At 63.9% G+C, this 54915-nt stretch carries 57 protein-coding genes and 2 pseudogenes (2 of these 59 cut by a window edge); 31 read left to right on the top strand and 28 right to left on the bottom strand.

Annotated elements, in window-relative coordinates; translation table 11 throughout:
• Nucleotides 1–435, bottom strand: partial view of a c-type cytochrome gene (locus FXB38_RS26350; protein WP_246230143.1) — the 5' portion only. The gene continues 411 nt to the left of window position 1, outside the view; 435 of the gene's 846 nt are visible here — the first part of the coding sequence; it begins with the start codon at nucleotides 433–435; the stop codon falls past the left edge of the window.
• A 910-nt stretch (nucleotides 436–1345) separates the two neighbouring features.
• Here FXB38_RS26350 and FXB38_RS26340 point away from each other — a divergent pair.
• Nucleotides 1346–3394: an acetoacetate--CoA ligase gene (locus FXB38_RS26340; protein WP_148753834.1), complete on the top strand. Its 2049-nt coding sequence runs from the start codon at nucleotides 1346–1348 to the stop codon at nucleotides 3392–3394.
• A gap of 131 nt (nucleotides 3395–3525) precedes the next feature.
• Entirely contained in the window at nucleotides 3526–3828 is a 303-nt protein-coding gene (locus tag FXB38_RS26335) for a hypothetical protein (RefSeq protein WP_148753833.1), read from the top strand.
• 6 nt (nucleotides 3829–3834) lie between these two features.
• Here FXB38_RS26335 and FXB38_RS26330 read toward each other — a convergent pair whose 3' ends face one another.
• Complete coding sequence (locus FXB38_RS26330; protein ID WP_148753832.1) at nucleotides 3835–4071, bottom strand: hypothetical protein; 237 nt, start codon at nucleotides 4069–4071, stop codon at nucleotides 3835–3837.
• Between the two features lie 167 nt (nucleotides 4072–4238).
• The gene (locus FXB38_RS26325) at nucleotides 4239–4427 is read right to left on the bottom strand and encodes a hypothetical protein (RefSeq protein ID WP_246230141.1); all 189 of its coding nucleotides are present in this window, start codon (nucleotides 4425–4427) and stop codon (nucleotides 4239–4241) included.
• Between the two features lie 283 nt (nucleotides 4428–4710).
• Between FXB38_RS26325 and FXB38_RS26320 the strand changes: the two genes are divergently transcribed.
• The 3 genes from FXB38_RS26320 (at nucleotide 4711) to FXB38_RS26310 (ending at nucleotide 6322) form a co-directional block, all read left to right on the top strand.
• Nucleotides 4711–5298 carry a formyltransferase family protein gene (locus tag FXB38_RS26320; RefSeq protein WP_148753830.1) on the top strand — a complete coding sequence of 196 codons (588 nt, stop codon included), beginning with the start codon at nucleotides 4711–4713 and terminating at the stop codon, nucleotides 5296–5298.
• 183 nt (nucleotides 5299–5481) lie between these two features.
• On the top strand, nucleotides 5482–5832 hold the full coding sequence (locus FXB38_RS26315) for a hypothetical protein (protein ID WP_148753829.1): 351 nt from the start codon (nucleotides 5482–5484) through the stop codon (nucleotides 5830–5832).
• The gene (locus tag FXB38_RS26310) at nucleotides 5777–6322 is read left to right on the top strand and encodes a hypothetical protein (RefSeq protein ID WP_187435151.1); all 546 of its coding nucleotides are present in this window, start codon (nucleotides 5777–5779) and stop codon (nucleotides 6320–6322) included. The genes FXB38_RS26315 and FXB38_RS26310 overlap by 56 nt, the downstream gene beginning before the upstream one ends.
• A gap of 53 nt (nucleotides 6323–6375) precedes the next feature.
• Here the strand turns inward: FXB38_RS26310 and FXB38_RS26305 are convergent, their stop codons facing one another.
• The gene (locus FXB38_RS26305; RefSeq protein WP_148753827.1) at nucleotides 6376–6774 is read right to left on the bottom strand and encodes a RidA family protein; all 399 of its coding nucleotides are present in this window, start codon (nucleotides 6772–6774) and stop codon (nucleotides 6376–6378) included.
• A gap of 150 nt (nucleotides 6775–6924) precedes the next feature.
• On the opposite strand from FXB38_RS26305, the gene FXB38_RS26300 reads away from it, so the two are divergent.
• Nucleotides 6925–7794, top strand: coding sequence for a DMT family transporter (locus FXB38_RS26300; protein ID WP_148753826.1), 870 nt, complete (start codon nucleotides 6925–6927; stop codon nucleotides 7792–7794).
• A gap of 203 nt (nucleotides 7795–7997) precedes the next feature.
• Nucleotides 7998–9425 carry a caspase family protein gene (locus FXB38_RS26295; protein ID WP_148753825.1) on the top strand — a complete coding sequence of 476 codons (1428 nt, stop codon included), beginning with the start codon at nucleotides 7998–8000 and terminating at the stop codon, nucleotides 9423–9425.
• Between the two features lie 72 nt (nucleotides 9426–9497).
• Here the strand turns inward: FXB38_RS26295 and FXB38_RS26290 are convergent, their stop codons facing one another.
• A complete protein-coding gene (locus tag FXB38_RS26290; protein WP_148753824.1) occupies nucleotides 9498–9740 on the bottom strand; it encodes a BrnA antitoxin family protein in 243 nt (80 codons plus the stop codon).
• A 3-nt stretch (nucleotides 9741–9743) separates the two neighbouring features.
• Nucleotides 9744–10721, bottom strand: coding sequence for a cysteine synthase A (gene cysK / locus FXB38_RS26285; RefSeq protein ID WP_148753823.1), 978 nt, complete (start codon nucleotides 10719–10721; stop codon nucleotides 9744–9746).
• A gap of 223 nt (nucleotides 10722–10944) precedes the next feature.
• Between cysK and FXB38_RS26280 the strand changes: the two genes are divergently transcribed.
• Nucleotides 10945–11163 (top strand): hypothetical protein, encoded by a 219-nt coding sequence (locus tag FXB38_RS26280; RefSeq protein ID WP_148753822.1) that lies wholly within the window; start codon nucleotides 10945–10947, stop codon nucleotides 11161–11163.
• A gap of 1 nt (nucleotide 11164) precedes the next feature.
• Here FXB38_RS26280 and tgt read toward each other — a convergent pair whose 3' ends face one another.
• Complete coding sequence (gene tgt, locus FXB38_RS26275) at nucleotides 11165–12313, bottom strand: tRNA guanosine(34) transglycosylase Tgt (RefSeq protein WP_148753821.1); 1149 nt, start codon at nucleotides 12311–12313, stop codon at nucleotides 11165–11167.
• A 229-nt stretch (nucleotides 12314–12542) separates the two neighbouring features.
• Between tgt and FXB38_RS26270 the strand changes: the two genes are divergently transcribed.
• The 4 genes from FXB38_RS26270 (at nucleotide 12543) to FXB38_RS26255 (ending at nucleotide 16733) form a co-directional block, all read left to right on the top strand.
• Entirely contained in the window at nucleotides 12543–13697 is a 1155-nt protein-coding gene (locus tag FXB38_RS26270) for a patatin-like phospholipase family protein (protein ID WP_187435150.1), read from the top strand.
• Between the two features lie 148 nt (nucleotides 13698–13845).
• Nucleotides 13846–14604, top strand: a complete 759-nt coding sequence (locus FXB38_RS26265; protein ID WP_148753859.1) for a TetR/AcrR family transcriptional regulator — start codon at nucleotides 13846–13848, stop codon at nucleotides 14602–14604.
• Nucleotides 14605–14871: 267 nt separating this feature from the next.
• A complete protein-coding gene (locus tag FXB38_RS26260) occupies nucleotides 14872–15477 on the top strand; it encodes a PepSY domain-containing protein (protein WP_148753819.1) in 606 nt (201 codons plus the stop codon).
• A 218-nt stretch (nucleotides 15478–15695) separates the two neighbouring features.
• Nucleotides 15696–16733 carry an aspartate-semialdehyde dehydrogenase gene (locus FXB38_RS26255; protein WP_148753818.1) on the top strand — a complete coding sequence of 346 codons (1038 nt, stop codon included), beginning with the start codon at nucleotides 15696–15698 and terminating at the stop codon, nucleotides 16731–16733.
• 114 nt (nucleotides 16734–16847) lie between these two features.
• Here FXB38_RS26255 and queA read toward each other — a convergent pair whose 3' ends face one another.
• The 5 genes from queA to coaD all read right to left on the bottom strand — a co-directional run bounded on the left by queA (nucleotide 16848) and on the right by coaD (nucleotide 20044).
• Nucleotides 16848–17921: a tRNA preQ1(34) S-adenosylmethionine ribosyltransferase-isomerase QueA gene (queA, locus tag FXB38_RS26250; protein WP_148753817.1), complete on the bottom strand. Its 1074-nt coding sequence runs from the start codon at nucleotides 17919–17921 to the stop codon at nucleotides 16848–16850.
• A 117-nt stretch (nucleotides 17922–18038) separates the two neighbouring features.
• Nucleotides 18039–18503, bottom strand: coding sequence for a peptidylprolyl isomerase (locus FXB38_RS26245; RefSeq protein WP_148753816.1), 465 nt, complete (start codon nucleotides 18501–18503; stop codon nucleotides 18039–18041).
• A complete protein-coding gene (locus tag FXB38_RS26240) occupies nucleotides 18500–18925 on the bottom strand; it encodes a hypothetical protein (RefSeq protein ID WP_148753815.1) in 426 nt (141 codons plus the stop codon). Before FXB38_RS26240 ends, FXB38_RS26245 begins: the two co-directional genes overlap by 4 nt.
• 8 nt (nucleotides 18926–18933) lie before the next feature.
• Complete coding sequence (locus FXB38_RS26235; RefSeq protein ID WP_148753814.1) at nucleotides 18934–19509, bottom strand: peptidylprolyl isomerase; 576 nt, start codon at nucleotides 19507–19509, stop codon at nucleotides 18934–18936.
• Nucleotides 19510–19546: 37 nt separating this feature from the next.
• Nucleotides 19547–20044, bottom strand: coding sequence for a pantetheine-phosphate adenylyltransferase (gene coaD, locus FXB38_RS26230; protein WP_148753813.1), 498 nt, complete (start codon nucleotides 20042–20044; stop codon nucleotides 19547–19549).
• Nucleotides 20045–20317: 273 nt separating this feature from the next.
• On the opposite strand from coaD, the gene FXB38_RS26225 reads away from it, so the two are divergent.
• Nucleotides 20318–20575 (top strand): hypothetical protein, encoded by a 258-nt coding sequence (locus FXB38_RS26225; RefSeq protein ID WP_148753812.1) that lies wholly within the window; start codon nucleotides 20318–20320, stop codon nucleotides 20573–20575.
• Nucleotides 20576–20764: 189 nt separating this feature from the next.
• Complete coding sequence (locus FXB38_RS26220) at nucleotides 20765–22618, top strand: potassium transporter Kup (RefSeq protein ID WP_148753811.1); 1854 nt, start codon at nucleotides 20765–20767, stop codon at nucleotides 22616–22618.
• A 53-nt stretch (nucleotides 22619–22671) separates the two neighbouring features.
• Here the strand turns inward: FXB38_RS26220 and gyrA are convergent, their stop codons facing one another.
• The 3 genes from gyrA to FXB38_RS26205 all read right to left on the bottom strand — a co-directional run bounded on the left by gyrA (nucleotide 22672) and on the right by FXB38_RS26205 (nucleotide 26499).
• Nucleotides 22672–25404 (bottom strand): DNA gyrase subunit A, encoded by a 2733-nt coding sequence (gene gyrA / locus FXB38_RS26215; RefSeq protein ID WP_148753810.1) that lies wholly within the window; start codon nucleotides 25402–25404, stop codon nucleotides 22672–22674.
• Nucleotides 25405–25572: 168 nt separating this feature from the next.
• Complete coding sequence (locus FXB38_RS26210; protein WP_148753809.1) at nucleotides 25573–25971, bottom strand: DUF2306 domain-containing protein; 399 nt, start codon at nucleotides 25969–25971, stop codon at nucleotides 25573–25575.
• Between the two features lie 30 nt (nucleotides 25972–26001).
• On the bottom strand, nucleotides 26002–26499 hold the full coding sequence (locus FXB38_RS26205) for a single-stranded DNA-binding protein (RefSeq protein WP_148753808.1): 498 nt from the start codon (nucleotides 26497–26499) through the stop codon (nucleotides 26002–26004).
• A 434-nt stretch (nucleotides 26500–26933) separates the two neighbouring features.
• On the opposite strand from FXB38_RS26205, the gene FXB38_RS26200 reads away from it, so the two are divergent.
• The 4 genes from FXB38_RS26200 (at nucleotide 26934) to FXB38_RS26185 (ending at nucleotide 32261) form a co-directional block, all read left to right on the top strand.
• A complete protein-coding gene (locus tag FXB38_RS26200; protein WP_148753807.1) occupies nucleotides 26934–27701 on the top strand; it encodes an outer membrane protein in 768 nt (255 codons plus the stop codon).
• Nucleotides 27702–27938: 237 nt separating this feature from the next.
• Complete coding sequence (locus FXB38_RS26195) at nucleotides 27939–28628, top strand: outer membrane protein (RefSeq protein WP_148753806.1); 690 nt, start codon at nucleotides 27939–27941, stop codon at nucleotides 28626–28628.
• Between the two features lie 267 nt (nucleotides 28629–28895).
• Entirely contained in the window at nucleotides 28896–31883 is a 2988-nt protein-coding gene (gene uvrA, locus FXB38_RS26190; protein ID WP_148753805.1) for an excinuclease ABC subunit UvrA, read from the top strand.
• 48 nt (nucleotides 31884–31931) lie between these two features.
• Entirely contained in the window at nucleotides 31932–32261 is a 330-nt protein-coding gene (locus FXB38_RS26185; RefSeq protein WP_148753804.1) for a hypothetical protein, read from the top strand.
• Between the two features lie 6 nt (nucleotides 32262–32267).
• On the opposite strand, the gene FXB38_RS26180 is transcribed toward FXB38_RS26185, so the two are convergent.
• Nucleotides 32268–32603 (bottom strand): DUF5615 family PIN-like protein, encoded by a 336-nt coding sequence (locus tag FXB38_RS26180; RefSeq protein ID WP_148753803.1) that lies wholly within the window; start codon nucleotides 32601–32603, stop codon nucleotides 32268–32270.
• 1 nt (nucleotide 32604) lies between these two features.
• Nucleotides 32605–32832: a DUF433 domain-containing protein gene (locus FXB38_RS26175; RefSeq protein ID WP_148753802.1), complete on the bottom strand. Its 228-nt coding sequence runs from the start codon at nucleotides 32830–32832 to the stop codon at nucleotides 32605–32607.
• A gap of 98 nt (nucleotides 32833–32930) precedes the next feature.
• On the opposite strand from FXB38_RS26175, the gene FXB38_RS26170 reads away from it, so the two are divergent.
• Both FXB38_RS26170 and FXB38_RS26165 read left to right on the top strand, forming a co-directional pair.
• Nucleotides 32931–33572, top strand: coding sequence for an HAD-IA family hydrolase (locus tag FXB38_RS26170; protein ID WP_148753801.1), 642 nt, complete (start codon nucleotides 32931–32933; stop codon nucleotides 33570–33572).
• 345 nt (nucleotides 33573–33917) lie between these two features.
• Nucleotides 33918–34529 (top strand): annotated as a pseudogene (locus FXB38_RS26165) (nucleoside hydrolase); the annotation flags it as partial.
• An 8-nt stretch (nucleotides 34530–34537) separates the two neighbouring features.
• Here the strand turns inward: FXB38_RS26165 and FXB38_RS26160 are convergent.
• Nucleotides 34538–35485: a YVTN family beta-propeller repeat protein gene (locus FXB38_RS26160; protein WP_148753800.1), complete on the bottom strand. Its 948-nt coding sequence runs from the start codon at nucleotides 35483–35485 to the stop codon at nucleotides 34538–34540.
• 2 nt (nucleotides 35486–35487) lie between these two features.
• Entirely contained in the window at nucleotides 35488–36042 is a 555-nt protein-coding gene (locus FXB38_RS26155; protein ID WP_148753799.1) for an SRPBCC family protein, read from the bottom strand.
• 959 nt (nucleotides 36043–37001) lie between these two features.
• On the opposite strand from FXB38_RS26155, the gene FXB38_RS26145 reads away from it, so the two are divergent.
• Nucleotides 37002–39071 carry a DUF1217 domain-containing protein gene (locus tag FXB38_RS26145; RefSeq protein ID WP_148753798.1) on the top strand — a complete coding sequence of 690 codons (2070 nt, stop codon included), beginning with the start codon at nucleotides 37002–37004 and terminating at the stop codon, nucleotides 39069–39071.
• Between the two features lie 173 nt (nucleotides 39072–39244).
• Here FXB38_RS26145 and FXB38_RS26135 read toward each other — a convergent pair.
• The 3 genes and pseudogenes from FXB38_RS26135 to FXB38_RS26125 form a co-directional block, all read right to left on the bottom strand.
• Nucleotides 39245–39421 (bottom strand): annotated as a pseudogene (locus FXB38_RS26135) (AAA family ATPase); the annotation flags it as partial.
• Nucleotides 39422–39452: 31 nt separating this feature from the next.
• The gene (locus tag FXB38_RS26130) at nucleotides 39453–40313 is read right to left on the bottom strand and encodes a PCC domain-containing protein (protein ID WP_148753857.1); all 861 of its coding nucleotides are present in this window, start codon (nucleotides 40311–40313) and stop codon (nucleotides 39453–39455) included.
• A gap of 9 nt (nucleotides 40314–40322) precedes the next feature.
• Nucleotides 40323–41930, bottom strand: a complete 1608-nt coding sequence (locus FXB38_RS26125) for an acyl-CoA synthetase (protein ID WP_148753796.1) — start codon at nucleotides 41928–41930, stop codon at nucleotides 40323–40325.
• A gap of 178 nt (nucleotides 41931–42108) precedes the next feature.
• Between FXB38_RS26125 and FXB38_RS26120 the strand changes: the two genes are divergently transcribed.
• Nucleotides 42109–42474 (top strand): hypothetical protein, encoded by a 366-nt coding sequence (locus FXB38_RS26120; protein ID WP_148753795.1) that lies wholly within the window; start codon nucleotides 42109–42111, stop codon nucleotides 42472–42474.
• 207 nt (nucleotides 42475–42681) lie between these two features.
• A complete protein-coding gene (locus FXB38_RS26115; protein WP_148753794.1) occupies nucleotides 42682–42957 on the top strand; it encodes a GNAT family N-acetyltransferase in 276 nt (91 codons plus the stop codon).
• 50 nt (nucleotides 42958–43007) lie between these two features.
• On the opposite strand, the gene FXB38_RS26110 is transcribed toward FXB38_RS26115, so the two are convergent.
• Nucleotides 43008–43406, bottom strand: a complete 399-nt coding sequence (locus tag FXB38_RS26110) for an SPW repeat protein (RefSeq protein WP_148753793.1) — start codon at nucleotides 43404–43406, stop codon at nucleotides 43008–43010.
• Nucleotides 43407–43706: 300 nt separating this feature from the next.
• Between FXB38_RS26110 and FXB38_RS26105 the strand changes: the two genes are divergently transcribed.
• Complete coding sequence (locus tag FXB38_RS26105) at nucleotides 43707–43982, top strand: GNAT family N-acetyltransferase (RefSeq protein WP_148753792.1); 276 nt, start codon at nucleotides 43707–43709, stop codon at nucleotides 43980–43982.
• Nucleotides 43983–44037: 55 nt separating this feature from the next.
• Here FXB38_RS26105 and FXB38_RS26100 read toward each other — a convergent pair whose 3' ends face one another.
• Complete coding sequence (locus FXB38_RS26100) at nucleotides 44038–44451, bottom strand: DUF3597 domain-containing protein (RefSeq protein WP_148753791.1); 414 nt, start codon at nucleotides 44449–44451, stop codon at nucleotides 44038–44040.
• A gap of 333 nt (nucleotides 44452–44784) precedes the next feature.
• On the opposite strand from FXB38_RS26100, the gene FXB38_RS26095 reads away from it, so the two are divergent.
• Together FXB38_RS26095 and FXB38_RS26090 are read left to right on the top strand one after the other, a co-directional pair.
• On the top strand, nucleotides 44785–45687 hold the full coding sequence (locus FXB38_RS26095) for a DUF2189 domain-containing protein (RefSeq protein WP_148753790.1): 903 nt from the start codon (nucleotides 44785–44787) through the stop codon (nucleotides 45685–45687).
• A 162-nt stretch (nucleotides 45688–45849) separates the two neighbouring features.
• On the top strand, nucleotides 45850–46674 hold the full coding sequence (locus FXB38_RS26090) for a lytic murein transglycosylase (protein WP_148753789.1): 825 nt from the start codon (nucleotides 45850–45852) through the stop codon (nucleotides 46672–46674).
• A gap of 80 nt (nucleotides 46675–46754) precedes the next feature.
• Here the strand turns inward: FXB38_RS26090 and FXB38_RS26085 are convergent, their stop codons facing one another.
• A complete protein-coding gene (locus tag FXB38_RS26085; RefSeq protein WP_187435156.1) occupies nucleotides 46755–47081 on the bottom strand; it encodes a hypothetical protein in 327 nt (108 codons plus the stop codon).
• 627 nt (nucleotides 47082–47708) lie between these two features.
• Here FXB38_RS26085 and FXB38_RS26080 point away from each other — a divergent pair.
• The 5 genes from FXB38_RS26080 to FXB38_RS26060 all read left to right on the top strand — a co-directional run bounded on the left by FXB38_RS26080 (nucleotide 47709) and on the right by FXB38_RS26060 (nucleotide 52438).
• Nucleotides 47709–47861, top strand: a complete 153-nt coding sequence (locus FXB38_RS26080) for a DUF1127 domain-containing protein (protein WP_007590701.1) — start codon at nucleotides 47709–47711, stop codon at nucleotides 47859–47861.
• A gap of 126 nt (nucleotides 47862–47987) precedes the next feature.
• Nucleotides 47988–49415 carry a methylenetetrahydrofolate--tRNA-(uracil(54)-C(5))-methyltransferase (FADH(2)-oxidizing) TrmFO gene (gene trmFO / locus FXB38_RS26075; RefSeq protein ID WP_148753787.1) on the top strand — a complete coding sequence of 476 codons (1428 nt, stop codon included), beginning with the start codon at nucleotides 47988–47990 and terminating at the stop codon, nucleotides 49413–49415.
• A gap of 7 nt (nucleotides 49416–49422) precedes the next feature.
• Nucleotides 49423–50517, top strand: coding sequence for an AMP-binding enzyme (locus FXB38_RS26070; RefSeq protein ID WP_187435149.1), 1095 nt, complete (start codon nucleotides 49423–49425; stop codon nucleotides 50515–50517).
• Nucleotides 50518–50611: 94 nt separating this feature from the next.
• Complete coding sequence (locus FXB38_RS26065; RefSeq protein ID WP_187435148.1) at nucleotides 50612–51169, top strand: CAP domain-containing protein; 558 nt, start codon at nucleotides 50612–50614, stop codon at nucleotides 51167–51169.
• 90 nt (nucleotides 51170–51259) lie between these two features.
• Nucleotides 51260–52438 carry an aminotransferase class V-fold PLP-dependent enzyme gene (locus tag FXB38_RS26060; RefSeq protein ID WP_148753785.1) on the top strand — a complete coding sequence of 393 codons (1179 nt, stop codon included), beginning with the start codon at nucleotides 51260–51262 and terminating at the stop codon, nucleotides 52436–52438.
• A gap of 6 nt (nucleotides 52439–52444) precedes the next feature.
• Here the strand turns inward: FXB38_RS26060 and FXB38_RS26055 are convergent, their stop codons facing one another.
• The 3 genes in view from FXB38_RS26055 to FXB38_RS26045 are tightly spaced (at most 45 nt apart) and all read right to left on the bottom strand, a layout consistent with a single transcriptional unit that may run on beyond the window.
• Nucleotides 52445–53689, bottom strand: a complete 1245-nt coding sequence (locus FXB38_RS26055) for a threonine ammonia-lyase (RefSeq protein ID WP_148753784.1) — start codon at nucleotides 53687–53689, stop codon at nucleotides 52445–52447.
• Nucleotides 53690–53734: 45 nt separating this feature from the next.
• On the bottom strand, nucleotides 53735–54598 hold the full coding sequence (locus FXB38_RS26050) for a phytoene/squalene synthase family protein (RefSeq protein WP_148753783.1): 864 nt from the start codon (nucleotides 54596–54598) through the stop codon (nucleotides 53735–53737).
• Nucleotides 54595–54915, bottom strand: partial view of an Mth938-like domain-containing protein gene (locus FXB38_RS26045; RefSeq protein ID WP_148753782.1) — the 3' portion only. 63 nt of this gene lie beyond the right edge of the window; the window shows 321 of its 384 coding nt (coding positions 64–384); the start codon falls outside the window, past its right edge; its stop codon occupies nucleotides 54595–54597. Before FXB38_RS26045 ends, FXB38_RS26050 begins: the two co-directional genes overlap by 4 nt.

Raw genomic sequence — 54915 nt, 5'->3', positions numbered from 1 at the left:
GTAAATCGGATCAGGCACTTCGTTATGGATCGGTGCGATTGTACGCAAGTATGCGGCGACAGCGTCCAGATCGTGTTCAGTCATAATGTGGTAAAAGCCGGTCGGCATGACCATAGCGATGTGCACACCCTTCGGCGTTTCCCCGGTGCGCATCAGTTTCTTGATGTCGGCGTCGGTCCAGTTTCCGATTCCGGTCTCCTTGTCTTGGGTGATGTTAGCGGCAGATACCTTGAACGGCGGTTCGTCCCAGGACCCGCCACCGGAGAACGACTTTTCTACGACGTCACCGTTCGGGCCCTTCGGCGTGTGGCAATTGCCACAAGCTAGAATACCGTTGACCAAATAATCGCCGCGCTTGACCAGATCGGAATCGGCACGGGCGACACTGACGGTGATGGCAACAGCGGCGACAGACGTCATAAAGAGTCTAAACATGCTGGTTTCCCCTAATGTTTTGGTCAAATAGATCTATTCTATTATGCGCGCGGAACATCGCGCTCGTAATGAGCCGACCGCTTCAATCGGCTTCGATCAAATGAAATTTCAACTACAGGCGTCAGCTATTCCGACAAATCATATCGGGCCATAGGTAATTTGCTGCCTCTAATCAAATACAGATCGCCAAGGCACCCACCACGTTAATAGCGGCCTGCCAAGCTGGCAACGTCTCCTTTGGGTCATTTCCGACGGTTTCAGCGCAACCAACTCGCCGATTATGAATGGATTGCCATCAAGCCCATGCTGCCGAACAAGCCGCGTGGCGTTCCTCGGGCTAGCGACCGTCGTGTCCTCAATGGCATCACGCGATCGCAACCTTTCGAACGGTTCTTCAACCTTGTCAGGGTCTCACGAACGCGATGGCATGCGCGTGAGACGTCGCACGCTTGCGGGATCGACGCGTGCGGGCGCAGCCGCGGTTTCCGGCTTTGCCGGCGCTGTAGCATCAGGCTGAATTGCAAACGCTTCGCGCATCCAGCGCGGCCAGCTCTCCCGGTCGAATCCGGATTTCGCCAGCGAACCTGCGTTGCTCGTTGCGGACGACAATAGCGATCCTTTGAACATGGCAACTGCTCCGACATGAAAAAACCCGCGGCGGATTTCTCCGCGCGGGTGTTTCAAATTTTTCGACGATGCCACTTTGCCAGTGTTTTGCCCGACGTGTCAAATCCAGACCACGCGATGCAGCGCGCAGTCGAGATCGGTGGGCTGTTCGCGTTGGACGAGGTCCGAGAAGCGTCTCCCTGCCACCAACTGAATATGGCGAATGGTTTCAGTGCCCTCGCTACTGTGCATGGGGTTGTTTTCGACATAGACTCCCCCTGTCCGCAACCGAAGCCTATACCCAATGGCCGCTCCCTTCGTTCCCCAGATCGCCCTCTACCGCAACTGGCTCGCCGGGCAGCGCGGCCTCACCTTCGCGAACTACGAGGAGATGAGGCAATGGTCGGTGCGCGATCTCGATGCGTTCTGGCGCAGCATCTGGGACTATTACGATCTGCAATCGCCGACGCCGTTTGCGGCCGTCATCACCGAGCGCAAGATGCCGGGCGCTGTCTGGTTTCCGGGCGCGCAGGTGAACTATGCGCGGCAGGTGTTCCGGCATGTCGACGCCGCGCATGCCGCCGGCCTGCCCGCGATCGTCAGCGGGGGCGAGGACGGCAAGCTCCACGAGGCCAGCTGGCCGGAGCTCAAGAGCAAGGCGGCGGCGCTCGCGCTGCATCTGAAGGACACGGGGATCAAGCCCGGCGACCGCATCGCGGCCTATCTGCCCAACATCGCCGAAACCATCATTGCGTTTCTCGCCAGCGCTAGCATCGGCGCGGTCTGGAGCGTGTGCGCGCCCGACATGGCCGCGCCCGCTGTGATCGACCGCTTCAAGCAGATCGAGCCGAAGGTGCTGATCGCCTGCGACGCCGTCACCTATGCCGGACGCCGGCATGATCGCAAGGACGTCGTCGCCGAGCTGCGGCGATCGCTGCCGAGCGTCGAGCACGTCATTCTGCACAGCGACGCCACGGCTCCTGCCGCACCGGACGCCCTGCTCTCCGACATCACCGCAAGGACGGGCGCCGCGATCGACGCGTTCGAGCCGATGTGGCTGCCGTTCGATCATCCGCTCTGGATCGTCTATTCCAGCGGCACCACCGGCCTGCCCAAGCCGATCGTGCACGGCCATGGCGGCATCGTCATCGTCGTGCTGGCGCTGCTCGGCCTGCACAACGACATCGGCTGCTCCTATCACCAGAACTCGTTCGGCGAGCGCTATCACTGGTACTCTTCGACCGGCTGGATCATGTGGAACAGCCAGGTCGGCGGCCTGCTCAGCGGCACCACCTGCTGCATTTTCGACGGCAGCCCCGGCGGCACCAAGGACAAGCCGGACTGGACCACGTCGTGGCGCTTCGTGGCGCAATCGAAAGCGACCTTCTTCGGCGCGGGTGCCGCGTTCTTTGCCAACTGTGCCAAGGCCGAGATCGATCTCGCGGCCGCCGGCGATCTGTCGCGACTGCGCTGTCTCGGCTCGACCGGCTCGCCGCTCAGCGCCGACACGCAAGCCTGGTTCAACGATCGCTTCGCGGCGCTGTCGACAACGAACGGCAGCCAGGCGCAAGCCGACATCTGGTGGGCAAACATCTCCGGCGGCACCGATTTCGCCGGCGCCTTCATCGGGGGGAACCGCGAATTGCCGCAGACGCCGGGCGCGATGCAGTGCCGCCTGCTGGGAGCAGCGGTGGAAGCCTTCAGCGAACAGGGCCGCGCCGTGATCGACGAGGTCGGCGAGCTCGTCTGCACCGAGCCGATGCCGTCGATGCCGCTCTATTTCTGGAACGACAAGGGCAACGCGCGCTATCTCGCGAGCTATTTCGAGACCTACCCGGACAATTTCGACGGCAGCGGCCGCGGGCCGGTGTGGCGGCACGGCGACTGGCTCAAGATCAATCCGGACGGCTCGTGCGTGATCTACGGCCGCAGCGATGCGACGATCAACCGGCATGGCCTGCGCATGGGCACCAGCGAGCTCTATTCCGCGATCGAGGCGCTGCCGGAGGTGCTCGATAGCCTCGTCGTCGACCTCGAATATCTCGGCCGCGACAGCTACATGCCGCTGTTCGTGGTGCTACGCGAGGGCACAGCCTTCGACGGCGCGATGCAGGCGAAGATCAACAAGGCGATCGAGGCCGGCCTGTCACGCCGCTTCCTGCCCAACGAAATCTTTGCCGTCGCCGAGATCCCTCGCACGCTGTCGGGCAAGAAGCAGGAGCTGCCGATCAAGAAGCTCTTGCTCGGCCAGCCCGTCGAGAAAGTCATCAATAAGGAAGCAATGGCCAATCCGGCCTGCCTCGACTGGTATCTCGCTTTCGTCCGCGACTATCTGGCGCGAACCGCTGCGTAAACCTCGGCCGCCGTCGAAATTGAAGGGATCAAGGACGTGACAGATCGACCCAATTGCACCGTCGGCATTTGCACTCCGTTCACCCATCGTCGCTAGACGGGTCAGGATCCCCTGCAAACGAACCGCAAGCCATGGCCGACCTCAACGCCGTCCTCTCCAGGCTCAACGACCGCCTGCTCCGCCTCGAAGGCGAGTTGTTCGTGCTGCGCTCGCTGGCGCGTGCGACGCTGACGGCGGGCGACGACCACGCAGTGCGCATGCGCAAGCTGGTCGAAGCCGCCAAGGTCGCACTCGATGACGAGGCGAAACGCGAGCTCGACAAGCCGACGCGCAAATATGTCGATGCGGCAACGGCGCTGGTGGAGGAATTGCTGGTCGAACCGACCCCGGCGCGGCCGCTGTTCACCGTGATCGATGGCGGCCGGCGCGACTGAGCAGACTTAGCGGAACCGCGTCGCACCAAGCTCGGGTGCATCCGCCGCCAGCCTGGCCAGTCCGGCCTCGATGATCGCGATCTCCTCGTCGATCTTGCCGATCGGCAGGCTGAAATCGAAGCTGCCTGACCTGCTCTTCAGATCGACCGCGAGCCGCTGCCTGTGCATCATCAGTTCGTCGAGGCCGCGGCGGTTCTTCAGCCGCACATAGGCGTCCACGATCTGCTCAATGGCGTTCGGCATGACATCGGTCCCGGCAAAAATGCCCGCGCGGCGCACCCACACCGGCGGGACATTCTTGGTGTCGCGGTACGCAATACAAATCCGCGACGGATTCGTCGATACGACGGCGAAGTTGAGAACACGTTACCGTTTGATGATTTCGTGATGGCGTGGCCGTGCGGCAACGCTTAGTCCGTGACGCAGAAATATTTGCGCGGCCATTTACGGTAGGCGCTGTAGCGGTAGTACGGCCTGTAGGCGTAGCCGCGATAGAGCGCCGGCGGCTCCTCGCCGTAATAGGCGCCGTGGTAGAAATTGTAGATCGTCCCCTCGGCGCAGCGATAGGCATCCCAGGTCGGGCCGATGAAGGGCGCCACCCCGTTTTCGGGCGGAACGGCCGGGTAAGGTCCGCCGGCTTGGGCCGGAGCGGCCACAATCAGGACCGCGAGAAGGACAAACCACGCGCATCGCATGTGCTCGCTCCGGGCAGATCGCAATGCGCCCATGGAAGCACCGGAACGGCCGACGGCGCAATGCCGAGTTCATCGTCCCCGCGCCCTTCGCATTGTTGATAACCGGCGCAAACGCCGCGCGGGTAGTGACAGGGCGCACTGACGTGTTATCGGGGGATGACGCAGCTGCGAGACGGATCAGACACCCATGCGCATTACCCTCGTCGGCTCCCGCCATTTCGGCGTGACCACCCTGAACATGCTCCGCGAACACGGCGTCGGGGTCGTGCGGGTCGTGGTGGCCGACGCGGATGACCGCCTCGCCGCGACCGCCAAGGCCGCCGGCATCGAGGTCGCGGTGCAGGCCAATCCCAAGCTGGTGGTGGCCTCCGAGATCGCCCCCGACACTGACCTGATCATCACGGCCCACAGCCACGCCCGGATCGGCAAGGACGCGCTGGCTGCCGCGAAGTTCGGCGGGATCGGCTATCACCCGTCGCTGCTGCCGCGTCATCGCGGCAAGGCCGCAGTGGAATGGACCATCAAGGAAGGCGATCCGATCGCCGGCGGCACGATCTATCACCTCGCCGACCGTATGGACGCCGGCGCCATCGCCGCCCAGGACTGGTGTTTCGTCAAGAAGGGCGAGACCGCCCGCGAACTCTGGGAGCGTGCGCTGGCCCCGCTCGGCCTCAAGCTCCTGGCCGACGTGATCGATTACGCCAAGGTCCACAAGGCGCTGCCGGCCAAGATTCAGGACGAGCAGTTCGCGACCTCGGCGCCAAGTCTTTCGTGAGTCGCCCCTGACGTTAACGATTAACGTGAAGCCGCATTGATTCTGCTTCGAAAATTGGGGCTGGAAACACAAATAAACTATTGTTTCCACAGGAACAATTTTCGACTTTGCGTCGCACCAAATTTCCGTCACATTTCGCCCGAATAAGCGTCAGTATATCAGACAAATTCAAGGACGAAATTCATGCGTTTTGGTCGCATCGCGGCGTTCTGTGCCGCTTCAGTTATTACCGCCACCCTCGCCGCCACCGCGGTCGCCCAGACCCCGTTTGACGGCAATTGGCAGGTCACAATCGTGACGAAGACCGGCTCCTGCGAGCCGACCGCAAGCTCGATGCTGACGGTTGCCGACGGCAAGATCACCGCCCCCGGCGCTAACGTTTCCGGCACCATCGGCCGTGAGGGTCTTGTTAAAGTTTCGATCAATGGTGCATATGCCAACGGTCAACTCAGCGGCAACGCCGGATCGGGGAAGTGGAATGGAGCATCTGCAGGCATACCGTGCAGCGGGCGGTGGGAAGCATCGCGCCAATAAACTATTCGGGACTAACCTCCTCAGCCGGCGGCTGCTCACGACGGCCGCCGTTTTGTTTGTGGCGTCTATCGCCAATTCTGAAAGCAAGGCCCAGGTCGGTCCGTTCGCCCCGATGGCGGGAACCTGGAGCGGCAGCGGCACCGCCATCCTCGATGACGGCTCGACCGAGCGGATCCGCTGCCGGGCCAAATACGCGCCGATCGGTCCCACCATGGAGATGTCGCTGACCTGCGCGAGCGATGCCTACAAGTTCAACCTCGCGGCCAACGTCAAGGCCGAGGGCAGCGCCATCACCGGCAGCTGGAGCGAGGCCAGCCGCAATATCAGCGGCTCCTTGCTGGGCCGTGGCGGCGGCGGGAACTTCGAGGTGGTCGCCTCGGCCGCCGGCTTCAACGCCAACATCGCGCTGAGGACGAGTGGCAGCAAGCAGACCGTGACGATCCGCGCGGACAGCCAATTCCGCGGCGCCAACATCTCGATGTCGCGCTAAGGCGAGCCTCGCTTGGGGACGATCGATCCGGCGGCATCGCCGGATCGATTTTTTTATGCGTTCGGCACAAACGCCGTGACCTCGATCTCGACCTTGGCGCGATCGTCCACGAGGCCTCCGATATAGAGCAGCGTCGAAGGCGGGAAATTGCGCCCGAGCGTTTCCTTCCAGGCGGCGCCGATGCCGGCGCCTGCGGCCTCATATTCGCTGCGGCTGGTCAGATACCAGGTCAGACGCACGATGTGCTCGGGGCCGGCTCCGGCCTCCGCGAGAAGCTTGACGATCCGCTTCAGCGCGGTCGCGACCTGGGCGGCCATATCAGGCTCGTAATTGCCGGCCTCGTCGCCGCCGGTCTGCCCGGCCAGCACGACCCATTGGCCCGGCCCCTCCGCCACCACGCCATGTGAGAAGCCGCGCGGCTTTTTCCATTCGGCTGGCTGCAAGATACGCATGAGCGGAGATCTCCCGATTTTCTTGTTGATCGTTGATGCCTTAGCACGCTGTCCTGCAACGCTGCACCCGCAGATCTGGCCGTTGCAAACCGTGGTGATGTCGCCGATACCGACCCTCCCCTCAGGATCAACTCTCCCGCACCCTGCCCGATGAGCACGACACCGTCCAAAACGATGGCTGCATTCTGGATGGCCGGCTGGCTGTCGCTGACGCTGGTCATGGCGGTCGCGGGGCGCGAGGCCGTGCGCGAGATGAACGTCTTCCAGGTGATGCTGGTACGATCGCTGCTCGGCCTCTGCATGCTCTATCCGATGATCCGGCGCGCCGGCGGCTACGGAACGCTCAGGACCACGCGCCTGCCCCAGCACGTCGCACGCAACCTGATCCACTACGTCTCGCAACTCGGCTGGTTTTTTGCGCTGACGTTGATTCCGATCGGCCAGGTGGTGGCGATCGAGTTCACGATGCCGATCTGGACCGCAATCCTCGCCGCCAGCTTCCTGTCCGAGCGCATGACTTCGTGGAAGATCGCCGCGATCGTGCTCGGCCTCGTCGGCGTGATCGTCATCGTGCGGCCGGCGGCCGGCGAGATCAATCAGGGCCAATTGATCGCACTCGGCGCCGCCATCGGCTTCGGCGTATCCATGGCATTGGTCAAGTCACTCACCCGTACCGAAAGCGCGCTGGCCATCCTGTTCTGGATGCTGGTCATGCAGTCGGTCGCGGGCTTCCTGCCGGCGCTCTACGTCTGGGCGTGGCCGCCCACCTATGTCTGGGGTTGGGTGGCCGTCATCTCGGTCTGCGGCACTTTCGCGCATTACTGCCTCGCCAGCGCGATGCGCTACGCGGACGCGACCGTGGTGGTTCCCATGGACTTCTTGCGGGTCCCACTTACCGCCACGGCCGGCTGGCTGCTGTATTCCGAACGGCTCGACGCCTGGACCGTGCTCGGCGCGGCCCTGATCCTGTTCGGCAATCTGCTGAATTTGAAGCCGGCCGTTCCTGCCCGCGCGCAGTGAACCGCTGCACAGCCTGAGGCGACAAATCAAGGTGGTCGAGCGTGATTTGGATCACGTTGGAGGGGCACCTCCATCGTGCACACTCGGTCACAGGTCGACGGGTTGGGTGAACGGTCGTTTTGCTGGCGCGAAGCCGGGCGCTTTCGTATAGATTCGACCCCAATTTGTTGCTGACTGTCATTCGATTCTGTTGGGGATTTCAGATGCGCACTCTCACCATCATCGTTTCGCTGATGTGCATGGCGCTGTCGGTCAGCGCCGCCAAGGCCGACCGCCGCGTTGCTTTCGTCGTCGGCAACGGCGCCTACAAGAACGTCGCGCAATTGCCGAACCCGCCGATCGACGCCAAGGCGATGGCATCGACGCTGCGCAATGTCGGTTTCGAAGTGATCGAAGGATCCAACCTCACCCGCGACCAGATGACGGAGAAGCTGCTCGACTTCGGCCGCAAGGCGCAGGGCTCCGATGTCGCGGTGTTCTATTATGCCGGTCACGGCATCGCCGTCGGTGGCAGCAACTATCTCCTGCCGGTCGATGCCGACATCAAGTCGGAGATGGACGTCAAGTTGGGGGCCGCTATCAACATCGATCTGACGCTCGACCAGACCATGGGCGATGCCAAGGTCAAGCTGGTGTTCCTCGACGCCTGCCGCGACAATCCCTTCGCCGCCAAGATCAAATCGAACTCGGCGACCCGCAGCGTCAACGTGCAGAGCGGCCTCGCTGAAATGAAGTCCGGCGAAGGCACGCTGATCGCGTTCGCCACCGGCCCGGGCCAGACGGCACTCGATGGCCAGGAGGGCAACAACAGCCCGTTCACCCGTGCGCTGATCGACAACATCACCAAGCCCGGCGTCGAGATCCAGCAGGCGATGACCTCGGTGCGCGCCCAGGTCAATGAAGAGACCCACAAGGGCCAGCTGCCGTGGGGCCACACCAATTTGATCGGCGCCGTCTATCTCAACCCGGCGCAGCAGACCCAGCAGGTCGCCAACGCCGCACCGGCCGCCGCCTCGAGCAGCACGCCGGCGGCTGCGGCCAGCAGCAGCTCCGACGGTGTCGAGCTCGAGTACTGGCGCTCGGTGAAGGAAACCAACAAGCCGGAAGAGCTCAACGCCTACCTCTCCGCCTATCCGAACGGCCAGTTCAAGGCGCTGGCGCTGGCACGGCTCGCGGCGATCCAGAACGGTCCGTCGACCACGACCCGCAACCTCAATGCCGGCGTCGATCCGGCGACCTTCACAGATGATGCCAGCCAGCTCACCGAGGACCAGATCGGCCTCGACAAGGGTCAGCGCCGCGACGTGCAGCGCCGCCTCAACGGCCTCGGCTTCGACACCAAGGTGACCGGCGCGTTCAACGACGAGACCCGGACCGTGCTCAAGCGCTGGCAGGCCGCCCGCGGCTATCCGTCGACGGGCTTCCTCAACAAGCTCCAGCACAAGGCCCTGCTGTCCGAGATCGTCGCCTCGACGCCGACCGCAAGCGATGACAGCTCGAAGCCGGCCCGACGTGCCCCCGCCCAGGCCCAGAGCGCACCTGCGCCCCGTCACAGCGGCGGCGGCGATGCCGGCGCGGCCTTCATGGGCGGCGTCGTCGGCGGCATGATGGGCGGCATGTTCCGCCGCTGAGGCCTGATCGCAAGCACAAAGGCCCGGCTCGCCGCCGGGCTTTTTTCGTCGGACGTCCTCGCTGGGAGGAAGCTACTTCCCCGCGGCCTTGCGCAGGGCTTCGTTGATACGGTCCTGCCAGCCGGGGCCGCCCTCCTGGAAAAACTCCAGCACGTCCTGATCAATGCGCAGCGTGACCTGCTCCTTGATCCCCGGCGCCACGTTCGGCTTCGGCGGCGCCGCGGCCACCTTGGCCGTCACCTTCTTGAACGCTGCCTCGGCCTCCGACCGCGCGTCGCCCAATGTCCGCGGCCGCCTCGGTGGTTGATCCGCCATCTCTCAGATTCCTTCAAACAGAACAGTCGAAAGATACCGCTCGGAGAAGGACGGCACTATAGCCAGAATGGTTTTTCCCTCAGCTTCCGGCCGCTTGCCGATCTGGAGCGCTGCGGCGATCGCGGCGCCGGAGGAGATGCCGCCCGGAATGCCCTCATGCCGCGCTAGCGCCCGCGAGATCTCGATCGCCGCGGTTGAGTCGATCTTCACGATCTCGTCGATCACGGAGCGGTCGAGAATGTCGGGCACGAAGCCCGCGCCGATGCCCTGGATCTTGTGCGGCGTATGCTGGCCGCCCGACAGCACCGGGCTCTCCTCGGGCTCGACCGCGACGACCCGCAAAGAGGGCTTGCGCGGCTTCAGGACCTGACCGACACCGGTGATGGTGCCGCCGGTGCCGACGCCGGCGACGAAGAAGTCGATGTTGCCGGCGGTGTCGTTCCATATCTCCTCCGCGGTGGTGCGGCGATGCACCTCGGGATTGGCGAGGTTCTTGAACTGCTGCGGCATCACCGAGTTCGGGGTCGTCTTCAGAAGTTCTTCGGCCGCCGCGATCGCGCCTTTCATGCCTTGCGCGGCCGGCGTCAGCACCAGCTCGGCACCGAGGAAGGCGAGCATCTTGCGCCGCTCGATCGACATGGATTCCGGCATCACCAGCTTCAACCGGTAACCGCGCGAGGCGGCGACAAAGGCGAGCGCGATGCCGGTATTGCCGGAGGTCGGCTCGATCAGCACCGTGTCGGACTTGATAATGCCCGCCTTTTCCATGGCGATGATCATGGCCGCGCCGATGCGGTCCTTCACGCTCGCGGCCGGACTGAAATATTCAAGCTTTGCCAAAATGGTCGCGTTGACGCCGTGCATGCCGGGCAGCCGGCGCAGACGCACGATCGGCGTGTCGCCGAAAGCCTCGACGATCGAAGGGTAGATCCGGCCGCGGCCGGGCTGGTGCGCTGCACCCGTATTGGACGATGCGTCCATGATGGACTCCCTGTGGCAACGAATTGCGCTTCTGTCGCGGCTTTTGCACAGTTAGAGACAGCCTGCGGCGACACGCAAGCGACAATGCTGCACACGTTAAATACGCTGCATCGCAAAATCGCGTGAGGTCTAGTTATCAGAAAATCAACGCATTTGTGTTGCGACCTCGTCAACTGATTCTGCTTATGTTAGACTTAGGTCTCGAAGCAGAGAGGTCACCACGATGTCAGCAGTCGCTGAAGTGTTGTCGACCGTCACGCTGAAGGGCGATCCGCGTTGCAGCGAGTTGCCCACCTGTCCCGTCTGCGCCGACTCCATGGTCGCCGCCGAAGCTTCCGCCTATATCTCGGACCACGTGATCAGCTATCTCTGGACCTGCGACACCTGCGGTTACGGCTTCGTCACCAAGCATGCTGTCAAACAGCGGCTCGTGTGCAATTGATCTAGCGCGGGGCGATGTCGCCCCTCGCCCAGTCCTCGCGCGTACGCTGATAGAACTCGTCGAATGTTCCGTGTGCGATCGCGCCCCTGATGCCCTGCATCAGGAACTGGTAGTAAGCGATATTGATTTCGGACAGCAGCATCGCCCCAAGCGTCTCGCCGGCCTTGACGAGATGGTGCAGGTAGGCGCGCGCGCAATTGCGCGCCGACGGCCATGAGCTCTCTTCGTCGAGCGGACGCGGATCGTCGGCGTGGCGCGCGTTGCGCAGATTGACCTGGCCGAAGCGCGTGAAGGCCACGCCGTGGCGGCCATTGCGCGTCGGCATCACGCAATCGAACATGTCGATGCCACGCTTGACCGCCTCGAGAATGTCGTCCGGCGTGCCGACGCCCATGAGATAACGCGGCCGGTCCAACGGTAGCGCCGGCGCGGTCTCGTCGATCATCGCCAGCATCACCGCCTGCGGCTCGCCGACCGCAAGCCCGCCGATCGCATAGCCGTGGAAGCCGATCTCGACGAGGCCCTGCGCGCTGGCATGGCGCAGCTGAGGGATGTCGCCGCCCTGGACGATGCCGAACAGCATGTAGCCGTCGGGCGCGCTCTCGAAGGCCCGCTTGCTTCGCTCGGCCCAGCGCAGCGACAGCAGCATCGCGCGGTCGATGTCGTCGCGCTCCGCCGGCAGCCGCACGCATTCGTCCATCTGCATCGCGATGTCGGAGCCGAGCAGGCGCTGCACCTCGATCGAGCGCTCCGGCGACAGTTCGATCTTGGCGCCGTCGATATGCGAGCGGAAGGTGACAGCGTGCTCGCTGATCTTGCGCAGGTCCGACAGCGACATCACCTGGAAGCCGCCGGAATCCGTCAGCATCGGCCCGTTCCAGCCGGTAAATCTCTGCAGGCCGCCGAGGGCGTTGATACGCTCGGCGCCCGGACGCAGCATCAGGTGATAGGTGTTGCCGAGCACGATGTCGGCGCCGGCATCGCGCACCTCGCGCCAATGCATGCCCTTCATGGCGCCGGCCGTGCCGACCGGCATGAAGGCCGGGGTCCGCACCACGCCATGGGGCGTGGTCAGGCGGCCGGCGCGCGCCGAGCCATCGGTGGCGAGCAGTTCGAAATGATTGGGTAGACCAGCATTGGGGAGACTCATGGCGGTGCTTATTGCGTGTCGAGACATGCCGATCAACCCGCCCGGACCGCGATGCCCCAGACTGGAACACCGCTGACGCGGACGTGATACCGGTCACGCTTGATAAATAAAACGATACAGTATAGTTTAATAGCGGGGGCTGGACGAGACGCCGCGGCAAATCGCCGGCGGCCGTAGATGCGTGATCGTCAGCCACCGACCGATGCCCCTCCCCAATTGTTCGACTGAGATGTCCAGCCTCCCCGATGGCTGGACAAAGCGGACAGGCGCCCGCCTGATCAGGTCGGTAGCACTCGCGTGCAGCCTGGCACTCGCCGCCTGCACCTCGCTCCCCCGCACGCCGTATACGGCGGCCGATGCGAGTGCTTCGCGCGTGCTCGATATCGACGGCCTGCGGCGCTACGCCGACGAGCCCATCACGAAGTTCAGCTTCGAGCAGGACAGGGCAACCGGAAGCAGAACCTATCTTGCGCTATCAGGCGGCGGTGCCGATGGCGCCTATGGCGTCGGCGTGCTGAACGGCTGGACCGCGGCGCGTAACCGTCCGACATTCTCCGCCGTCTCGGGCGTGAGCACCGGCGGCCTGATCGCGCCCTTTGCCTTCCTCGGATCCCAATATGACGACACGCTTCGAGAGCTCTACACCAGCGGCATCGCCGAAAGCCTGCTGAACGATCCCAGCATCATCCGCGTGCTGTTCGGCTCCGGCCTGTTCGGCAATACGCGGCTGCGCGAGCTGGTCGCGCGCTATGTCGGGCCGGAAATCATGGCACAGGTCGCCCGCGAGAACGCCAGGGGCCGGCGGCTGCTGGTGGTCACCACCGATCTCGACACCCAGCGCACCGCGATCTGGGACATGGGCAAGATCGCGGCGGTCGGCACGCCCGACGCGCTGAAGCTGTTCCGGGACGTGATGGCGGCGTCCGCCAGCATCCCCCTGGTGTTTCCGCCGATCCTGATCGAGGCCGAAGGCCAGGGCCGCAAATTTCAGGAGATGCATGTCGATGGTGGCGTGACGGCGCCCGTGCTGACCTTGCCGGAGGCCCTGCTGTTCCAGGGGCGCCTGCCTGATAAGGCGAAGATGGACATCTACATCCTCGTCAACAAGAAGATCGAACGCAACTTCGAGCTCGTCGCCAACAGCACGATCGATGTCGCCTCACGCAGCCTGTCCTCGATCACGCAATCGCAGACGCGCTCGATCATCTTCTCGACCTATGACTTCGCCCAGCGCAACCACCTCGGCTTCCATCTCTCCTACATCGAGCGCGATTATCCGGCGCCCCCGTCCGAAGGCTTCGACACCGGCTATATGCGGGCGCTCTACCAATATGGATACGAGAAAGCGGCAGGCGGCCAGGCCTGGACCTCGCGGATGCCGTGACAACCGCGTCGTGGAACGGCGTTCGCAGCGAGACCGTTGACGCTACGGCCAATTCCGCCAGATTCGCGATGACGGCCCGGTCGCGGCACGTTATAGAACAATGATCACTGGCACGATCGCGCAGGAATCATTGGGCATATCATTGGGCATGGGATTGGCTGCGACCAGGACAAGAACGGCTGCACCACGCCGCGAGGCCTCGAAATCGCGTGGCGGCCGGCCGACCAAGAGCGCTGCGATCGAGCGCGATCAGCGGCTGATCGAGGTTGCAACCCGCCTGTTCCTCGATCGCGGATTTGATGCGACCTCGCTCGACGCGGTGGCGGAAGCAGCTCGCGTCAGCAAGCCGACCGTCTATTCCCGTTACGGCGACAAGCGCGGGCTGTTCACGGCGGTGCTGAGGCGCGAGATTGCGCGCTGGCTTGCGCCACTGTCGGCTGCGGCCGAGACGCAGCTCGGCAGCTCATCCGACATTTCGGTCGAGCAGCGGCTGGTGGAGATCGGGCGCGAAATGCTCAATTTCACCTGCGGGCCCGACGCCATGGCGTTCAGCCGCATGATGACGTCACAGGCGATCAACTTCCCCGACATCGCCAAGCTCGGCAAGGAAGAAGGCTGGCTGAAGGCCGTGGCGACGACCGCGCGCTTCTTCGACCATCTGGTGGCGCAAGGCGCGCTCGATGTCGACGACACCACGATCGCGGCCGAAGTGTTCCTCGACGTCGTCGTTGGCCACACTCACCGCATGGCGACGTTCGGCACGCCGATGGAGATCAAGGCCGCAGAGAAGCGGATGCGCGCGGCGATCAAGCTGTTCCTGGCCGGTGCGCTCGGACCTGCCGGCCGCGTGCAAAGCACGTCCAAAGACACGACCAAAGCGCCCCAACGGCGCCGCCCTTCCCGCTGACATTTCCGTGAAACTGGCGATTTGTCCCCAGGGGACGCGGGTCTCTTCGTTGACAGAATAAAACGATACGGTATGGTTTTGTTTATCGAGCGGGACGGGCCACTTTTTTCACCAGCCCCAAAAGAGGACCGGACCGCTTAGATCGCCGCGACGGGTACAGCCCGTTGCTGCTATCAGCGGCCGGCCATTGCCCGTGGTCGGCCGCGACTTCTTTACGATTATCCGGCACACTTGCTGGTTCAAGGCTTGCCGGCCGAGGATTCGACCATGAGCGCGACGAGACGACGGGTGTACGGGTTGCTGGCGGTCGCCCTGTCGGGGCTGCTCGTCGCAGCGCCCGCCCGCGCGGTCGTCTCGGCGGGGAGCACACCCACCGCCCTCCACGACGAGACAGATGGGGACGCTGCAGCGGACCGCCAGGCCGTCAGCCGCGAGATCGAACGCTTCCGCGGCTCGTCGATCTCGATCAGCCAGGCCATGGCGATTGCGGAAGCCCGTCATGCCGGGGCCACGACCGCGGATATCAGCTTCGACGGCGGCGCGGGCGTACCGGTGTACCGGGTCAAAACCCTGCACAACGACCGGATCTGGCGTCACACCATCAACGCCGCGACCGGCGAGCTCATCGGCGGCGAAGCTGCCCTGCCCCTGGCCGAGCTGGACCACGAGGATCGCAGCAACCTCGCAGTGCTCGGCACCATCAGACACCGCCTGGCGGACGCAGTGCGCGTCGCCGAGCAGGCGGCGTCCGGCAAAGCCATCAGCGGCGGACTGGTGCGCGAACGCGGACGGCTTAATTTCGCGATCGTCGTCATCAGCGGCGACGATCTCAAGGAGGTCATCCTCGAGCCGCCGGGCGCGCGGGGCAAATAGCGCAGGCTACAATCCCGCCGAAAACCCATTGACGGGCGCAAAACTCTCCCGCATAAGTCGCCGCCATGTTCACGACCACCAAACGCACGATCAAAACCACCACGGCTTTCGGGGCCCGGGGAGGCGTGCGCGCGTAGTCGTCGACTAAAACGCATCAGCTCTACCGAAGCCCCGCCCCTCGAAGGTCCGGGGCTTTTTTGTTGTCTAAATCGATCTCAATGGAGGACACAGTGAGTAACGATCCCGTCGTCGCGATTGTCGGCGTCACCGGTGCGGTAGGCGCCGAATTCATCGCCACCATGGACAAGCGCGGCTTTCGCATCAGTAAGCTCAAGGCGCTCGCCAGCGCCCGCTCCGCCGGCAAGACGGTGTCGTTCCGTGGCCAGACCATCGTCATCGAGGAGCTGACCGAACGCGCCTTCGAGGGCGTCGATATCGCCCTGTTCTCCGCTGGCGGCAGCATCTCGAAGAAGTATGCGCCGCTCGCGGTCAAGGCCGGCGCCGTCGTCGTCGACAACTCCTCCGCCTTCCGGATGGACCCGAACGTGCCGCTGGTGATCCCCGAGGTCAACGGCAACCGCATCCGCGACCACAAGGGCATCATTGCCAATCCGAATTGCGCCGCGATCACCGCACTGGTGCCGCTCTGGCCGATCCATCAGAACAACCGCATCAAGCGCGTCATCATCTCGACCTATCAGGCAGCCTCCGGTGCTGGCGCTGCCGCGATGGACGAGCTCGTCGAGTCCACTCGCGCCAATCTCAACGGGCAGGTCTATACGCCCAAGGTGATGCCGCACCCCTACGCCTTCAACCTCTTCAATCACAACACCGCCGTCGACCCCGAGACCGGCTACAACGACGAAGAGACCAAAGTCATCAAGGAGACCCGCAAGATTTTTGAGGACGAGAAGATCGCCATTGGCGTCACCTGCGTCCGCGTGCCCGTGCTACGCGCCCATTGCGAGGCCATCACCTTCGAATGCGAGAAACCGATCACCGAGGACCAGGTTCGCGCCATCATGGCGCAGGCCCCGGGCGTGAAGGTCGTCGACGATCGCGTGAGGAACTACTTTCCGATGCCGATCGACGCCTCGGGCCAGGACGACGTCCTGGTCGGCCGCATCCGTAAGGATCTCAGCGACCCCTCCGGACATTCGATCTCGATGTTCGTGGCCGCCGATCAGCTGCTCAAGGGCGCAGCATTGAACGCGGTACAGATCGCGGAGCTGTTGCCGCAGCGGGTGATGGCGTAACCGGTATCCTAGGGTGGGCAAAGGCGCGCGAGCGCCGTGCCCACCACTCTTACCGCGCATTCAGGAAAGATGGTGGGCACGCTTCGCTTTGCCCACCCTACTACATCGCCGGTGTTAGTCGCGCGCCCGAAACAACAAACACGCGTCGCCATACGAATAGAAGCGGTATCCATTCGCAATCGCGTGGGCATAGGCCTGCTTCATCGTATCCAGGCCGGCGAAAGCCGACACCAGCATGAAGAGCGTCGACTTCGGCAAATGAAAATTCGTCATCAGGACATCGACCGCGCGGAAGCGATAGCCCGGCGTGATGAAGATCGAGGTCTCGGCGGTGAACGGCTGGATGGTGCCGTCCTCGCTGGCGGCGCTTTCGAGCAGCCGCAATGACGTGGTGCCAACGGCGATGATGCGGCCGCTGTTTTTGCGCGCCGTGTTGAGCCGCTCCGCCGTCTCCGCGGAGATCGTGCCCCACTCGGCGTGCATCTTGTGGCCGTCGGTGTCGTCGACCTTGACCGGCAGGAAGGTCCCTGCCCCCACATGCAGCGTGATGCGGTTGATGCCGACGCCGCGCGCGCCGAGCGCCTGCTCCAGCGCCGGCGTGAAATGCAGACCCGCGGTGGGAGCTGCAACCGCCCCCTCGTTCGCCGCGAACATGGTCTGGTAGTCGGCGAGATCCTGATCGTCAGGCGTACGTTTCGAAGCGATGTAGGGCGGCAGCGGCGGGCTGCCGAGATCGGCGATGGCCTGATCGAGCGCCGGGCCGTGGAACGAGAACGACAGCGTCACCTCGCCTTCCCCACCCTTGGCCTCGACCTCGGCATCGAGATGGCCGAGCAGGCAGACCTTGCCTTCATTGCCGAAGCGGATGCGGTCGCCGACGACAAGCTTCTTCGCGGGCTTCACCAGCGCCTGCCAGCGCGAGCCGTCGAGACGCTTGATCAGCGTGGCCTCGATCTTCGGCTCGGTCTCGCGGCCGATGCGGCGGCCTTTGAGTTGCGCCGAAATCACCTTGGTGTCGTTGACGACGAGCTGGTCGCCGTCCTTCAGCCAGTGCGGCAAGTCGGCGATGGTCTGGTCGCGCAGCGCGCCGTTCTCCACGACCAGCATCTTGGCGGAGTCGCGCGGGCTCGCCGGGCGCAACGCGATGCGCTCGGGAGGCAGGTCGAAATCGAACAGGTCGGTGCGCATTTCCAGAACCTGTCATCGCCCGCGAAGGCGGGCGATCCAGTACTCACGATATTTGTCGTGACCAGAGCCGGCGGTTACTGGATGCCCCGCCTTCGCGGAGCATGACAGCGACAACTGTTACTCCTTGTCAGCCGCCATCCGCGCCTTGACGATCTTGTCGGGATTCTGCACCGGCTCGCCGCGCTTGATCTTGTCGACGTTCTCCATGCCCTCGGTCACCTTGCCCCACACCGTGTACTGGTTGTCGAGGAAACGGGCGTCGTCGAACACGATGAAGAACTGGCTGTCGGCGGAGTCGGGGCTCGCCGCACGGGCCATCGAGGTCACGCCGCGCACATGCGGCTCCTTGTTGAACTCGGCCTTCAGCTTCTGGCCCGAGCCGCCGGTGCCGGTGCCGTGCGGGCAGCCGGTCTGCGCCATGAAGCCTTCGATCACGCGATGGAACACGATGCCGTCGTAGAAGCCTTCGCGGACCAGCTCCTTGATGCGCGCGACATGGCCGGGCGCCAGGTCGGGCCGCATCTCGATGGTGACGGGTCCCTGCGTAGTCTCGAGGATCAATGTGTTTTCGGTGACGCTCATGCTCGTCTCTCTTGCGTTGGGGGTGAAGTCTTGTCAGGTGAAGTTTTGCGGTTACGGAACTGGATCGCGAATGGACGTCCCGCGGCGGCGCCGGCCATTGCATCGGTAAATGGCATCGGCGTGCAGCGTTGCAACGCCTCCATCACTGCGATCCGGTATTGCAGCCGGTCATTGTCGGAGGCCTCCGCGGATTCATAGGTAATCCGCGGATGGCCCAGAATGTTTCCGGCCCGGTTAAAGCTCACGACGACGGTGATGTCGATAGGGCGAGCCTTGCTGGGCGGTGGTGGCTTCCAGCAGGTCCGCAAGTGCTGGAAGACGTCCTGGATGGTGTTGACCGGTGCGTCCTCTGCGGCTGCACCGGTGATGCCGAGCAGCAGCGCCGCGGCAGCGAACAGGAGCCTGTCGCCGCGGCGCGCCATCGTCCCGGCTACTTGATGTCGGAGGCGACCTGCACCTTCACCATCTTGTCGGGATCGGTGACGGTGCCGCCGGGCGAGCCGGCCGGTGCCTTCTTCAGCTTGTCGACGACATCCATGCCCTGCACGACCTCGCCGACCACGGTGTACTGGTTATCGAGGCTGCCGCCGTCGGCGAACATGATGAAGAACTGCGAGTTGGCGGTATCGACGCTGTCGCCGCGCCGGGCCATGCCGACGATGCCGCGGGCGAAATGAACCTTGGAGAATTCCTGCTTCAGGTTCGGATATTTCGAGCCGCCGGTGCCGTTGCCGTTCTGGCCGTCGCCGGTCTGGGCCATGAAGCCGTCCATCACGCGGTGGAACGGCACGTTGTTGTAGAAGCCTTCGCGCGCAAGCTGCTTGAGGCGCTCGGCGTGCTGCGGCGCAAGGTCGGTCCTGAGCTTGATGACGATGCGGCCCTTGGTGGTGTCGATGACGAGCGCGTTGGCCTTGTCGAGATTGGCCGGCAGCTGCTGCGCCACCGCCGGGACTGCGCCAATCAGCGCGACGAACATCGTGGCAAGAATTGCGAGACGACGGATCATGGAAACTCCGGATCAGGTGAGATGAAAAAGCGCGCCGTTATCCGGCGAATTTTGCCTTGAGCTGGGATGCAACAAGCGGCGGTACGAAGGCCGTGATGTCTCCGCCCATGGCGGCGATCTGGCGCACCAATGTGCCGGTAATCGGGCGGACCACTGGAGAGGCCGGCAGGAAGACGGTTTGCACGTCTGGGGCCATGGTGCCGTTCATGCCGGCGAGCCGCATCTCGTAGTCGAGGTCGGTGCCGTCGCGCAGACCCCGAATCATGATGGTCGCGCCGTACTTGCGCGCCGCGGTGACTGCGAGATCGTCGTAGGTCACGGCCTCGAGCGTGCAGCCGGCCTGGGCCGCGACCGGCCCGCAGACATCGTGAAGCATCTTGAGCCGCTCCTCGGTCGAGAATAGCGGCTTCTTGCCGGGATGGACCCCGACCGCGACCACAAGGCGATCGCACAGCGGGACACTGTTCCGGACCACGTCCAGATGGCCGTTGGTGATGGGGTCGAAGGAACCCGGATAGAAGGCAATGCGCGGCATGGCACGTCCTACCGCGCCCCGTCCGGCCCGGCAAGCCGGACAGGTTCCTTGCCAGCTCCTTGCCCGTTTCCTGCCGGTTTTTCCGCCAGTCCCCTGTCGGAAGGCCCCGGATTGTTTCGTCCTCGGGGTGTCCGCGAAACAAAACGGCGCACGAACGAAACCATTTCCGGCGTCGGCGAAGACGTCCGGAAACTGGTCATGGTTACTAATCCAGCCAACGAATGACGGGCCGCACACACCGGGCGTAGCGGCCGCATCACAGGGGACCGTCAAATGATCAAGGCTCTTTCAGCGATCGCTATCGCTGCGTGTGTTGCTACTGCTCTCACCTTCCTGCCCGGTTTTGCTCCCACCGTTGAAGCGAGCGTCCCGCAGCCGCTTGCCAAGGCCGATAGGCTCGACATCAAGACCATCGGCAGGGACTGCTCGCAGCGGGCCTGGCCCAATTTCGAGGCGTCCTGCCTGCGCCGCGCCGGCACCAAGGCTGACGTTCGCGTCGCTCGCTTGGTGACGGCGGACCGCACCCCGTAGGCGGTCTGTCAGCTCGGCGTCATGAACCTCGCGATAAACACCATGGATATTTGCGGCGTCTCGTCGCAGACTGCGTGACGCCCGCGCTCCTCGGAATGGCCCGTAGGGCGCGATCCCATCGGGGGGTCGCCTTTGTCCAGTACGCCCGCAGTCGCTTCCGGCCATCATCCTGACCCGCTGCCGATTGCCATGACCTTGGGCGCCCTCGGGGTGGTCTATGGCGATATCGGCACCAGCCCCCTCTACGCCCTGAAGGAAGCCGCCAAGGCGGCCGCGCATGGCGGCACAGTGTCTCCCGAGGCTGTCCTGGGCGTTGCCTCGCTGATCCTGTGGGCGCTGCTGCTGATCATCTCGCTGAAATACGCACTACTGATCCTGCGCGCGGATAACCGCGGCGAAGGCGGCATCGTCGCGCTGCTGGCGCTGCTGCATGCCCGTCACGCGCAGCCAGGCACCTGGCGCGCCCATCTCCTGGTGGTCGGCCTGATCGGCGCGGCGTTGCTCTATGGCGATGGCGCGATCACGCCGGCGATCTCGGTGCTGTCAGCCATCGAGGGCCTCAAGGTCGACGCCCCCTCGCTCGCGCCGGCGGTCGTGCCCATCACCATCGTCATCCTGGTCGGCCTGTTCGTGATGCAAAAGCAGGGCACCGGCTTCATCGGCCGCATCTTCGGACCGGTGATGCTGGCCTGGTTCTTCGTGCTGGCCGCGCTCGGCATCCATGGCATCATCAAGGCGCCGGCGGTGCTGGCGGCGTTGAGCCCGCTCTACGCGTTCGACTTCCTGATCCACCAGGACTTCCATATCTCCTTCGCGATCCTCGGCGCGGCCTTCCTCGCCGTGACCGGCGGCGAGGCCATGTATGCCGACATGGGCCACTTCGGGCGCCTGCCGATCCGGCTGGCGTGGTTCGCGATCTGCCTGCCGGCGCTGGTGCTGAATTATTTCGGCCAGGCCGCGCTCCTGATCACCGACCCGGGCATGATCGAGAACCCGTTCTTCCAGCTCTGCCCCGACGTCCTGCATTACGCGCTGGTCGCGTTCTCGGCCGTGGCGACCGTGATCGCCTCGCAGGCGATCATCTCCGGCGTGTTCTCGCTGACCCAGCAGTCGATCCAGCTCGGCTTCCTGCCGCGCATGCAGATCCGCCACACCACGAGCGCCGCGATCGGCCAGATCTACGTGCCGCTGGTGAATTGGCTGCTCGCCGCCGCAACCCTCGGTGCGGTGGTCAGCTTCGGCACATCGGACGCGCTCGCCGGCGCCTACGGTATCGCAGTCTCGCTGCTGATGGCCATCACCACGCTGCTCGCCGCCCTGGTCGCGATCCAGTGGGGCTATTCGCCCTGGCTCGTGGTCCCGGTGAACGGCTTCTTCTTCGTGATCGACGTGGTCTTCTTCTCCGCCAACTCGATCAAGCTGTTCGAGGGGGGCTGGTTTCCGCTGCTGCTCGCCGCCCTCGTCGCCTTCCTGATGCTGACCTGGCGCGCCGGCGTGAAGCTGGTCGAGGCGGCGCGCGGAAAGCTGCGCCAGCCCGAAGAGGACCTGATCGAGACTGCGGTCAACAAATGTAGCGCACGTCTCCCCGGCACCGCCGTGTTCCTCGCGTCCGCGCCGAACGGCGTGCCGCTCGCGCTGACGCAATTCGTCAAGCACAACCACGTGCTGCACGAGCGCGTCGTCCTCGTCACCGTGCTGATCGAGGAGCTGCCTCACATCGCCGACCCGGACCGCTGCGAGGTGATAGAGATCATCCCCGGCATCACGCGCGTGATCCTGCATTACGGCTTCATGCAGAACCCGACGATCTATGAGGGTCTGACGCTCGCGTGCCGCCAGGGCAAGTTGCCCGGCATCGACCTCTCCGACATCACCTATTATGTCGGCCGCGAGACCATCATCCCGAGCGAGGACATCCCGGGCATGTGGGTCTGGCGCGAGGGCCTGTTCGCCTTCCTCCAGCGCAACGCCGAACGCTCGGCGGCGTTCTTCGGCGTGCCGACCAAGCAGGTCGTGGAGTTCGGCACGGAGCTGGAGATCTAACGAAGGGTGAGTGGCGAATAGCGAATAGAGTTGCACACCCTATTCGCCACTCGCTATTCCCCATTCGATCCGTTGCCGCTCTCCGCCTCTTCCGTGATGTGCTCGACCGAGACGACGTGCTCATCCTCGGCAGTATCGAACACGATGACACCTTGCGTCGAGCGGCCGGCGATGCGGATGCCTTCAACCGGGCAGCGGATCAGCTGGCCCTTGTCGGTGACCAGCATGATCTGATCGGCATCCTCCACGGGGAAGGACGCGACGAGGTTGCCGTTGCGGTTGTTGACGCTCATGGCGACGATGCCTTTGCCGCCGCGACCCGTGGTGCGGTACTCGTAGGACGAGGTCCGCTTGCCATAGCCATTGACGGAGACGGTGAGCACGACCTGCTCGGCCGCCGACATCTCGATATAGCGCTCCTGCGAGAGCTGGAAGCTGCCGGAGGTCTCCTCGACCTCGGCGTCAACTGCCGGCTCCTCGGCCGCAGCTTCGCCGACAACTGCACGCCGCATTTTCAAGTACGCCGAACGCTCGTCGGAGGACGTCTCGACATGGCGCAGGATCGCCAGCGAGATCACCTTGTCGCCATCGCCAAGCGCAATGCCGCGCACGCCCATCGAGGTGCGCCCGGTGAACACGCGCACGTCGGTGACGGGGAAGCGGATGCACTGGCCGCCGGCGCCGGTCAGCAGCACGTCGTCGCGCTCGGTGCAGATCTGCACGTCGACGATTGCTTCGTTGTCGTCGAGCTTCATCGCGATGATGCCGGAGCGGCGGACGTCGACAAAGTCTGACAGCTTGTTGCGCCGGACGTTGCCGCCGGTGGTCGCGAACATCACGTCGAGGTTGCCCCAGGTCGATTCGTCCTCGGGCAGCGGCATGATGGTGGTGATGCGCTCGCCCTGCTCCAGCGGCAGGATGTTGATCATCGCCTTGCCGCGCGCGTTCGGCGCGGCCACCGGCAGCCGCCAGACCTTCTCCTTGTAGACCTGGCCACGTGACGAGAAGAACAGCACCGGCGTATGCGTGGACGCCACGAACAGGCGGCTGACGAAATCCTCGTCGCGGGTCTGCATGCCGGCGCGGCCCTTGCCGCCGCGGCGCTGCGCCCGATAGGCCGACAGCGGCACGCGCTTGACGTAGCCGGCGTGGGACACGGTCACGACCATGTCCTCGCGCTGGATCAGGTCCTCGTCCTCGACCTCGCCTTCCTGCTCCATGATCACGGTGCGGCGCGGCGTGGCGAACTCCGCCTTCACCTCGGCGAGCTCGGTCTTGATGATCCCCAGCACGCGCTCGCGCGAGCGCAGGATGTCGAGATAGTCGGCGATCTCGCCGGCGAGCTTGTCGAGCTCCTCGCGGATTTCGTCGCGGCCAAGCGCGGTGAGGCGCTGAAGGCGCAGGTCGAGAATGGCCCTCGCCTGTTCCATCGACAGCCGGATCGTGCCGTTCTCGCTGATGCGATGGCGCGGATCGTCGATCAGCGTCAGCATGTCCTCGACGTCCCGGGCCGGCCAGTCGCGCGACATCAGGGTGTCGCGCGCGGTGGTCGGGTCAGGCGAGGTCCGGATGACGCGGATCATCTCGTCGATATTGGCGACCGCAATCGCGAGACCGACCAGGATATGGGCGCGATCGCGTGCCTTGGCGAGCAGGTACTTGGTGCGGCGCGTGACGACCCGCTCACGGAAGTCGACGAAGATGGCCAGCAGGTCCTTCAGATGCATGATCCGCGGACGGCCGCTGTCGAGCGCCACCATGTTGACGCCGAAGCTCGTCTGCAGCGGCGTGAATCTGTAAAGCTGATTGAGCACCACGTCCGGCACGGCGTCGCGCTTCAATTCGATGACGACGCGGTAGCCGTCGCGATCCGATTCATCGCGCAGGTCGCCGATGCCCTCGATCTTCTTTTCCTTGACCAGCTCGGCGATGCGCTCGACCATCGTCGCCTTGTTCACCTGGTAGGGAATCTCGGTGATGATGAGCGCCTCGCGCTCCTTGCGGATGGTCTCGATCGCGACCTTGCCGCGCATGACGATCGAGCCGCGGCCGAGGTGATAGGCGGCGCGGATGCCCGCTCGTCCGAGAATGATGCCGCCGGTCGGGAAATCCGGTCCCGGCACGATGTTGATGAGCTCGTCGATGGTCAGCGCGGGGTTATCGATCAACGCGACGCAGGCGTCGATGACCTCGCCGAGATTATGCGGCGGGATGTTGGTCGCCATGCCGACGGCGATGCCGCCGGCGCCGTTGACGAGAAGGTTCGGGAACTTGGCCGGAAGAACCGACGGCTCGGTCTCGTTGTTGTCGTAGTTCGGCTGGAAGTCGACTGTATCCTTGTCGATATCGGCCAGCAGAGCGAGCGCCGCCTTCGTCAGCCGTGCTTCGGTATAACGGTAGGCCGCCGGGGGATCGCCGTCGACCGAACCGAAATTGCCCTGGCCGTCGATCAGCGGCACGCGCATCGAGAAGTCCTGCGCCATGCGAACCATGGCGTCATAGATCGACTGGTCGCCGTGCGGGTGATACTTACCGATGACGTCGCCGACCACGCGGGCGGACTTGACGTACTTCTTGTCGGGCGTGTGGCCCTGCTCATGCATCGAGTACAGGATGCGGCGATGAACCGGCTTCAAACCGTCGCGGGCATCGGGCAGCGCGCGCGCCACGATCACGCTCATGGCGTAGTCGAGATACGACTTCTTCATCTCCTCGAAGATGGAGACGGGGCGAATATCCGAGCGCTCCGGCTCGTCGCCGGGCTTCTTGTTGTCGTCGTCGGCCAAGGGAGAATCCGGTGAGTTTTTATCTGGGAATCATATAGCGTATCGAGGCTCTGATAACCACTCTTGCGAGCCCTTGGGAAGCGGTTTTTCCGTTTGTTTTTCCAGAGACTTACGCGCTTCTCGCCATCGTCGTCAGTGGCGCCGGAACGAGCCGCCGGGAACCACCAGTTATGCCCCGAAAAACACCTGGTGCATGATGCGCCCGGGCACCAGCGTGAACAGGCCAGCCACGACCAGCGCGCCGGTAAACAGCAGGATCATGATGCGGCGGTGATCGGTCACGCGGTGGGTGTGCGCCCGCCACACCGCGAGCGGCAGCATCACCAGCGTGAAGATCGACAGCAGGTGGATCGGGCCGAACGGCCCGACCATGCGGATCTGGTGGATCCAGAACGAGGACGCGGCCACCACGGCCATCAGCGCCACCCAGATCCAGCCGAATGTCCGATGCGGCAGTGTGCCTTTGGGCGCGGCGAACTGGACGAGACCGAGCACGAAGGCCGCCATCGCCGCGAAGGCATGCAGCGGGATCGCCGGAGCGGCATCGAGCAATGGCGCGAGGCTCATGGGGCGCGTCCTCGCTTGGAGCCGGACGCCTCAGAACGGGATATCGTCGTCCATGTCGTTGCGGCCACCACCGCCGCCGGCGGCAACCGGGCGGCGCGGTGCGCTGCTGACGGGACCGGAGGAACCGAAATCGCCGCCCGGCTCGTCGCCGAAGCTGCCACCTCCCCCGCCACCGCTGCGGCCGTCCAGCATCGTCAGCGTCGAGTTGAAGCCCTGCAGCACGACTTCGGTGGAGTACTTCTCGACGCCGGCCTGATCGGTCCATTTGCGGGTCTGGAGCGCGCCCTCGATGTAAACCTTGGCGCCCTTCTTCAGGTACTGCTCGGCGACCTTGCAGAGCCCTTCATTGAAGATCACGACGCGATGCCACTCGGTCTTTTCCTTGCGCTCGCCGCTGTTCTTGTCGCGCCAGGTCTCCGAGGTGGCGATGCTCAAATTCGCGATCGGCCGCCCGTCCTGGGTGCGGCGGATTTCCGGATCCTTGCCGAGATTTCCGACCAGAATGACCTTGTTGACGCTTCCCGCCATCGCCGCTCTCCACTCCGAATGCCGCTGAATTTAAAAGGCGCGCCCGCACTGCCGCCTGTTGGGCCGACCCTATACGCTTACGAGCGCCGATCGACCCGCCGCGCCCTTGGTTATCCCCACATATAGCATCAGCCGAGCATCTGTTCCAGATTTGTTCCTGCGGAATTTGACCCCCGAACACGCGCGCACGCCGCTACACCGGCCCGCTATTCATCCTGCGATGAATTGGAACCCTGCCGAGTTCCGTCAGGGCATGAAAAGCGCTTAACATTCATCAAGTTAGGTGCACTTCAATTGACCCATGACTGTTGCATTCCGGCGACGGACTCGACCTCCAGATCGCACTACGGTTGCCTCGGAATTGGTTCTTATGGGCGTCGCGCCTGATTGAACGCTTCGGGATTATTGAAGCGGACGACACTGGGGAGACTGCAATGAAGAAAATTCTGTTTGGCACAATTGGTATCGTTGCGTTGGGCCTGTCTGCACCGGCGAGCGCTGCCGATCTAGCGGCGCGTCCCTACACCAAGGCGCCGCCGCCGGTGGCCGCCGCCATCTACGACTGGAGCGGCTTCTACATCGGCATCAACGGCGGTGGCGGCTCGAGCCACAAATGCTGGGACAGCGTCGTCTTCGGCGGCGGCGCGCTCGTGGGCGGCGAAGGTTGCCACAACGCCACCGGCGGCACGGTCGGCGGCCAGGTCGGCTATCGCTGGCAATCCGCCAACTGGGTGTTCGGCCTCGAAGGCCAGGGCAACTGGGCCGACTTCTCCGGCGACAATGTCAGCGTTCTCTTCCCGGCCCAGCGCAACCGCTCGAAGATCGACGCCTTCGGCCTGTTCACGGGTCAAGTCGGCTATGCCTGGAACAATGTGCTGTTCTACGTGAAGGGCGGCGGTGCCGTGGTCGCCGACAAGTTCAACGTCTACACCGCGCCCGGCTTCGTCGGCGCTGGCGCTCTGCTCGCGTCCACCAGCGATACCCGCTGGGGCGGCACGGTCGGCGCCGGCCTGGAGTTCGGCTTCGCCCAGAACTGGTCGGTGGGCGTCGAGTACGACCACATCTTCCTGGGCAATCGGACGCTTACCCTCAATGCACCTGGGGGCATTGCATTCCAGACCGACCGCATCAGCCAGAATGTGGATATGGGTCTTGTCCGCCTGAACTATCGCTTTGGCGGCCCGATCGTCGCAAAATACTGATATCCGCTGATTTCATTGGGAGATGGAAGGCCGGCCTCGCGCCGGCCTTTTTTGCTGCGAGTTCCCCCGGAGGGAACTATAGGTCAGCGGCAGTTACATTTTGCATCTGTTGTGACTTTTGAGAGTCACAACTTGCGGCTTCAATGATGTAAGCCGACCCAAGTTGGACAACAGCGTCCGATGCTGCTTCCGACGCACGGAAGCTCAAAACAGAAACTGGGACTGGGATTGTTGAATATGAAGAAGATTTTGTTGGCTTCGGCCTGTCTGCTCGCCCTCACTGGCGCCGCTTCGGCTGCCGATCTGGCGGCTCGGCCCTACACCAAGGCTCCGGTCGCCGTGGCCTCGGTCTACAACTGGACCGGCTTCTACCTCGGTATCGTCGGTGGCGGCGCTTGGGAAGCCGCCTCTGGTGACCCGAAGATGAAGGGTGGCTTCGTTGGCGGCACCGCCGGCTACAACTGGCAGGCCGGCAACGTCGTGTTCGGCATCGAGGCCGATGGCGCCTGGGCTGACGTCAGCGCTACGGCGACCGGCGCGACCCTCGTCCCCGGCTTCGGCGTCGTGACCGCGACCGCCAGCTCGAAGACCGACGCGATGGGCACCGTTCGCGGCCGCATCGGCTACGCCGTCAATAACGTCCTGTTCTACGGCACGGGCGGCTACGCCTGGATCGACAACAAGATCACCCTCTCCGCACTCGGCCTGACCGCGTCGGACAGCAAGTGGCACTCCGGCTGGACCGTCGGCGCCGGTGTCGAAGCCTTCTTCGCGCCGCAGTGGTCGGTCAAGGGCGAGTACCTCTATCGCAGCCTCGGCGGCGAGAGCTACTTCTCGGGCACCCTGCCCACCGGCACGCTCAACTTCCACACCGTGCAGGTCGGCGTGAACTATCACTTCGGGCGCCCGGTGGTCGCGAAGTACTGATCTTCGCCACCGACGTCACATCGTCACGAAAGGCCGGCCTTCCGCCGGCCTTTTTGTTTTACGCGGAGCGCTCGGCGGGGCTCCTGCTGCCAAGTCCCGCCAGCGCGCCAACAATCCGTTGACGATTCGCAAAGTCCACTGGAAATCCGTCTCCGTTCTTCCTACGTTCGCCGGCACACCCATCGGCGCCGATCCCGGTTCCGGGCGAAGCGCGCCTTTTAGGTCGGCGCGATCGCGCACCTTTGGGATTCCTTGAGGGCAACTTGGATGGATGAAGTGATCAAGGCGAAGCGCCAACAGCAGACCGCGGGCTCGAGTCTGCGCGCAATTACGATCCGTGGCGCGCGCGAGCACAACCTCAAGAACATCGACGTCGAGATTCCCCGCGACAAGCTTGTGGTGTTCACCGGCCTCTCCGGCTCCGGCAAGTCCTCGCTCGCCTTCGACACCATCTACGCGGAAGGCCAGCGCCGCTATGTCGAGTCGCTCTCGGCCTATGCCCGCCAGTTCCTGGAGATGATGCAGAAGCCTGACGTCGACCAGATCGACGGCCTGTCACCAGCGATCTCGATCGAGCAGAAGACGACCTCGAAGAATCCGCGCTCGACCGTCGGCACGGTGACCGAGATCTACGACTACATGCGCCTGCTCTGGGCCCGCGTCGGCGTGCCCTATTCGCCCGCCACCGGACTTCCGATCGAGAGCCAGACCGTCTCGCAGATGGTCGACCGCGTGCTGGCGCTGCCCGAAGGCACCCGCCTCTATCTGCTCGCGCCGGTCGTGCGCGGCCGCAAGGGCGAGTACCGCAAGGAGCTCGCCGAATGGCTCAAGAAGGGCTTTCAGCGCGTCAAGATCGACGGCACCTTCTACGAGCTTGCGGAAGCGCCTGTTCTCGACAAGAAATTCCCACACGACATCGACGTCGTGGTCGACCGCATCGTGGTGCGCGCCGACATCGGCCAGCGCCTCGCCGAAAGTTTTGAGACCGCGCTGAAGCTCGCCGAGGGCCTTGCCGTGGTCGAGTATGCCGATACACCGGCTGCTGCCGCGCCTGCCGAAGAGAAAGAGAAGAAGAAGACCGCAAAGATCCATGACAAGAGCGGGCCCGAGCGCATCCTGTTCTCGGAGAAATTCGCCTGCCCTGTCTCCGGCTTCACCATTCCCGAGATCGAGCCGCGCCTGTTCTCGTTCAACAATCCCTACGGCGCGTGCCCGGCCTGCGGCGGCCTCGGCGTCGAGCAGCATGTCGACGAGGACCTCGTCATCCCCGACAAGGAGCTCGCGATTGGCAAGGGCGCGATCGCGCCCTGGGCCAAATCGTCGTCGCCCTACTACACGCAGACGCTGACCGCGCTCGGCAAGCACTACAAGTTCACGCTGACCGCCAAATGGAAGGATCTGCCGAAGAAGACGCAGAACGCGATCCTCCATGGCTCCGGCGAGGACGAGATCAAGTTCTCCTACGAGGATGGCGTCCGCTCCTACGACACCAAGAAGCCGTTCGAAGGCGTCATCACCAACATCAACCGCCGCTATCGCGAAACGGAGAGCGAGTGGGCCCGCGAGGAGCTCTCGAAATATTTCCACGATGTGCCCTGCGGCGCCTGCACCGGTTTCCGGCTGAAGCCCGAGGCGCTTTGCGTCAAGATCGGCGGCAAGCATATCGGCGAGATCTCGGAGCTGTCGGTCAAGGGCGCCGGCGCCTGGTTCGAGACCGTGCCTGAGGCGCTGAACGCGCAGCAGAACGAGATCGCCGGCCGCATCCTCAAGGAGATCCGCGAGCGCCTCACCTTCCTGCTCGACGTCGGCCTCAACTACCTCACCCTCTCCCGCTCCTCCGGCACGCTGTCCGGCGGCGAGAGCCAGCGCATCCGCCTCGCCTCGCAGATCGGCTCGGGGCTGACGGGCGTGCTCTACGTGCTGGACGAGCCCTCGATCGGCCTGCACCAGCGCGACAACGCCCGTCTGCTCGACACGCTCAAGCGGCTCCGCGACCTCGGCAACACCGTGATCGTCGTCGAGCATGACGAGGACGCGATCCTGCTCGCCGACCACGTGCTCGACATCGGCCCCGGCGCCGGCATGCATGGCGGCCACATCATCGCCGAAGGCACGCCCGCCGAGATCATGCGTAACCCGAAATCACTCACCGGCAAATACCTCACCGGCGAGCTCGAGGTCGAGGTGCCGGAGCGGCGTCCGCCGAACCATCGCCGCACCATCAAGGTGGTGAACGCGCGCGGCAATAACCTGAAGAACGTCACGGCCGAGATTCCGCTTGGCCTGTTCACCGCGGTCACCGGCGTCTCCGGCGGCGGCAAGTCGACGCTGCTGATCGACACGCTCTACAAGGCCATCGCGCGCAAGCTGAACAACGCCAGCGAAGGCGCCGCGCCGCATGATCGCATCGAGGGCCTCGAGCATATCGACAAGATCATCGACATCGACCAGTCGCCGATCGGCCGCACCCCGCGCTCGAATCCGGCGACCTATACCGGCGCCTTCACACCGATCCGCGAGTGGTTCGCAGGGCTCCCCGAAGCGAAAGCGCGCGGCTACGAGCCCGGCCGCTTCTCCTTCAACGTCAAGGGCGGCCGCTGCGAGGCCTGCCAGGGCGACGGCGTCATCAAGATCGAGATGCACTTCCTGCCCGACGTCTACGTCACCTGCGACGTCTGCAAGGGCAAACGCTACAACCGCGAGACGCTGGAGGTCCTGTTCAAGGGCAAGAGCATCGCCGACGTGCTCGACATGACCGTCGAGGAAGCGGCCGAGTTCTTCAAGGCGGTGCCGCGCGTGCGCGAGACCTTCCAGACCCTGCACCGGGTCGGCCTCGACTACATCCATGTCGGCCAGCAGGCCACCACGCTGTCCGGCGGCGAAGCCCAGCGCGTCAAGCTGGCAAAGGAGCTGTCCAAGCGCGCCACCGGCCGTACGCTCTACATCCTCGACGAGCCCACCACCGGCCTGCACTTCCACGACGTCAAGAAGCTGCTGGAGGTGCTGCACGAGCTGGTCGCGCAGGGCAACACGGTCGTCGTCATCGAGCACAATCTCGAAGTCATCAAGACCGCCGACTGGGTCATCGACCTCGGCCCCGAAGGCGGCGACGGCGGCGGCGAGATCGTGGCTTGGGGCCCACCGGAGGACATTGCGAAGGCACCGCGGAGCTACACAGGGAAATTCCTGGCGCCGGTGCTGGAGAAGGCGCGGAAGCCGAAGCGGAGGCGGACGGCGAGCGAGGCGGCGGAGTAGATCCGCCGCTTTCGACGACCGGGATCAAGCTACCGTGGAGTGATCTCCATGCCGAGCCCGAGCCAAACCTATACGCTCTTTCGCAACGCTATCCTCGCTGAACAGCAGGTCACCTGCGTCTATGAGGGCCGCCATCGCGAGCTCTGCCCGCATATCATCGGCACCGACAAACGCGGTGAGGAGGCCGTGCTGGCTTGGCAGTTCGCCGGCGAGAGCGGGGGTCCGCTGCCTCAATGGCGATGCCTGAAACTGGCCAATGTCAGCGACGCTCGGGCGCGCAATGGTCGCTGGCACGAAGGCGGCTCCCACCGCACGACTCAGACCTGCGTTGGCAATATCGATCTCGACATCAATGTTCACGTCCGCAAGCAGCGGTGAGCCTTGCTAACTGCCGACGAATTCAGTGACTGCCTCACCCCGTTCAACCGCTTCACCAATTTGCGGCATGGCGCTCAGAAACTGACGGAACAAGGCGCGATTGTCGATGTTGCCGCCCCGGACCCACAGCACGACCGGTCCCTGCTTTTTTGCTGCACGTAAAAGTGAGAAGTCGCGGTCCTTGGTCACGAGAACGGCCGATCGAGAAACGGCTTCGTTCCAGATTGTCCCGTCGGTCGCGTTTGCCAACCCGAACTCGGCCACATGAGCCGCATCGTACCCGGCGCGACGCATGGCTTCCGCGAGTGCAGGGGGAAGCTGAGCGACGATCAGGTAAGGCAAGCTATTTGGCCGCTATGATCGGGTGATCAACCTGACGCGCAGCATAGGCGAGCACTGCGTCGATATCCGCCTCTTCCAGATACGGATAATCCTCGAGGATGCTCTCGCGCGACTGTCCAGCTGACAACAATCCCAGAACGTCGGCAACAGTGATGCGCAGATCGCGAATGCACGGGCGTCCGTGCATCCGCTCCGGATTGACCGTAATTCTTGCCAGTAGCTCCGACATCTGTCACCTCTATACAATCGATATAGTATCTCCGATTGCATCTGTCAGTGCGTCACCAGCGAGCGCGATGCCAGTCTGCCAAGCACCTCCCTCCCCCCATGCCCTACTCCCTCGCCATCTTCGACCTCGACGGCACGCTCGTCGACAGCTTCCCGTGGTTCCTGCGCACCATCAACGACGTCGCCGACCGCTTCGGCTTTCGGCGTGTCAGGGATGAAGATGTCGAGGGGCTGCGGCACGCGTCGACTCGCGAGATCCTCAGCCGGCTCGAGGTGCCCCTATGGAAGCTGCCTGCGATCGCGCGCTATGCGCGGCGGCTGAAGGGCGAAGCGACGGCGGAGATTTCGCTGTTTGCGGGGGCCAAGGCGATGCTGCGGACGCTGACCGAGAACGGCGTGCAGCTCGCGCTGGTGACGTCGGATAGTGAGGTCAATGCGCGGGCGAAGCTTGGCGAGGCAGCCACGCTGTTCTCTCATTTCGATTGCGCGGCTTCGGTGTTCGGCAAGCCCGCGAAATTCCGCAGCGTCGTCCGGCGCGCTGGCCTAGAGCCGGGCAAGGTCATTTCGATTGGCGATGAGGTCCGCGACATCGAGGCTGCGCGAGCCGTGGGCATTGCCTGCGGTGCGGTCAGCTGGGGCTATGCTGCGCCGGCCGCGCTGCAGGCGCTTGCGCCCGATTACATGTTCGCGCACATGGATGAGATCGCGGATGCGATCTGCCGGACGCCGGCAAAAGCCTGATAGGCAGTCGCCACGCCCCAAGGAGACGGTGATGACACTCACGGACGCGGCTCGCCTCAAACTCCTTACCCCACCGGTTGGCCGGTTGCGTGTCGTGCTCGACACAGACACCTATAACGAGATCGACGATCAGTTCGCGCTGGTGCAGATGCTGCTGTCGCCGGAGCGTTTTGACGTCGAGGCGATCTACGCCGCGCCGTTCTTCAATGCACGTGCGGACAGTCCCGGCCACGGCATGGAGCTGAGCTATCAGGAAATCTTGCGCCTGCTGGAGCGCCTGAACGTCGCGCCGGATGGCCTGGTCATCGCGGCGTCACCGACTATGTCGGCCCAACCAAGACGGCACGGACGGCGCCCGCCGTCGACGATCTCATCGTTCGGGCCCGCGCAGGCTCGCCTGACAATCCGCTGTATGTCATTGCCATCGGCGCCATCAGCAACGTTGCCTCCGCACTGCTCAGGGCGCCCGATATCATCGACCGGATAGTGGTGGCCTGGCTCGGCGGCCATGCGTTGGAATGGCCGCATACGGTCGAGTTCAACCTGAAGCAGGACGTCGGCGGCGCCCAGGTGCTGCTCGACAGCGGCGTGCCGCTTGTGCTCGTCCCGTGCATGGGCGTGACCTCGCGCCTGCACAGCACGGTGCCGGAGATCGAGCGCTACGTTGAACCGCACGGCAGCATCGGCGCGTTCCTCGCTCAGAGGTTCAAGGAGTATTCGTCGGATCACATGGGCTGGGCCAAGGAGATCTGGGACATGGCGCCGGTCGGCTGGCTGCTCAATCCCGTGTGGGCGCCGAGCGTGATCGTCCCGGCCCCGGTTCTCACGGAGCAGATGACCTGGAGTGTCGACCGCCGGCGCCATCCGATCCGCTACGTGACTTATGTGGATCGCAACCCGATCCTGAGGGATTTTTTCGTGAAGCTGCGGGACTTCGCCGCGTCGCAAATACCGTAGTCAGTCCCCTACTCCGTCCTCCGCAAAAACGCCCCGAATGCGCGCGGGCCATCGCCGGTCTTGACCTCGCCGATTACCTTCAGCTCGGCCGCATCGATGATATCGAGCGTGTTGCTCTCCCAGCAGGCGACGATGATGCGCTTGCCGTCGGCAGTGGCATTGATGCCTTCGGGATAGTCGCCGACATTGATGCGCTTGACCGGCTTCAGCGTCGCCACATCGAACACGCTCACCGTGCCGCCATACTGGTCGGTGACGAAGCCGCGGCCGAGCGTCAGCGCCACCGCATAGGGGCGCATCCCGACCGGCACGCGGCTAATCTCGCTGCCGGCGGCGATGTCGATCACCGAGACGTCGTTGGAGCCGACATTGGCGGTGTAGGCGCGCTTGCCCTCGGCATCGATGGTGACGCCGAACGGACGGGTGCCAACCTTGATGACCGCCTTGCGCTCGCGCGTCGCGGTGTCCACCACCGAGACGCTGTCGTCGTCGCGGTCCGCCGAGAGTAGCAGCTTGCCGTCCGGCGTCACCGCGAGCCCCGACGGCGAGGCGCCGACCGCGATGCTGGCGGTCACGCTGCGCGACGCCGCATCGATCACCCGCACCGCGGCCGCATACCAGTCGGCGACATAGACCGTCTTGCCGTCGGGCGCGACCGCAATGCCCAGCGGCCCGCCGCCGACCTCGATCCGCCCCGAGATCTGCCGCGTTGCGGCGTCCACCACCGTTACCACCTTTGCATCCGGGCTCGTGACATAGGCAAAGCGGCCGTCCGCGGTGACGGCCACGCCGGCGGGCTTGCCACCGATCGGGATAGTCGCGACCGCGCGCGACGTGGCAAGGTCCACGACCATCAGATCGTCGCTGAGCTGGTTGGTGACGAACGCCTCTTCGGCGGATGCGCCACTGACGCAGCCAAGACTGGTGGCGAGCGCCGCCAGGACCAGGACCCGCACGGTCAGGTTCCGCTCTCGATCTTCTTCTTCAGCGCTTCGAGGCCGGTCTGATAAAGCCCCTTCACCGCCTTCACCGAGGCCTCGTCACTCAGCTCCGGCGGCGGATCGTTGTTGGGAAAGCCGCGGTAGAACGCGCCGGCCCATTCCAGCGTCGCCCCCTTGCCGTCGGCGCTCGGCGTCACCGTCAGCGTCGAGGAGTAGTTGTTGACCGGCAAAACCTTCACGTCGACGGCGGTGATCCGGTAGGAATAGGTCATGGCGGCTGCGTCGAACTTGTAGAGCTCCTCGTCGACGATGCCGCCGCCGGTCAGCGTCAGCCGCCGCGTCGCGCCGATCTCGTTGCCCTTCTCGCCCTCGGTCTTGGTCACCGGCGCGAGCCAGCTCATGTCCTGGAAATTGCCGATCACCGCCCAGACCTTGGCCGGGGCTGCATTGATCTCGATGGATTCCCGCACCTTCTGTCGCGTCGGCCCGTGCGCCCAGGCTGCGGACAAAACCATTCCCGCCACTGCAAGCACCGCCACCCCGGCGATCGCATGACCGATCGTCTTCCTCATCTCGTTTCCTCACCCTTTGACCATGCGCGACTTGAAGCGCGCTGAAGCCATGGTAACGCATTTTCGGGCAGTGGGGAGACCGCTTCGTGGCCTCGGCGTGGCGGGCGCGCTGCTCGCGAGCCACAAGCCCTTGCGCTACCCGTCGGGCAAAACACGCGAGATGATGGTCAACGTGCTCAGAGCAAAATAATTCGCTTACGCGAATTCGGAAATGCATCATATTCCAGCCATCCCAACCCGGCCGAGGGGCGCTCGCGATCGTCACGAACGCGGGATGGGACGTGGTGGACGCGGGTCATATCGGCGCGAAGGGTTTTGCAGGGCGGGCAACCGTGAGCGAAGGCCTCGCGCACACGACCGGTGTGATCGGCGTACGGCAAAATCGTGTGGTCCTGGCGCCCGGAGCCTGTGCGTCAAGGCTTGCGGTGATGCGTTGTGTCCAACCGGGCCTTCGCATCAGCCATCCGCAGGGCGACGGGGGCAATAGTGCATCGCTCCCCGGGGAGAGCACGACATAAGCCGTCAAACCACTGCGCAGGGAAGGCCGGATGTCTCGGCTTCACCTGTATGCCGCTGTGCAGCTTTTCGTAGCGCAAATTCGCACAGTGGACCGCGGGTGCCAGCCGGCACCCGGTCTTCCCTGCGCCCTCGGCACTTTCGAGGGCGGCAACGGCCGCAAAGCTTGGGCACGATGTGCCGCGAGGACGTGAAAGCGTGTCCGCAATTGCAGATTCCAATGGGACGATGAAGCTTACTCACGTTTTGCTTGCGGGAGGCTTGCGGGAGCGATCCATACGATGCGGCACTTGGACGCAAAATCGTACCTGAGGTTGTCGTTCAGAATCGCAGCAATGAATTGTAACAATGTTTCTGTCTGCTGGCATGAGGCCAGTTCCTGCCTTGCGACCCGGCAATGATTGACGGACGTCCAGGAGCCGCCGAGCCGTCAGGAATTCCCCATGGTGTCCACCTATTTTGGCTACAGCTACGTCACGCGCAATCTCGCACAGACCCTGACGCGGGTGGCGCAGCAATCGGACGTATCGAGCGATGCCGCCTACTACAAGGCCAACATCGGCAAGGTGCACACCGTAGACGATCTGATGAATGACTATCGCCTGTATCATTACGTCACGAAAGCCTATGGCCTGGAAGACATGGCCTACGCCAAAGCTTTCCTGAAGAAAGTGCTGCAGAGCAATCTCTCGGACTCAAAGAGCTTTGCCAACACGCTGATCGACAAGCGCTACCGGGATTTTGCCGCGGCATTTTCCTTCGGTGGCGGTGAAACGAAGGTTGCGCAATCAGACAGCCAGACCGACGACATCATCGGGCTGTACACGGCAGCCATGAAGAGCAACGTCGATGCAGTTGCCGCCGATACGAAATACTACAACGCCACGATCGGCACGGTGACCAGCGCCGACCAGCTTCTCAACGACGACCGTCTTCGCAACTATGTCGCTTCGGCATTCGGGATCGATCAAAGCAAGTGGCCGCGTGATACGATCAAGCAGGTCTTGTCCAGCGATCCATCCGATCCGAACAGCTACGTCAATGTCACCTTCTCGTCTCAGCTGAATGGCCTGAACGCCCAGCTTGCTCAAGCCAAATCGGATGCAACTGACGCCAGCTCGAAGATTGCCGGCTACACGACGCAACTGTCGCAGCCCGGCGCTGACGTCAATCAACTGAACGTGCAGATATTGGTCGAAAGATATCGCCTGCAGACCGCCGTGAGCAGCATATCCAGCACCAACGACGCCATCGCGACGACCGGCCACTTCATGGATCTGGCCGGCGCGTTCGCGTTTTCCGCCGACGGGTCGCTTCCAGCGGATACACCTGCGCAGACCGCAGCAAACCTCGCAAGCACGAACCAGAGCTTCGACGACAGCAAGTCGGCGGTCTACTCGGCGGCAAGCCCGTTGCAGGAAGCTCTGGTCATCGCACAATTCAGAAAATTTATCCCCAATGTAACTTCGCTCCAGACGCTGGTGTCCACACCAGGCGCGTATAATTTTTCGCTGGCGGCCGTCGGCCTCGATCCTACACAGGTCCCACAGTCCACCGTGAAGGCCGTTCTCGAAAGCGACCTCAACGACCCCAAGAGCTACGTCTATTCGCTCAAGGACGATCGATACGTCAAGCTCGCGCGCGCGTTCAATTTCGACGCAAAGGGCAATCTGACGACACCCCTCGCGGCTCAGGATTCGGCCGAAGTCCTCGATATCGCCAAGGACTACATCATTGCGAAAATAAAGTTCGCAAATGCGCAGGACCAGGCGAAGATCAAGGCTCAAGCTCAGAAAGATGCGACGGACTATCAACAGTCGATAGGCGGCATCGACAGCGTTTCCGACCTGCTCGCCAACAGGAAGATGGTGGACTTCATTCTTGTCGCCAAGGGTCTGGACCCTGCGAAAGTGACCACCGCGTACCTCAAGAAAATCTTCGGCTCTGATCTGAGCGATCCCAAGAGCTTCGCCAACACCGAGAGCGACCCGCGTTTTGCCGAGATCGCGGCGTCGTTCAATTTCGACAAAGCGGGCAACGTCGCGCGTCTTCCCATGCTGGGTCCGCAAAAGCGCGATCAATATCTGGCAACGCAAAAGAACTATCTCGAGCAAAGCCTGGAACAGCAGCAGGGGGATACGAATCCTGGCGTGCGTCTGGCACTGTATTTCCAGCGCATGGCGGGACACATCACGTCCGCCTACGACATCCTTGCCGACAAGGCTCTTTCGGAGGTGTTTCGAACCACCTTCGATTTGCCTGATCAGATGGCTTCGATGCAGATCGATCAACAAGCCAAGATCGTGGAAAAATACCTCAATCTCAAAGATCTCGGAGATCCCACGAAAGTTGCAAAGCTTCTGAGCCGCTTCTCGGCCATGTACGACGCGAGGAACGCCAGTCAGACGTACTCGCCCGTGCTCGACCTCTTTCAAGGATCGAGCTCGGGGACATCAGGCTTCAGTGAATCGACATATCTGGCCATGGCGAAAATGCGCGCCAGCCCGTGGTGATCGGTGGACGTAGCCGCGATTTCAAGCGCCAATGGAAGGACCAAGCAGGTACTACAAGCCGTCATTGCGAGCGCAGCGAAGCAATCCAGACTGTCGCCGCGGAGGGATCCTGGATTGCTTCGCTGCGCTCGCAATGACGATTGAGAGAGCATTTGTTGATTGCGCCCCCTCGCCTATTCCGCCAGCGTCGCCTCGACGAAGCCGCGCGGATCGGCGCAAAACTCCCGCATGACCCGGTAGTGATCGGTCTGCTCGACCGTTGTCGGCTCCAGTCCGTATTTGCCGAGCCGCAGCAGCTGCGCATTGGGATAGGCCATGAGCAGCGGCGCGTGGGTCGCCATGATCATCTGCCTGCAGGATACTGCAAGCTTCGATCGTACCCTACCCCAAGACCTCCAGCACCAGCTCCATGGTCATCAGCACGGGATTGTCGCCGCGGATCAGACGCCCCTCGGCGATACCGCCGGTATAGTCGATCAGGGCGACGTCGAGCGCCGCTTCCAACGCGCCGGACGCACCGGATGCAATCGTCCCGGCGGTTATCGCCAGCTCCGTGGCAAACGGCTCGGTCACGCCGCCATGGGTGAAGCGCGCGCCGATGGTCGAGCCGACACCGCCGTGGATCTTCGCACGTGCAATGCCGTGCGTCTTGCAGAAGGCCTCGAGGCAGAAGGCAAAATCCTGGTTGGGGCGCAGCCGCAGCGCAAAGGCGCGGCTGGTCGTGCGCGCACCGGAGCTTGCGGCCACGACCGGCCCGAACAGCTTGAAATTGGTCTCGGGGTCGGGCTCAGCGGTGAACGTCGTACCGTCGATGCCGAAGGCCTCGACCTCGAACGGCTCTGCGACAACAGTCTCGTCCGGCAGCATGTGGCCGCCGCTCGCCCTGCCATCCGCCTCGGTCCACAGCCCGTGGCAATGAAAGAACGGCGCACCGTCGCGCTTGCCGAGCGTCATGCTGCCGAGCCTGGTGCGCGTCACGCCCGCGGGCCGATACGTGTCGCTGTAGAACGCCGCATTCTCGCCGGTCTTCGACAGCGCCGGCATGACATAGCCGAACGGCCCCAGCGCGCCTCGGCCGAAATTCAGCACGCCACTCGCAAACCCTTCCGCGGCAAAACCGCGGCGCGCAGCTTCGAGCAGCGGAAGGCCGGCTGGAAGCGTGAACGAAAAGGAGCGCCCCCTCGCCTCCACCCACTGGATACGCTCGGTGACGGGCGCGCCCGGCTGCTTGATAGTCCGCATCACGTAAACTCAGCCCGTCCTGGTCTTGTCGAGATCGAGCAGCCCGCGCGCCTCGAGCTCGTCGCGCACCATGCGTTTCGGCACCTTGCCATAGCCGGATTTCGGCAGCGCCTCCCAGAAGAAGAACCGTTTCGGCATCTTGTAGCGCGGCACCTTCGGCAGCAGGAACGCCGCCATCTCGGCTTCGCTCACCGGCTTCTCGCCGTCGCGCGCGACGCAGACGGCGACGCCGACCTCGCCCCAGGTCGCATCGGGCACGCCGAGCACGGCGACCTCGCCGACCGAAGGATGCGTCAATATCTTCTCCTCGATCTCGCGCGGATAGATGTTGGAGCCGCCGGAGATGTACATGTCCGACGCACGGCCGGTGATGTAGACGAACCCCTCCTCGTCCATGTGGCCGACATCGCCGGTGCGGAACCAGCCGTTGCGGAACGCCTTAGCATTGGCCTCGGGGTTATCGTAGTAGCCGGCGAGCACCGCAGGCCCGATCACGCAGATCTCGCCGCTCTGGTTCGCCTTGAGCTCGCGGCCCTCGTCGTCCTGGATCGAGACCTGCATGCCGGTCCGCTCGAAGCCGCAAGTGCCGATCTTCGCATGCGGGCCGTCCTCGGGATCGTGCAGCGCCGCCGGCAGCACCGTGATGTTGCCGGTGACCTCGCCGAGGCCAAAATACTGCACGATGACCTTGCCGAGCTTCTTCAGCGCGGCCTTCTGGTCCTCACGATACATCGGCGCGCCGGCATAGATCACGTGGCGCAGCGAGGAATGATCGTATTTGTCGGCAGCGGGGTGCTCGACCATCATCTTCAAGATCGTCGGCACCGTGAAGAGATTGCTGACACGGTGCGCCGCGATCAGACGGAACGCCTCGTCGATGTCGAATTTCTCGGTCGGCAGCAGCACGGTGCAGACGCCGCGCGCGGTCTGCACCAGCTGATGCACGCCGGCGCCATGCGACAGCGGCGCCACTACCAGCGACGCATCGGCTTCCGTCACGCCGGGGGTGAGATCGGCGAGATGGTTGGTGACGACAAATCCCATCTGGCCGTGGGTCAGCACCGCAGCCTTGGAGCGGCCGGTGGTGCCGGAGGTGAAGAAGAACCAGCAGGGATCATCGTGCTCGACGGCAATGTTCTCGACCACTTGGCCTGCCTGCGCAACGATGGCGTCGGCCACCGAGCGCTCGGCGAACGATGCCTTGCCGTCGATGCTCCAGGTGAATTCCAGCGCGCCGCCGTTCACGGCCACCGCGTGCTCGGGAAAATCGACATGGCACAAAAATCCCTTCGCGCCGGAGGCCTGTGCGAGATAGGCCACCTCATCCGGCATCAGGCGGAAATTGGTGGGCACCCAGACCGCGCCCAGCCGGAAAGCCGCGAACATCGAGAAGAACATCTCGTCGCCATTCTTGGAATGAACGAGGATGCGGTCGCCCTTGGCGATGCCGCGCGCCGCAAGCGCAGCCGCCAGTGCGGAAACCTGCGCATCGATCTCGCGCCAGGTCCAGGATTTGTCACCCCAGACGAAACCGGGACGCGATCCATGCCGCCGCGCATTCTGGGTCAGCATATAGGCAAGATTCATGACGCGGCGGGACATGCGGAGCGGCTGCATCGGGCTTCCTCTTTGACGGCAGACGGCACGCAAGCCGCCCGCTCATTGGGGCCCATTTATCGTCATCGAGAGCGGCCTAGCAAGACCGCCAACTGGGCGTCATCCATGCGCCCGTTCAAGGAATTTTAAACATGATGGGGGCAACCTCGCTCAGTATCTGCGTACAGAGTGCTGCATCATGGTCAAAGCGCCCGTCGTTCTCCTGCTCACGTTGGCGCTTGCCGGCTGTGCTGTCGCTCCACAAGCTCATCTCACCTCCGATCCTGCCTTCAGGCCCGCGCGTTATGCCTGGGATGGCGCTGGCGAAGATCCCAATCAGCCACGTACCGCCCAGCCGTCGCGAGCAACACGCACGGCCGCCGCATCCGAGCGCACCAGGTCGCAAGCCGCGCTCCAGCCCTATTCGAAGGAATGGTGGCAGGCCCAGGACGGCATCGAGGCCGAACAAGACGCCAAGGTCAATCGCTCGCTCGTCATCTGCCAGGGCTGCCTCCCCGCCAAACCTCAGCCGGAAGATTCTCGCCTCGCCAAGGCGGCCGATTGAATCGAACCGCGCGCACTCGATTTCTATCCCGTCACCAATTCGCAGGAACTCGACGTAAAGTCGTTCAGGATTGACGCGGAGAACACGGAGGCCGACAAGACGACGCTCGCGATGACCATCATCGGCCACCGCATCGACCGCAACCCGCCGACCAAATCGTGCGTTACGACTTCGTGCAGACGCGCTGAAGAGCTGACCGGAGATATCATGAGTGACGTGATCAATAACAGGGCCCACCACCGTTACGAGCTCGAGGTGGAGGGCCATCTCGCGACCGAGCATTACAAGATCGACGGCAATGTCATCACCTTCGAGCACACCGACGTGCCGAAGGAGCTCGGCGGCAAAGGCGTCGGCTCAAGGCTGGTGCAAGGTGCGCTCGACCAGGTCCGCACGGCCGGCTTGAAGCTGATCCCGGAATGCCCGTTCGTGAAGGCATGGATCGAGAAGCACCCGAACTATGCGGATCTGGTGAAGAGATGAGCAAGCGCAGGCCCGCCGATCGCACGACGGGCCCGCCGAAAATCCACAGCCTACTGCCCATGCTTCAGCATATCCTGGTCACTCAGATCCCAGTCCTGCCACAACTGGAGCACGCCGAGGACCACCGCCACCGCGCCGAGACTCGTGTGGTAGACCCGAAGAAAACCTTCGCCGGAATAGCCGACCACCAAGGGCGAGACGATGAGCCATAGCCCGACCACGATCGTCGCCACCTCCTGCCAGCGCTGCAAGGCGACATATTCGAGCTGGCTGAGGCCAAATATGACCAGGCCGACTGCGACCGTATTCAGGACCATCGTCTCGTGTCCGACGATCCCCGAGCGATCCTGGATGGGAAACCACGGCGACGCGACGATCAGCGCGCCGAGCAGCATCCCGCACCAGTCTTCCCATGTTCGATGAGTATTCAAGAAACCAAAGTCCGACATCGTACCCTCCTACAAAAGAGGCACACGTCAGCGGCTGGCGACCATGACACTCCGAATGTCTAGCGACCATGCCGGCCGCACTCGGGCGTATGTCCTGTGGGAAGACGTGGGGAACCGATGCACGATTGCAAGACGGACCAGCATTTTTTGCGCGCGAGCGAGGCTGGCGTTAGGGAATAGTGCTGGTCAGCCCGACACAGTCTTCCACGCGGGACCGCCCTCGGCGCTTGGTTGCGCCTTGGCAAGGGAGGGGTCAGGCGCCTAGATCAGGGAACAAACACCGCTTCGGAAGGATCAGGCATGGCGGCATCGGTACGCGACAACAAGGACGGGAGCCGCTTCGAACTCGATGTCGGCAGCGAGCTTGCCTTCGCCAATTACCGGCAGACGCCGTCGGCTGTGATCATCACACACACCGAGACGCCGCGCGCGCTGCGCGGCCGCGGCATTGCCTCCGAGCTGATCAAGGGCGCGCTCGACCTGATCCGCCGCGACGGCAGGAAGGTGATCGCGGGCTGCGGTTTCGTCGTCGATTATCTCGACAAGCATCCGGAGGATGCAGATCTCGTTGCCTGAACGCAAAAGGGCCCGCGAGATCACGGGTCCCCTCGCGTCGACCGACGCCCGTCGGTCAGTGCTTGATTTCAGGCGGCAACTTGCCGCCATTGGCGGCGAGCTTGGACATCACCTGCTTGTGCAGCCAGACGTTCATGCTGGCGGAGTCGTTCATGTCGCCGCTGTAGCCGAGCTCCTTGGCGAGATCCTTGCGCGCAGCAAGGCTCGAATCGACGTCGAGCGCTTTCATGAGGTCGACGATCGAGGTGCGCCATTCCAGCTTCTCGCCCTTGTGCGCGGCGACGGCCGCGTCGACGATCGCAGCGACATCCACCGTTGCCGCAGGCGCGGCAGCCGGCGCAGACGCTGGCGCCGATCCGCCCGGCGCGGCCCCAGCAGGCGTGCTGCCCGCGGGTGCGCCGCCGGCGGGCGCAGCGGAAGCCGGATGGCTGCCGAAAATTGCGCCCATGATTTTCCCGAAAATGCTCATGTCTGCTCCCCGAATAGGATTCCGTTGGAAGGCCCTGAATGGCCACTTATAGATGAAGTTACGTCGCTGCGCCCGCGAAGTTCCGCGAACCACAAACAGCATGAGCTTATCTGCGGCGAAATGACGACCGGATGACATCATTGAGGTTGCACTGCGGCAACGAATCTCACCCAAGCGTGAGGGACAGGACTCGGAAATCGGCGTACGCTTCTCGCTCAGCTCGCGATGCCATCCGGAATTCGCGTCGGGTTGGACTCGCGAAACTCAGAAAAGCGGCCGCTTGCGCCGTTGCCGGCGCCGAATTCGGCTGCATGGCAAGGGAGCAAGCGGACCATGGCCACAGCCTATCAGGGCAATGTCCCTAGGAGGGGCCAGACCGCAGACGCGGCTGGACCAGTGATCCGAACCATCCAACTTTCCGACCTGCACGATGCGCTCAAGCGCGGCTGGGAAGATTTCAAGGCCGTTCCGAGCCACGCCATTATCCTCTGCGTGATCTATCCGGTGCTCGGCCTCGTGATCGCACGCGTCGCAATGGGCCATTCGGTGATACCGCTGCTGTTTCCGCTGGCCGCGGGCTTCGCCCTGATCGGCCCGTTCGCAGCACTTGGCCTCTATGAGCTATCGAGCCGTCGCGAACGCTATGAAGAGGCCAGCGCCTGGGATGCGATGGAGGTGCTGCGCTCGCCCTCCTTCGGCGCCATGCTCGGCCTCGGCACGCTGCTGCTCGCGCTGTTCGTGACCTGGGTCGCGACCGCACAGGCGATCTATGTTGCTGCATTCGGCTATGAGGGCGTGACCGGAATCTCGGATTTCGTGACGCGCGTGCTGACGACATCACCGGGCTGGTGGCTGATCGTGGTCGGCTGCGGCACGGGCTTCCTGTTCGCGCTCGCCGCGCTCTGCATCAGCGCCGTCTCATTCCCGCTGATGCTCGACCGACATGCCGGCGCTCTGGACGCGATGGTGACCTCGCTGCGCGTCGTCGCCAAAAACCCGGTGCCGATGGCGGCCTGGGGCTTGATCGTGGCGGTGCTGCTGGCGCTCGGAACGATCCCCGCATTCCTCGGGCTCGCCGTCGTCATTCCCCTGCTCGGCCACGCCACCTGGCATCTCTACCGCAAGGTCATCGTCTCCGAGCCCGGTGCACGGCCGGTGCCGCCTCCGCCGCAGCGTCCGCGCAAGCCGGCGGCCGATTTCCCCGCCAATCTCTTCCCGTGGCGGAATAGGAAATAGGGCTGAAGTCTGACGATCTTGCGCCTGGCGATGTTGTTACAACCGATCCCGCCGCGGGGACCCCGGGCGGGATCGGTTGATGTCGTGCGCCTTGCTTTGGCCGCGGTTACAACCGAGATTGCCGCCGCCGGTCATGCCACTTCACGGAATCAATTTACTCGAATGACCCTGACGATTTCTCGTCTCGCTCTCGCAGCCCTCGCCCTCTCCGCGTCAGTCCTGTCCGCCGAACCCGCACTCTCTGCGGTCGCCTGCGGCTCGGGCAATTTCGACGCCTGGCTTGCGGATTTCAAAACCGAGGCCGCGGCCAAAGGCATCTCACAGCAGGCGATCGCCGCCGGGCTTGCCGGCGTGACGCTGGACCAGAGCGTGCTGAACCGTGACAAATCGCAAAAGGTCTTCACCCAGACCTTCGAAGAGTTTTCCGGTCGCATGGTGCCGCCGCGGATGACGCGCGGCTCCAACATGATGAAGCAATACGGCTCGGTGCTGTCGCGCATCGAGCAGACCTATGGCGTGCCGGGCGAGATCCTGGTCGCGATCTGGGGCCTCGAGACCGATTTCGGCGTCAACACCGGCAAGTTCGCGACGATCCGCTCGCTGGCAACTCTGGCCTACGATTGCCGACGCGCCGAGCAGTTTCGCGGCGAGCTGATGGACGCGCTGCGTATCGTCCAGCGCGGCGATCTCGCGCCGGCCGACATGAAAGGCGCCTGGGCCGGCGAGCTCGGCCAGACCCAGTTCATGCCGTCATCCTGGATGAAATACGCGGTCGATTTCGACGGCAACGGCAAGCGCGACCTGTTGCACAACGCCCCCGACGTGCTCGCCTCCACGGCGAACTACCTTGCGGGCTATGGCTGGCAGAAGGGTAAGGATTGGCAGCCGGGCAGCCCGAACTTCGCGGTGCTCCAGCAGTGGAACAAGAGCGAGGTCTATTCCAAGACGGTGGCCTATTTTGCCACCCAGCTCGCCCACGCACCCTAAAGCACACGTCCGGACACAAAACGCGTAGGGCCGATCGCCCTGCGACCGGCCCTCTCTTGGGTTTGCGTTTACCTACCCGCTTACTTGCCCATGGTGGCTTGCATCGCCTTGTTCAGGTGCATGCCGCACGCACCCATTTTTCCATTGAGCATGGAGTCCTGCGCTGCCGTGATCTCCTTCTCGGCGACGAACTTACCGTCGCCGTCGGGCATGGCCTCGATCGCGGTCTCCGTCTTTTCCAGATTGGCCCCGCTGCAGCCGCCCATGCTGTGCTTGGCGGCCTGGGCCGGCGCGACGGCGAATGCCACGGCGGCAATTGCGATAACCCCGAGTAACTTCGTCATGATGTTACTTTCCTTCTCTTGTTCTTGGGACAGACCCAGCGACATTGCCGGAATCTGCAACATGACTTTGCTGCCGACGCGGCAACTTGCCGCAATAAATTCCCCGCGAGAATTGCGTGATATTGCGCGCTGCGCAGAGCTGTATGCGAAATTTCTGATTTTCATTACAACTTTGTAATCCGGATCTGCACGCGCGGCGTGTGTGCACCGCATCAACGAGGGAGGCGCGGTCACTTCAGTCGGCGAGGCGGCGACGCGGGTCCCGCCCCAGAAGACTAGAGAATCGTTGCGGCGCGCCCTTTCTCAAATCACCAGGCTTCAACGATATTTTGATTATAGGTTCATTTCTATAGATTCCTGATTCATGCGAATCGCGCATGGGAAACTTGGGTCTACAAGCTGGCGTATCGCCCTTGATGGCCGCGGAAACGCAACTTATTTCCATCACTGTCGGAACCGCACAAATTGCTATAAACCCGTGAATTCACGGACGTTTGTTGTATCATGCGAGGATTTTCGCCTAGCTGGCGGGCGGGACTGCCGACAGGTTAAGCGTCTCTTACCGATGCCATGCGTTCTTCGCTTAGCTGCATCGCAACATCGGAACTTTCGCAGTGCACCACCCTCACCTATATTCATTTCAACGACGACGCCCGGGCAAGGGCTGAATCGAACTACAGGAGACTACCAATGCTGCTCTCGCTCATCCGCATGATCCAGGCTTTCCGGGACTATCAGCGCAATGTTGCCGAGCTGTCCCAGCTCAGCGATCGCGAACTGGCCGACATCGGTCTCGATCGCTCGGACATCCCGCGCGTTGCCGCCGGTCAGTATCAGGGCTGATATCGTTCAGCCCTTCACCGGACCAACCGATAGCGCCCGCCTCGTGCGGGCGTTGTCGCATCCAGTGGCAGAAAACTCGATCTCGGCGATTCCACTGACCGCCGAAAAGCGCTACCTGTCCGCCCCATGACAGGACCCCTATCCAATATTGTGCACGTCATCGGCGCTGGCCTTGCCGGTTCCGAAGCGGCCTGGCAGGTGGCGAAATCAGGCGTGCCCGTGGTACTGCACGAGATGCGGCCCGATCGCATGACCGAGGCGCACCGCACTGACGGGCTCGCCGAGCTCGTCTGCTCCAATTCATTCCGCTCGGACGATGCCGCCAACAACGCAGTCGGCCTGCTCCATGCCGAGATGCGCCGGCTCGACTCGCTGATCATGCGCGCGGCCGACGCCAACCAGGTGCCCGCCGGAGGCGCGCTGGCGGTAGATCGTGACGGCTTCTCTGCGGCCGTCACCACGGCACTCAACGACCATCCGCTTATCGAGATCGCCCGCGGCGAGGTCAAAGGTCTGCCGCCGGCCGATTGGAGCAACGTCATCGTCGCGACCGGTCCCCTTACCTCCGCGCCGCTGGCCGATGCCATCCGCGAGCTGACCGACGAGAACGCGCTCGCCTTCTTCGACGCGATCGCGCCGATCGTGCACCGCGAATCCATCGACATGTCGGTGGCCTGGTTCCAGTCGCGCTACGACAAGGTCGGCCCCGGCGGCAACGGCGCCGACTACATCAACTGCCCCATGACCAAGGAGCAGTATGACGGCTTCGTTGCCGCGCTGATCGCAGGCGAGAAGACCGAGTTCAAGGAGTGGGAGACCAACACGCCCTATTTCGACGGCTGCCTGCCGATCGAGGTGATGGCGGAGCGCGGCCCCGAGACGCTACGCCACGGCCCGATGAAGCCGGTCGGCCTCACCAACCCGCACGATCCCATGACCAAGGCCTACGCGATCGTGCAGCTGCGCCAGGACAACAAGCTCGGCACGCTCTACAATATCGTCGGCTTCCAGACGAAGCTGAAGTATGGCGAGCAGCAGCGCATCTTCCGCACCATTCCCGGGCTGGAGAAGGCCGAGTTCGCTCGTCTCGGCGGCTTGCATCGCAACACCTTTCTCAACTCGCCAAAGCTGCTCGACAGCCAGTTGCGCCTGCGCGTGCAGCCGCGGTTGCGTTTTGCCGGCCAGATGACGGGCTGCGAAGGCTATGTGGAATCCGCCAGCGTCGGCCTGATCGCCGGCCTCTATGCGGCAGCCGACGTGCGCGGCGAAACACTGGCGAGCCCGCCGGGCACGACGGCACTCGGATCCCTGCTCGGCCACATCACCGGCGGCCATATCGAGACCATCGAGCCGGGCACCCGCTCGTTCCAGCCGATGAACATCAATTTCGGCCTGTTCCCGCCGCTCGCGACCGCGCCGACGAAGAAGCCCGACGGCACCCGGCTGCGCGGCAACGAGAAGACGGTGGCCAAGAAGCAGGCGATGAGCGCTCTGGCGCTTGCCGATCTCGATCGCTGGATCGCCGATCATTTGCGCATTGCCGTCGCGGCGTGAGTTTTCAATGAATCTTCCCAAAGATGACGCCGCGGTGCTCTCGGCGCGCTGGACCGAGGGCGTGCTGCTCAAGCGCGACGTGTTCTCGACCGTCGAGCGCGGCCGCTTCCGTGGCGACAGCGGCGAAGTTGACGCCGTGCTGCGCCGGCTCGACGAGGTGCCGTGGTGGTCGTTCCTGCTGGCGCGTCATCTTTTCGCGCGCGAGAAGCACGCGCTGGCGCTCGCCAAAGGCCTCAATGTTGGCCCTGAATTGCTCTGGGCCGGCCGCCGCGCTCTTGCGCGCGGCTTCGTCGACGGCGTCGCGCTGCATCTGGCAAAACCCCATGGCGATCTCGCCTATTTCCGCTCGGCCAAGGTAGCGCTGCGAAGGCTGCGCCGCGCCGGGATCTGCCACAACGATCTCGCCAAGGAACAGAACTGGCTGGTCGGCCGCGACGGCCGCGCCTATGTGACCGACTTCCAGCTTGCGGCCTGCTTCAACCGGCGCGGCCGGCTCTATCGCATCCTCGCCTACGAAGACCTCCGGCATCTGCTCAAGCACAAGCGCTCCTACGCGCCCGAGGCGCTGACGCCGCGCGAGCGAAAGATTCTCGCGAAGAAATCGTTCGCCGCGAGCCTGTGGCTTGCCACCGGAAAGAAGGTCTACCGCGCGATCACCCGCGGCCTGTTCAACTTCACCGACCGCGAGGGCGGCGGCCGTCGCCTCGTCAACGACGCACCGGTGCTGGCCGAGTTGATCCGCCAAAACCCCGCTGTCCGTGACGCCGCCATCGTCGCCTTTGCCGACCGCCGCTCGGGCGTGGGGCTCTATGCGTTCGTGGAGGCGGATCAGGCTGCGCTTGAAGGACAGCTCCGCAACGAACTCACTGCCGCCAAGGGGCCAAAGCCGCCGGAACACATCCAGGTTGTGCACGCGCTTCCGCGTGACACCAGCGGCAAGCCGCGCACCGAGATCCTGCAACTGGTCGCCATGAACCAGCTCGACCTGATCGAGCCGATGATGAAGAACGATCAGGACCGCGCCTTCCTCAAGGACATCCTGGAGCAGCGCAAGAACCTGCGGGATCGGTTCAATTTCGAGGCGGACCTGCCCACCAGTTAGACGACGAGGTGCGGCGCGCCTTGAAGCGTCCACAATGCCGGTGGAGAAGCCGGGGATCACGCTGACTTGGGGAACGATGAATCGCTGGGGGACCATGAGGCGCCGCGCGGCCCTGCTGATCGCAGGTCTCGTGCTGCTGGCGGCCGCGCCCGTGATGGCCGCGGAGTCCCCTGCCGAACAGATCTCCAGCTTCCGGCTGAAGCACGGTGAGGGTCGCGTCGTACGCGACACAACCCTCGACCGCATTGCTATAGACCAAGCCCGTGCGATGGCGGCGAAGGATGATCTCAGCCACGACGCCCTCGGCCCGTTCAACAAGCGCGTCGCGCCATCGAGAGCGGGCCGCGCCGCCGAGAATATTGCCTATGGCTACGACAATTTCGAAAAGACGCTCGGACAGTGGATCGATTCCTCCGGGCACCGCAAGAACCTGCTGCTGCACAACGCCTCCCGTGTCGGGATCGCCAGCGCGAAGAACGCCAGCGGTAAGCGCACCTATTGGGCCATGGTGATCGCCGGCGACTACGAGCCGAAGCCGGGCAAAGGCAGAAAGGACCGCGAGCCGCTGGTGGCCGTGAAACGCGAGGTTACGTCCGCCAGCAAGCCCAAATCCAGCAACTGCCATATCAAGCTGCTGGGCCTCTGCATCTGAGGCCAAGCCTGGCTTCGCGACCCGCCATCTTGCTCGCGTTCTCAGGCGCGCCTATTTCAAGCGCAGAGATCGCAAGACGTGGGGGTGCAGATGATCGACATCGAGCGAATACGAGCCGATACACCTGCCGCCTCCCGGCTCGCCTATCTCCACAATGCCGGCGCGGCGCTGATGCCGACGGCGGTTGTCACAGCGATGAAGCAGCATATCGATCTCGAGAGCGAGATCGGAGGCTATGCCGCCGCGGACCGCGAGTCCGAGCGACTTGATGCGGTCTACGGCTCGGTGGCGCGACTGCTGAATGCCTCTCCGGAAGAGATCGCGTTCATGGAGAACGCGACAGTCGCCTGGCAGATGGCGTTCTATGCCTTGCCGTTTCGCGCCGGCGACCGGATCCTGACCGCCGAGGCGGAATACGCCGCCAATTATGTCGCATTCCTGCAGGTCGCCAAGCGCACAGGCGCGGTCATCGATGTCGTGCCGAGCGACGCGACCGGCGAGCTCGACATCGAGGCGCTCGAACGCATGATCGACGACCGCGTGAAGCTGATCGCCATCACCTGGGTTCCGACCAATGGCGGGCTGGTCAATCCCGCCGCAGCCATCGGCAGAATCGCGCGCGCACGCGGCATTCCTTATCTGCTCGATGCCTGCCAGGCGGTCGGCCAGATGCAGGTCGACGTCGAAGCGATCGGTTGCGACATGCTGTCGGCCACGGGGCGCAAATTCCTGCGCGGGCCGCGCGGTACCGGCTTCCTTTACGTCCGCAAGCCGGTACTGCAACAGCTTGAACCGCCGATGATCGACCACTTTGCGGCGCCCTGGGTCTCGCGGGAGCACTATCAGCTCCGCGACGATGCCCGCCGGTTCGAGACCTGGGAGAACAATTACACGGCCCGGCTCGGCCTCGGCGCCGCCGTCGATTACGCCTTGGCGATCGGCCTCGGCCCGATCGAGCAGCGCTGCCGCCTGCTGGCGGGCCGTCTCCGCAATGGCCTCGGCGCAATCAGCGGCATCACCGTTCGCGACCTCGGCGATGCGCCGGGCGCGATCGTCAGCTTCACGATGGAGGGGCATGAGGCGGACGCGATCGTCCGCAGCGCCGCCGCGGCCGGCATCACCATCGGCGCCTCGCATCCGTCGAGCACTCGCATCGACGCCGAAGTCCGCGCGCTGCCGGTGGTCGTGCGCGCGTCTCCGCACTACTACAATACGGAAGCCGAGATCGATCGGCTGATCGCCCACCTCGCGGGTCTGGCGCCGCGATAGAGGGGCTCAGGTGCAGCGCGCGCTCAGTCCGGATGCGCCGAGCTTGGCCATGACCTCGTCGAGATGTGCGCTGTCGCGGGTCTCGATGACGAGTTGCAGCAGCGTGGCCTTGGCCGGCAGGTCCGAGAAGGTTCGCTGGTGCGAGACTTCGATGATGTTGGCGCCGGCCTCCGCCAGCAGCGCGGCGACCGCGGCCAGCTGGCCCGGCCTGTCAGGAATATCGAGCGAGAGCTGCGTCAGCCGTCCCTCACGCGCGAGTTCGCGCGTCAGCACCGAGGCGATCAGCCTTGTGTCGATGTTGCCGCCGCTCAGGACCAGACCAACTTTCTCGCCGGCGAAGCGCGTGGGATCGGACATGATCGCCGCAAGGCCCGCGGCGCCGGCGCCCTCGACGACCGTCTTCTCGATCGAGATCAGGGTTGCGACTGCACGCTCGAGTTCGGCTTCGTTGACGAGCGCGATGTCGTCGACCAGTCTGCGGACGATTTCAGTCGTGATCTTGCCCGGCGATTTGACCGCGATGCCTTCGGCGAGCGTATCGCCGCGGGCCGGCAGATTGCCGCCATGGACGGCATTGTACATCGAGGGATAGAGCCATGCCTCGACGCCGAGAATCCGCAGCGACGGCTTGATCGATTTCGCCGCAATGGCGATGCCGCTGATCAGGCCACCGCCGCCGATCGGGACGACCAGCGTATCAAGCTCCGGCACCGCCTGGAGCATCTCCAGCCCGACCGTGCCCTGCCCCGCAATGACCAGCGGATCGTCGTAGGGGTGGACGAAGATCATGCCGCGGGCTTCACCGTGACTTCGCGCAAACGCAGCCGCCTCCTCCAGCGTCGCGCCGGTGACGACCACCTCGGCACCATGATGCCTGGTGTTCTCGACCTTCACCATCGGCGTGCCCACCGGCATGACGATCGTGGCGGGAATGCCGAGCCGCTTGGCATGATAGGCGACACCCTGCGCGTGGTTGCCCGCCGACATGGCGACGACGCCGCGCGCCCGCTCCTCCGGCGTCAGCGCCGTGAGCCGGTTCAGTGCGCCACGCTCCTTGAACGACGATGTGAACTGGAGGTTCTCGAATTTGAGCCAGAGCTCGCAGCCGTAAATGTTGCTCAGCGTCCGGCTGTAGCTGCAGGGCGTCTCGACGACGGCACCGCGGATGGTCTCAGCGGCGGCTCGAATGTCGCCAGGTGCGACCGGAATGCCGCTCAGATCGGGGACTGCAGTTTGGGACAATTCAGCCATGGGACAGCATAGAGCATTCGGCCGTCTCGGGCGATAAGCCAACCGCTATTTGGTAAATTCTCGGGATCGTGAAGCCCGCCACAGCGTCCACAACGTGCGCAACCGCGACGCCGGCTGCGGCGCGAAGGGATTGCGCCCCGGCCGAGACAGGCGATCGAGATCGGACCGCGCCTGGCTTAGCGGCAGGAATGCCGCCCGCGCCGACGGCGGCACCTGCGCCAGCAGGGATGAGGCCGTCGCCAGATGCTGCCGTGCTTCGTCCATGAGCTGATCCAGCACGGCATTCAGATGCGGCGTCTGCTTGCCGGCGAACACGTCCTCGATGCCACAGCCATGGCCGGTCAGGAATTGCTGCGGCAGGAACAATTGCCGATGGGCCGAGTCCCGCGGGAGGTTCGCGATCACCTGCGCGATGCCCTGCGCCAACCCGGCGTGCCGCGCGAGGTGCTCGCTCGCATCCGAAGCTTCGCCCAAGATCCGCGCCGCGAGCGCGAACAAGGCCGAAGACGTCGCCGCCAGATAGCCTTCAAGCGCTGTCATGGTCGGCATCGGATCGTTGTAGAGATCGAACTGATGCTCGTTGACGAGCAGCGACAACGGCTCGACCGGCAGGTCAAAATCGCGGATCGCGCGCAACAGCTCGGCCGCCACCGGATTGCCCTCGGCGCTGCCGTGAACGAGGCCCGAGAACAGATCGGTCCACCATTGAAAGCGGATTTCGCCGGGCAAGGGCTGGCTCACCTGATCGCGGACGCGGACGATCTCGACATTGAAGGCGTAGAGCGCCAGCAGCGCCCGACGTTCGGCGGCGGGCGCAAACAGGGTCGCGGCATAGCGTGGAAAGTCGTGGCTGCGCACGAGGTCGGCGCAAAATGTCACGGCGTCCGGCGGCGTCATAGCGCGGCTCATGGTACGGCAATCAGCGCAGCCGCGACGCGGCGCCGTTCGCCGATCATGATGTTATAGGTGCGCACGGCCGGCCCGGTTTGCATGGTGTCCAGCACCACCCTCACCGCCTTCAGCGCCTGGCGCAGCTCCGGCGGCGGCAGCCAGACGCCGGTTCCGGTCCCGACCAGAAGCGTGTCGATGCTGTTGGCGGCCGCAAAAACCCGATCCAGCGAATAACGGTCGATCCTGGCGGGATCGGTCACGTCCCAGGCCCAGATCGCGTCAGGCAGGCACAGCAGCGAACCCCGATGCGACATGCCGGCAAAGGCAAAACCGCC

It is taken from the genome of Bradyrhizobium cytisi (assembly GCF_008123515.1).
GTDB classification, from domain to species: domain Bacteria; phylum Pseudomonadota; class Alphaproteobacteria; order Rhizobiales; family Xanthobacteraceae; genus Bradyrhizobium; species Bradyrhizobium cytisi.
This window is presented reverse-complemented; position numbering and strand designations above follow the sequence as displayed.

Excerpts from the sequence above, each read along its gene's own strand:
- FXB38_RS26340 (WP_148753834.1), top strand. The coding sequence starts at position 1,346 with ATGGCCGCTCCCTTCGTTCCCCAGATCGCCCTCTACCGCAACTGGCTC.
- FXB38_RS26335 (WP_148753833.1), top strand. The coding sequence starts at position 3,526 with ATGGCCGACCTCAACGCCGTCCTCTCCAGGCTCAACGACCGCCTGCTC.
- FXB38_RS26330 (WP_148753832.1), bottom strand. The coding sequence starts at position 4,071 with ATGCCGAACGCCATTGAGCAGATCGTGGACGCCTATGTGCGGCTGAAG.
- FXB38_RS26320 (WP_148753830.1), top strand. The coding sequence starts at position 4,711 with ATGCGCATTACCCTCGTCGGCTCCCGCCATTTCGGCGTGACCACCCTG.
- FXB38_RS26315 (WP_148753829.1), top strand. The coding sequence starts at position 5,482 with ATGCGTTTTGGTCGCATCGCGGCGTTCTGTGCCGCTTCAGTTATTACC.
- FXB38_RS26310 (WP_187435151.1), top strand. The coding sequence starts at position 5,777 with ATGGAGCATCTGCAGGCATACCGTGCAGCGGGCGGTGGGAAGCATCGC.
- FXB38_RS26305 (WP_148753827.1), bottom strand. The coding sequence starts at position 6,774 with ATGCGTATCTTGCAGCCAGCCGAATGGAAAAAGCCGCGCGGCTTCTCA.
- FXB38_RS26300 (WP_148753826.1), top strand. The coding sequence starts at position 6,925 with ATGAGCACGACACCGTCCAAAACGATGGCTGCATTCTGGATGGCCGGC.
- FXB38_RS26295 (WP_148753825.1), top strand. The coding sequence starts at position 7,998 with ATGCGCACTCTCACCATCATCGTTTCGCTGATGTGCATGGCGCTGTCG.
- FXB38_RS26290 (WP_148753824.1), bottom strand. The coding sequence starts at position 9,740 with ATGGCGGATCAACCACCGAGGCGGCCGCGGACATTGGGCGACGCGCGG.
- cysK (WP_148753823.1), bottom strand. The coding sequence starts at position 10,721 with ATGGACGCATCGTCCAATACGGGTGCAGCGCACCAGCCCGGCCGCGGC.
- FXB38_RS26280 (WP_148753822.1), top strand. The coding sequence starts at position 10,945 with ATGTCAGCAGTCGCTGAAGTGTTGTCGACCGTCACGCTGAAGGGCGAT.
- tgt (WP_148753821.1), bottom strand. The coding sequence starts at position 12,313 with ATGAGTCTCCCCAATGCTGGTCTACCCAATCATTTCGAACTGCTCGCC.
- FXB38_RS26270 (WP_187435150.1), top strand. The coding sequence starts at position 12,543 with ATGTCCAGCCTCCCCGATGGCTGGACAAAGCGGACAGGCGCCCGCCTG.
- FXB38_RS26265 (WP_148753859.1), top strand. The coding sequence starts at position 13,846 with ATGGGATTGGCTGCGACCAGGACAAGAACGGCTGCACCACGCCGCGAG.
- FXB38_RS26260 (WP_148753819.1), top strand. The coding sequence starts at position 14,872 with ATGAGCGCGACGAGACGACGGGTGTACGGGTTGCTGGCGGTCGCCCTG.
- FXB38_RS26255 (WP_148753818.1), top strand. The coding sequence starts at position 15,696 with ATGGAGGACACAGTGAGTAACGATCCCGTCGTCGCGATTGTCGGCGTC.
- queA (WP_148753817.1), bottom strand. The coding sequence starts at position 17,921 with ATGCGCACCGACCTGTTCGATTTCGACCTGCCTCCCGAGCGCATCGCG.
- FXB38_RS26245 (WP_148753816.1), bottom strand. The coding sequence starts at position 18,503 with ATGAGCGTCACCGAAAACACATTGATCCTCGAGACTACGCAGGGACCC.
- FXB38_RS26240 (WP_148753815.1), bottom strand. The coding sequence starts at position 18,925 with ATGGCGCGCCGCGGCGACAGGCTCCTGTTCGCTGCCGCGGCGCTGCTG.
- FXB38_RS26235 (WP_148753814.1), bottom strand. The coding sequence starts at position 19,509 with ATGATCCGTCGTCTCGCAATTCTTGCCACGATGTTCGTCGCGCTGATT.
- coaD (WP_148753813.1), bottom strand. The coding sequence starts at position 20,044 with ATGCCGCGCATTGCCTTCTATCCGGGTTCCTTCGACCCCATCACCAAC.
- FXB38_RS26225 (WP_148753812.1), top strand. The coding sequence starts at position 20,318 with ATGATCAAGGCTCTTTCAGCGATCGCTATCGCTGCGTGTGTTGCTACT.
- FXB38_RS26220 (WP_148753811.1), top strand. The coding sequence starts at position 20,765 with ATGACCTTGGGCGCCCTCGGGGTGGTCTATGGCGATATCGGCACCAGC.
- FXB38_RS26210 (WP_148753809.1), bottom strand. The coding sequence starts at position 25,971 with ATGAGCCTCGCGCCATTGCTCGATGCCGCTCCGGCGATCCCGCTGCAT.
- FXB38_RS26205 (WP_148753808.1), bottom strand. The coding sequence starts at position 26,499 with ATGGCGGGAAGCGTCAACAAGGTCATTCTGGTCGGAAATCTCGGCAAG.
- FXB38_RS26200 (WP_148753807.1), top strand. The coding sequence starts at position 26,934 with ATGAAGAAAATTCTGTTTGGCACAATTGGTATCGTTGCGTTGGGCCTG.
- FXB38_RS26195 (WP_148753806.1), top strand. The coding sequence starts at position 27,939 with ATGAAGAAGATTTTGTTGGCTTCGGCCTGTCTGCTCGCCCTCACTGGC.
- uvrA (WP_148753805.1), top strand. The coding sequence starts at position 28,896 with ATGGATGAAGTGATCAAGGCGAAGCGCCAACAGCAGACCGCGGGCTCG.
- FXB38_RS26185 (WP_148753804.1), top strand. The coding sequence starts at position 31,932 with ATGCCGAGCCCGAGCCAAACCTATACGCTCTTTCGCAACGCTATCCTC.
- FXB38_RS26175 (WP_148753802.1), bottom strand. The coding sequence starts at position 32,832 with ATGTCGGAGCTACTGGCAAGAATTACGGTCAATCCGGAGCGGATGCAC.
- FXB38_RS26170 (WP_148753801.1), top strand. The coding sequence starts at position 32,931 with ATGCCCTACTCCCTCGCCATCTTCGACCTCGACGGCACGCTCGTCGAC.
- FXB38_RS26155 (WP_148753799.1), bottom strand. The coding sequence starts at position 36,042 with ATGAGGAAGACGATCGGTCATGCGATCGCCGGGGTGGCGGTGCTTGCA.
- FXB38_RS26145 (WP_148753798.1), top strand. The coding sequence starts at position 37,002 with ATGGTGTCCACCTATTTTGGCTACAGCTACGTCACGCGCAATCTCGCA.
- FXB38_RS26130 (WP_148753857.1), bottom strand. The coding sequence starts at position 40,313 with ATGCGGACTATCAAGCAGCCGGGCGCGCCCGTCACCGAGCGTATCCAG.
- FXB38_RS26125 (WP_148753796.1), bottom strand. The coding sequence starts at position 41,930 with ATGCAGCCGCTCCGCATGTCCCGCCGCGTCATGAATCTTGCCTATATG.
- FXB38_RS26120 (WP_148753795.1), top strand. The coding sequence starts at position 42,109 with ATGGTCAAAGCGCCCGTCGTTCTCCTGCTCACGTTGGCGCTTGCCGGC.
- FXB38_RS26115 (WP_148753794.1), top strand. The coding sequence starts at position 42,682 with ATGAGTGACGTGATCAATAACAGGGCCCACCACCGTTACGAGCTCGAG.
- FXB38_RS26110 (WP_148753793.1), bottom strand. The coding sequence starts at position 43,406 with ATGTCGGACTTTGGTTTCTTGAATACTCATCGAACATGGGAAGACTGG.
- FXB38_RS26105 (WP_148753792.1), top strand. The coding sequence starts at position 43,707 with ATGGCGGCATCGGTACGCGACAACAAGGACGGGAGCCGCTTCGAACTC.
- FXB38_RS26100 (WP_148753791.1), bottom strand. The coding sequence starts at position 44,451 with ATGAGCATTTTCGGGAAAATCATGGGCGCAATTTTCGGCAGCCATCCG.
- FXB38_RS26095 (WP_148753790.1), top strand. The coding sequence starts at position 44,785 with ATGGCCACAGCCTATCAGGGCAATGTCCCTAGGAGGGGCCAGACCGCA.
- FXB38_RS26090 (WP_148753789.1), top strand. The coding sequence starts at position 45,850 with ATGACCCTGACGATTTCTCGTCTCGCTCTCGCAGCCCTCGCCCTCTCC.
- FXB38_RS26085 (WP_187435156.1), bottom strand. The coding sequence starts at position 47,081 with ATGTTGCAGATTCCGGCAATGTCGCTGGGTCTGTCCCAAGAACAAGAG.
- FXB38_RS26080 (WP_007590701.1), top strand. The coding sequence starts at position 47,709 with ATGCTGCTCTCGCTCATCCGCATGATCCAGGCTTTCCGGGACTATCAG.
- trmFO (WP_148753787.1), top strand. The coding sequence starts at position 47,988 with ATGACAGGACCCCTATCCAATATTGTGCACGTCATCGGCGCTGGCCTT.
- FXB38_RS26070 (WP_187435149.1), top strand. The coding sequence starts at position 49,423 with ATGAATCTTCCCAAAGATGACGCCGCGGTGCTCTCGGCGCGCTGGACC.
- FXB38_RS26065 (WP_187435148.1), top strand. The coding sequence starts at position 50,612 with ATGAGGCGCCGCGCGGCCCTGCTGATCGCAGGTCTCGTGCTGCTGGCG.
- FXB38_RS26060 (WP_148753785.1), top strand. The coding sequence starts at position 51,260 with ATGATCGACATCGAGCGAATACGAGCCGATACACCTGCCGCCTCCCGG.
- FXB38_RS26055 (WP_148753784.1), bottom strand. The coding sequence starts at position 53,689 with ATGGCTGAATTGTCCCAAACTGCAGTCCCCGATCTGAGCGGCATTCCG.
- FXB38_RS26050 (WP_148753783.1), bottom strand. The coding sequence starts at position 54,598 with ATGAGCCGCGCTATGACGCCGCCGGACGCCGTGACATTTTGCGCCGAC.